This window comes from Nonomuraea sp. NPDC049378, assembly GCF_055586745.1.
The window spans coordinates 1-44,905 of the sequence record NZ_JBVJHP010000043.1 but is presented as its reverse complement, the minus strand read 5'-3'; the positions used below and the strand labels follow the sequence as shown (position 1 = coordinate 44,905).

Annotated in this window: 42 protein-coding genes and 6 pseudogenes; 23 read left to right on the top strand and 25 right to left on the bottom strand. The window is 68.5% G+C overall.

Annotated elements, in window-relative coordinates; genetic code table 11:
- A partial coding sequence (locus ACZ6SA_RS48260; protein ID WP_465836136.1) for a hypothetical protein occupies nt 1-517 on the bottom strand: 517 nt, incomplete at its 3' end.
- A 723-nt stretch (nt 518-1,240) separates the two neighbouring features.
- Between ACZ6SA_RS48260 and ACZ6SA_RS48255 the strand changes: the two are divergent.
- Nucleotides 1,241-1,351: pseudogene (locus ACZ6SA_RS48255) on the top strand (zinc-binding dehydrogenase); the annotation flags it as partial.
- Between the two features lie 10 nt (nt 1,352-1,361).
- Here the strand turns inward: ACZ6SA_RS48255 and ACZ6SA_RS48250 are convergent.
- Together ACZ6SA_RS48250 and ACZ6SA_RS48245 are read right to left on the bottom strand one after the other, a co-directional pair.
- Nucleotides 1,362-1,805 carry a nitroreductase family deazaflavin-dependent oxidoreductase gene (locus tag ACZ6SA_RS48250; protein ID WP_347648539.1) on the bottom strand — a complete coding sequence of 148 codons (444 nt, stop codon included), beginning with the start codon at nt 1,803-1,805 and terminating at the stop codon, nt 1,362-1,364.
- Nucleotides 1,806-1,977: 172 nt separating this feature from the next.
- Nucleotides 1,978-2,739 carry an SDR family oxidoreductase gene (locus ACZ6SA_RS48245; RefSeq protein WP_347648538.1) on the bottom strand — a complete coding sequence of 254 codons (762 nt, stop codon included), beginning with the start codon at nt 2,737-2,739 and terminating at the stop codon, nt 1,978-1,980.
- A gap of 142 nt (nt 2,740-2,881) precedes the next feature.
- Between ACZ6SA_RS48245 and ACZ6SA_RS48240 the strand changes: the two genes are divergently transcribed.
- On the top strand, nt 2,882-6,145 hold the full coding sequence (locus tag ACZ6SA_RS48240; RefSeq protein WP_465836133.1) for an AfsR/SARP family transcriptional regulator: 3,264 nt from the start codon (nt 2,882-2,884) through the stop codon (nt 6,143-6,145).
- 233 nt (nt 6,146-6,378) lie between these two features.
- Here ACZ6SA_RS48240 and ACZ6SA_RS48235 read toward each other — a convergent pair.
- The 5 genes and pseudogenes from ACZ6SA_RS48235 to ACZ6SA_RS48215 all read right to left on the bottom strand — a co-directional run.
- Nucleotides 6,379-6,483, bottom strand: a pseudogene (locus ACZ6SA_RS48235) (substrate-binding domain-containing protein); the annotation flags it as partial.
- A gap of 75 nt (nt 6,484-6,558) precedes the next feature.
- The gene (locus ACZ6SA_RS48230) at nt 6,559-6,864 is read right to left on the bottom strand and encodes a hypothetical protein (protein WP_465836140.1); all 306 of its coding nucleotides are present in this window, start codon (nt 6,862-6,864) and stop codon (nt 6,559-6,561) included.
- A 16-nt stretch (nt 6,865-6,880) separates the two neighbouring features.
- Nucleotides 6,881-7,639: a response regulator transcription factor gene (locus tag ACZ6SA_RS48225; protein ID WP_347648536.1), complete on the bottom strand. Its 759-nt coding sequence runs from the start codon at nt 7,637-7,639 to the stop codon at nt 6,881-6,883.
- Entirely contained in the window at nt 7,632-8,156 is a 525-nt protein-coding gene (locus tag ACZ6SA_RS48220; protein WP_347648535.1) for an RNA polymerase sigma factor, read from the bottom strand. The genes ACZ6SA_RS48225 and ACZ6SA_RS48220 overlap by 8 nt, the downstream gene beginning before the upstream one ends.
- A gap of 36 nt (nt 8,157-8,192) precedes the next feature.
- Nucleotides 8,193-8,408 (bottom strand): hypothetical protein, encoded by a 216-nt coding sequence (locus tag ACZ6SA_RS48215; protein ID WP_347648534.1) that lies wholly within the window; start codon nt 8,406-8,408, stop codon nt 8,193-8,195.
- A gap of 204 nt (nt 8,409-8,612) precedes the next feature.
- On the opposite strand from ACZ6SA_RS48215, the gene ACZ6SA_RS48210 reads away from it, so the two are divergent.
- Nucleotides 8,613-8,765, top strand: coding sequence for a hypothetical protein (locus ACZ6SA_RS48210; protein ID WP_465836130.1), 153 nt, complete (start codon nt 8,613-8,615; stop codon nt 8,763-8,765).
- Between the two features lie 548 nt (nt 8,766-9,313).
- Here the strand turns inward: ACZ6SA_RS48210 and ACZ6SA_RS48205 are convergent.
- Both ACZ6SA_RS48205 and ACZ6SA_RS48200 read right to left on the bottom strand, forming a co-directional pair.
- Nucleotides 9,314-9,655, bottom strand: a complete 342-nt coding sequence (locus tag ACZ6SA_RS48205; protein ID WP_465836128.1) for an HIT family protein — start codon at nt 9,653-9,655, stop codon at nt 9,314-9,316.
- A complete protein-coding gene (locus tag ACZ6SA_RS48200; protein WP_465836126.1) occupies nt 9,655-9,795 on the bottom strand; it encodes a hypothetical protein in 141 nt (46 codons plus the stop codon). Before ACZ6SA_RS48200 ends, ACZ6SA_RS48205 begins: the two co-directional genes overlap by 1 nt.
- A 109-nt stretch (nt 9,796-9,904) precedes the next feature.
- Here ACZ6SA_RS48200 and ACZ6SA_RS48195 point away from each other — a divergent pair, with 109 nt between their 5' ends.
- Both ACZ6SA_RS48195 and ACZ6SA_RS48190 read left to right on the top strand, forming a co-directional pair.
- Nucleotides 9,905-10,465 (top strand): PadR family transcriptional regulator, encoded by a 561-nt coding sequence (locus ACZ6SA_RS48195; RefSeq protein ID WP_465836124.1) that lies wholly within the window; start codon nt 9,905-9,907, stop codon nt 10,463-10,465.
- 11 nt (nt 10,466-10,476) lie between these two features.
- Nucleotides 10,477-11,196, top strand: a complete 720-nt coding sequence (locus ACZ6SA_RS48190; RefSeq protein WP_347648531.1) for a VOC family protein — start codon at nt 10,477-10,479, stop codon at nt 11,194-11,196.
- Nucleotides 11,197-11,504: 308 nt separating this feature from the next.
- Here ACZ6SA_RS48190 and ACZ6SA_RS48185 read toward each other — a convergent pair whose 3' ends face one another.
- Nucleotides 11,505-12,023: a helix-turn-helix domain-containing protein gene (locus tag ACZ6SA_RS48185; RefSeq protein ID WP_465836122.1), complete on the bottom strand. Its 519-nt coding sequence runs from the start codon at nt 12,021-12,023 to the stop codon at nt 11,505-11,507.
- Nucleotides 12,024-12,224: 201 nt separating this feature from the next.
- Here ACZ6SA_RS48185 and ACZ6SA_RS48180 point away from each other — a divergent pair, with 201 nt between their 5' ends.
- Nucleotides 12,225-12,749, top strand: a complete 525-nt coding sequence (locus ACZ6SA_RS48180) for a pyridoxamine 5'-phosphate oxidase family protein (RefSeq protein WP_465836120.1) — start codon at nt 12,225-12,227, stop codon at nt 12,747-12,749.
- A 170-nt stretch (nt 12,750-12,919) separates the two neighbouring features.
- Nucleotides 12,920-15,361: an excinuclease ABC subunit UvrA gene (locus tag ACZ6SA_RS48175; protein ID WP_465836117.1), complete on the top strand. Its 2,442-nt coding sequence runs from the start codon at nt 12,920-12,922 to the stop codon at nt 15,359-15,361.
- A gap of 132 nt (nt 15,362-15,493) precedes the next feature.
- On the opposite strand, the gene ACZ6SA_RS48170 is transcribed toward ACZ6SA_RS48175, so the two are convergent.
- Nucleotides 15,494-16,285 carry a tyrosine-type recombinase/integrase gene (locus tag ACZ6SA_RS48170; RefSeq protein ID WP_465836115.1) on the bottom strand — a complete coding sequence of 264 codons (792 nt, stop codon included), beginning with the start codon at nt 16,283-16,285 and terminating at the stop codon, nt 15,494-15,496.
- Between the two features lie 295 nt (nt 16,286-16,580).
- Here ACZ6SA_RS48170 and ACZ6SA_RS48165 point away from each other — a divergent pair, with 295 nt between their 5' ends.
- The 7 genes and pseudogenes from ACZ6SA_RS48165 to ACZ6SA_RS48135 form a co-directional block, all read left to right on the top strand.
- Nucleotides 16,581-17,750: an NAD(P)/FAD-dependent oxidoreductase gene (locus tag ACZ6SA_RS48165; protein WP_465836113.1), complete on the top strand. Its 1,170-nt coding sequence runs from the start codon at nt 16,581-16,583 to the stop codon at nt 17,748-17,750.
- Nucleotides 17,702-18,640, top strand: a complete 939-nt coding sequence (gene sigJ / locus ACZ6SA_RS48160; RefSeq protein WP_347648526.1) for an RNA polymerase sigma factor SigJ — start codon at nt 17,702-17,704, stop codon at nt 18,638-18,640. The genes ACZ6SA_RS48165 and sigJ overlap by 49 nt, the downstream gene beginning before the upstream one ends.
- A 157-nt stretch (nt 18,641-18,797) precedes the next feature.
- On the top strand, nt 18,798-20,273 hold the full coding sequence (locus ACZ6SA_RS48155) for an FAD-dependent monooxygenase (protein WP_465836110.1): 1,476 nt from the start codon (nt 18,798-18,800) through the stop codon (nt 20,271-20,273).
- A 72-nt stretch (nt 20,274-20,345) separates the two neighbouring features.
- Nucleotides 20,346-20,807 (top strand): multicopper oxidase domain-containing protein, encoded by a 462-nt coding sequence (locus ACZ6SA_RS48150; RefSeq protein ID WP_465836138.1) that lies wholly within the window; start codon nt 20,346-20,348, stop codon nt 20,805-20,807.
- Nucleotides 20,808-20,836: 29 nt separating this feature from the next.
- Entirely contained in the window at nt 20,837-21,259 is a 423-nt protein-coding gene (locus tag ACZ6SA_RS48145; RefSeq protein ID WP_347648523.1) for a YybH family protein, read from the top strand.
- Between the two features lie 144 nt (nt 21,260-21,403).
- Nucleotides 21,404-21,571 carry a hypothetical protein gene (locus tag ACZ6SA_RS48140; RefSeq protein WP_465836108.1) on the top strand — a complete coding sequence of 56 codons (168 nt, stop codon included), beginning with the start codon at nt 21,404-21,406 and terminating at the stop codon, nt 21,569-21,571.
- 376 nt (nt 21,572-21,947) lie between these two features.
- Nucleotides 21,948-22,343 (top strand): annotated as a pseudogene (locus tag ACZ6SA_RS48135) (DUF4158 domain-containing protein); the annotation flags it as partial.
- 450 nt (nt 22,344-22,793) lie between these two features.
- On the opposite strand, the pseudogene ACZ6SA_RS48130 reads toward ACZ6SA_RS48135, so the two are convergent.
- From ACZ6SA_RS48130 to ACZ6SA_RS48110, 5 genes and pseudogenes are all read right to left on the bottom strand, one after another.
- Nucleotides 22,794-22,979 (bottom strand): annotated as a pseudogene (locus tag ACZ6SA_RS48130) (IS3 family transposase); the annotation flags it as partial.
- 289 nt (nt 22,980-23,268) lie between these two features.
- Nucleotides 23,269-23,625, bottom strand: a complete 357-nt coding sequence (locus tag ACZ6SA_RS48125; protein ID WP_347648520.1) for a 5-carboxymethyl-2-hydroxymuconate Delta-isomerase — start codon at nt 23,623-23,625, stop codon at nt 23,269-23,271.
- 906 nt (nt 23,626-24,531) lie between these two features.
- Complete coding sequence (locus tag ACZ6SA_RS48120; RefSeq protein ID WP_465836105.1) at nt 24,532-24,816, bottom strand: hypothetical protein; 285 nt, start codon at nt 24,814-24,816, stop codon at nt 24,532-24,534.
- Between the two features lie 94 nt (nt 24,817-24,910).
- Nucleotides 24,911-26,089 carry a plasmid pRiA4b ORF-3 family protein gene (locus ACZ6SA_RS48115; protein WP_465836103.1) on the bottom strand — a complete coding sequence of 393 codons (1,179 nt, stop codon included), beginning with the start codon at nt 26,087-26,089 and terminating at the stop codon, nt 24,911-24,913.
- A 132-nt stretch (nt 26,090-26,221) separates the two neighbouring features.
- Nucleotides 26,222-26,803 (bottom strand): recombinase family protein, encoded by a 582-nt coding sequence (locus tag ACZ6SA_RS48110; RefSeq protein ID WP_465836101.1) that lies wholly within the window; start codon nt 26,801-26,803, stop codon nt 26,222-26,224.
- Between the two features lie 208 nt (nt 26,804-27,011).
- Here ACZ6SA_RS48110 and ACZ6SA_RS48105 point away from each other — a divergent pair, with 208 nt between their 5' ends.
- Both ACZ6SA_RS48105 and ACZ6SA_RS48100 read left to right on the top strand, forming a co-directional pair.
- Complete coding sequence (locus tag ACZ6SA_RS48105; protein ID WP_465836099.1) at nt 27,012-27,881, top strand: helix-turn-helix transcriptional regulator; 870 nt, start codon at nt 27,012-27,014, stop codon at nt 27,879-27,881.
- Between the two features lie 26 nt (nt 27,882-27,907).
- Entirely contained in the window at nt 27,908-28,660 is a 753-nt protein-coding gene (locus ACZ6SA_RS48100) for an SDR family NAD(P)-dependent oxidoreductase (protein ID WP_465836097.1), read from the top strand.
- A 31-nt stretch (nt 28,661-28,691) separates the two neighbouring features.
- Here the strand turns inward: ACZ6SA_RS48100 and ACZ6SA_RS48095 are convergent.
- Nucleotides 28,692-29,057 (bottom strand): annotated as a pseudogene (locus ACZ6SA_RS48095) (Tn3 family transposase); the annotation flags it as partial.
- 478 nt (nt 29,058-29,535) lie between these two features.
- On the opposite strand from ACZ6SA_RS48095, the gene ACZ6SA_RS48090 reads away from it, so the two are divergent.
- Together ACZ6SA_RS48090 and mihF are read left to right on the top strand one after the other, a co-directional pair.
- Complete coding sequence (locus tag ACZ6SA_RS48090) at nt 29,536-29,898, top strand: hypothetical protein (RefSeq protein ID WP_465836095.1); 363 nt, start codon at nt 29,536-29,538, stop codon at nt 29,896-29,898.
- Between the two features lie 67 nt (nt 29,899-29,965).
- A complete protein-coding gene (gene mihF, locus ACZ6SA_RS48085; protein WP_465836093.1) occupies nt 29,966-30,280 on the top strand; it encodes an integration host factor, actinobacterial type in 315 nt (104 codons plus the stop codon).
- Here the strand turns inward: mihF and ACZ6SA_RS48080 are convergent.
- Together ACZ6SA_RS48080 and ACZ6SA_RS48075 are read right to left on the bottom strand one after the other, a co-directional pair.
- Nucleotides 30,261-31,409: a recombinase family protein gene (locus ACZ6SA_RS48080; protein ID WP_465836091.1), complete on the bottom strand. Its 1,149-nt coding sequence runs from the start codon at nt 31,407-31,409 to the stop codon at nt 30,261-30,263. The genes mihF and ACZ6SA_RS48080 overlap by 20 nt on opposite strands.
- A gap of 178 nt (nt 31,410-31,587) precedes the next feature.
- On the bottom strand, nt 31,588-32,271 hold the full coding sequence (locus ACZ6SA_RS48075; RefSeq protein WP_465836089.1) for a TetR/AcrR family transcriptional regulator: 684 nt from the start codon (nt 32,269-32,271) through the stop codon (nt 31,588-31,590).
- 85 nt (nt 32,272-32,356) lie between these two features.
- On the opposite strand from ACZ6SA_RS48075, the gene ACZ6SA_RS48070 reads away from it, so the two are divergent.
- The 4 genes from ACZ6SA_RS48070 to ltrA all read left to right on the top strand — a co-directional run bounded on the left by ACZ6SA_RS48070 (nt 32,357) and on the right by ltrA (nt 37,631).
- A complete protein-coding gene (locus tag ACZ6SA_RS48070) occupies nt 32,357-33,340 on the top strand; it encodes a zinc-binding dehydrogenase (protein ID WP_465836087.1) in 984 nt (327 codons plus the stop codon).
- Nucleotides 33,341-33,401: 61 nt separating this feature from the next.
- A complete protein-coding gene (locus ACZ6SA_RS48065) occupies nt 33,402-34,913 on the top strand; it encodes an MFS transporter (protein ID WP_465836085.1) in 1,512 nt (503 codons plus the stop codon).
- A gap of 15 nt (nt 34,914-34,928) precedes the next feature.
- Nucleotides 34,929-35,549, top strand: a complete 621-nt coding sequence (locus ACZ6SA_RS48060; RefSeq protein ID WP_465836082.1) for a DsbA family oxidoreductase — start codon at nt 34,929-34,931, stop codon at nt 35,547-35,549.
- Between the two features lie 603 nt (nt 35,550-36,152).
- Nucleotides 36,153-37,631, top strand: a complete 1,479-nt coding sequence (ltrA, locus tag ACZ6SA_RS48055) for a group II intron reverse transcriptase/maturase (protein WP_465836080.1) — start codon at nt 36,153-36,155, stop codon at nt 37,629-37,631.
- A gap of 231 nt (nt 37,632-37,862) precedes the next feature.
- Here the strand turns inward: ltrA and ACZ6SA_RS48050 are convergent, their stop codons facing one another.
- A complete protein-coding gene (locus tag ACZ6SA_RS48050; RefSeq protein WP_465836078.1) occupies nt 37,863-40,931 on the bottom strand; it encodes a Tn3 family transposase in 3,069 nt (1,022 codons plus the stop codon).
- Between the two features lie 180 nt (nt 40,932-41,111).
- The gene (locus tag ACZ6SA_RS48045) at nt 41,112-41,384 is read right to left on the bottom strand and encodes a hypothetical protein (protein ID WP_465836076.1); all 273 of its coding nucleotides are present in this window, start codon (nt 41,382-41,384) and stop codon (nt 41,112-41,114) included.
- An 87-nt stretch (nt 41,385-41,471) separates the two neighbouring features.
- On the opposite strand from ACZ6SA_RS48045, the pseudogene ACZ6SA_RS48040 reads away from it, so the two are divergent.
- Nucleotides 41,472-42,446 (top strand): annotated as a pseudogene (locus ACZ6SA_RS48040) (Tn3 family transposase); the annotation flags it as partial.
- Between the two features lie 12 nt (nt 42,447-42,458).
- On the opposite strand, the gene ACZ6SA_RS48035 reads toward ACZ6SA_RS48040, so the two are convergent.
- The 3 genes from ACZ6SA_RS48035 to ACZ6SA_RS48025 all read right to left on the bottom strand — a co-directional run.
- Nucleotides 42,459-43,682, bottom strand: coding sequence for a pentapeptide repeat-containing protein (locus ACZ6SA_RS48035; RefSeq protein ID WP_465836074.1), 1,224 nt, complete (start codon nt 43,680-43,682; stop codon nt 42,459-42,461).
- 132 nt (nt 43,683-43,814) lie between these two features.
- On the bottom strand, nt 43,815-44,675 hold the full coding sequence (locus ACZ6SA_RS48030) for a hypothetical protein (RefSeq protein ID WP_465836072.1): 861 nt from the start codon (nt 44,673-44,675) through the stop codon (nt 43,815-43,817).
- A gap of 26 nt (nt 44,676-44,701) precedes the next feature.
- The coding region (locus ACZ6SA_RS48025) for a hypothetical protein (protein ID WP_465836070.1) at nt 44,702-44,905 on the bottom strand (204 nt) is incomplete at its 5' end.

Genomic DNA, 44,905 nt, shown 5'->3' with positions numbered 1-44,905 from the left:
GACACCGAGATCGAAGCGGAGCGGGCCCCCCAACGTGACCGCCTGGTGCCGCCGGGCCGTCGCCGAGTACCTCGCGCCCGCCCCCGACCCGGTCGGATCGGAAGCCAGCGCCCAATGTCGCTGCGGCGGGGTAGATGCGGCCGACGTAGCACCCGCCCTCCTTCACCGCGAGCTGGAGGTGCGTGAAGGTGGACCGAGGCAGGTGCTTCGCGCCCCACTTGCAGATGCTCTGGCCGCTCTGCAGGTCACCGCACGCGGCCTCGATCAACCCTTGCGCGTCACGCCCATAGGACTGCATCAAGCGGTTGAGTGTGCGGGTGACGCTCTTCGGGAAGTAGATCGTGCAGTTTCCGAAGACGGAGCAGCGGACCGGGTAGCGTGCGGTGGTCGCGGTCGCGGTCGCGGCACCGGCCTGCGCGGCCGTGCTGAGCGCGACCGCCGATGTTTCCTGGGCGGCGGCCGGGCCTTGCGCCGTGACCATGAGGCCGCCCGCGAGTGCTGCCCCGGCTCCTGCCATAACGATTTTCCTGGTCCAGGCAGTGGAGTTTGTTGCCATGTTCCAGCGGCGGGCCTGTATTTGACGGCCTCACCCGGCCCGTCCCCCGCTGTGGGTGATTCGCTTGCTGGCTCGACATGCTGTCAGCGCGTCGCTGATTGTTCTGTGCATGAATAAGGATTCGGTGTGTGGAAAAATCCGCAACGGATGTTGATGGATGTGAGCTCCCCGGCGGACGGGGCCGTGCCCGCGGAGCCACCGCGCGATCATTCGGAGTTTGCGAAGACAACAAAAGACCATGCGGTGGCCGCGAGCCACAGCGTAGACCCTGACGGCTGGACGGTCATCTTCAACGAGCTGCCCGGATCGCCGGCCGGTTCGGCCGTGTCGAACCACGTCTGCCCCAGCTCGCACATCAATCCACAGACCCGCTCGACCCCGCCCCAGCCGTGCCCGAGCGGTGGGTTACGGCCGCCGCTGCACCTCCTTCTCCGTTGCCGAGAACACCTACGTCGGGTGGGGACGCGGCTATGTCACTCCTCGCGCGGCCGTCTCAGCGTGGATGGACAGCAAGATCCACCGCGACCACGTCCTCAGCCCCGCCTTCAGGGTGCTGTACACCGGGGCCGCCTGGGGAAGCGCGGATCCGGCCGCTGGATCCGCGCTTCCCCGGCTCTGACGTACGTTCAGATGTTCGGTTCCCGCGCCTGACGCCGTGGCCCGTGCGATCCGGCGGCAGCGACGATCGCCGAGCTGGTGGAGGCGGGAAAGCTGGGCGTCGAGGTCGGCACTGTCCTGCCGTTCGAGCAGGCGGCCCAGGCACATGAGCTCGGCGAGACCAACCGCACCGCCGGAAAGATCGTGCTCACTGCCTCGGTCGGATGTGCTCCAGGACGACCACGGGGATCTGCCTGCGGCTCCTGGCCTCGTAGGTGTGGTAGACCGGCGCGAGCGCGGTCATCATGCGCCAGAGCCGCTCCCGTTCCGGCCCCTCAGCGGTACGCGCGCGGGCGGTGAAACGCTCGCCGAGGATCTGCACGCCGACCTCCGGGTTGGCCATGATGTTGAGATACCACGCGGGATGCGTCTGCGTGACGGCTGAGCCGGACGCGACCAGGATGTAGCGGCCGTCGTCCTCCCCGAAGAACAGCCCCGTGCGCAGCCACCGGCCCGACTTCCTGCCCTTGACGGTGAGGACGAGGTTGGTCATCCCTCCTTCCAGGTAACCGTCACGGCCGTCCGTGGCCAGGTAGCGGCGGACATGTTCGGCGACCGAGCGGTCGGGGCTGTCGGCGGCGTCGTCCCACATCACCGGTCTCCCGCCGTAATACCCTGGGCGAACCCCGTATCGGCCGCGAGCTCACGCCCTGATGCCGTGCTGCCGACGGCACTCCTCGACGTCATGGATCTGACCTTTCGGTACTCGTTCATGGGCCGCTGTCCCGCACATGGGCGGGGCAGCGGTGGAAGCGGGGCCTGCCTCAGTGCGCGCTGCTGAGGCCCTGGGCGAACCCTCCGTCGACGGGGAACTCGGCGTTGGTGGTGAAGGTCGCGTCGGCGGCCAGGAAGAGCGCGGCCGCCGCGACCTCCTCGACGGTGCCGTTGCGCTTGAGCGGAGTGGTCTCGCTGCCCTGCCGCTCGAACTCGCGGCGTTCCTCCTCGGTCAGCCCGGCGACACCCATGGTCGGGGTCGTGATGTAGCCGGGGGCCACGGCGTTGACGCGGATCCTGCGAGGCAGGAACTCGGCCGCGAGGACGTGGGAGATCGCCCGTACCGCCTCTTTGGAGCCGGAGTAGGCGCTCAGGCCGGGGAAGATCAGATCGTTGGCGACGGTGGTGAAGACGATCGCCCCGCCCTCGTTGATCAGCGGCGACAGGCTCTGCACCGTGAAGAAGGCGCCCTTGGCGTTCACGGCGAAGTGCCGGTCCCAGGAGCCCTCGGTGACCTCCTCGAGCGTCTGGACCTCGGCGATGCCGTGGTTGACGAACAGGTAGTCGATCCGGCCGAGCCTGTCCCGCACGGTGCCGGTGAGGGCTCGGATGTCGGCCATGCTCGCCGCGTCGGAGCGTACGACGTGCGCGGGGTGCGGCTTCAGCCCGGTACGTGCCTCCTCGATCTTCGTCTCATTGCGGCCCGTGAGGACGACCTCGGCCCCGCCGTCCAGAAGCGCTTCGACGATGGCCAGGCCCATTCCGTGGGTACCGCCCGTGACGACAGCCTTCTTACCTGCGAACTTGCTCATCGTTGACTCCTACAAGATGTGGTGCGCCGGCTCCCGGCCGGTGCACCACAGACAGTGCGGGCCTGGGCTCGCGGTTTTCTGTCGGTCTGCTTGCGGTGCGCTGACACGCCGGCGGACGACCGCGTGGCCGTACGGTGAATGCATGCGTTTCGGGGTGTTGGGTCCGCTGGCCGTCTGGTCGGCGGACGGTGATGCCGTGGTGGTGCCGGAGACGAAGGTGCGCTCACTGCTCGCTGCTCTGCTGACGGCCCCGGGGCAGGTGGTCTCCGCCGATCGGCTCGTGGACGAACTGTGGGGCGAGGCGCCGCCGGCGAACCCAACGGGTGCTCTGCAGACCCTGGTGTCGCGGTTGCGGCGGGTGCTCGGCCGTGCCGGGGGTCAGGGCCTGCTGGTGCACCGGGCCCTCGGCTACGTCCTCGACGTGGCGGACGACGCCGTGGACGCGGGCCGGTTCACCGCACTCACCACACGGGCCCGTACCGCCACGGACCCCCGCGAACGCGCCGAACTGCTCACCGCGGCTCTGGCGTTGTGGCGCGGCCCCGCCTTCGCCGACTTCGCCGACGAGGAGTTCGCGCGCCCGGCCGTCACGCGCTTGGAGGAGCAGCGCCTGCTGGCCCTGGAGGAACAGGCCGAGGCCCGCCTCGAACTGGGCGAGCACGGTCTTCTCGCCGGGGAGCTCGGCGACCTGACCCGCCGCCACCCGCTCCGGGAGCGGCTGCGCGCGGCCCATATGCGAGCCCTGTACGGCGCGGGCCGGGCGAGCGAGGCCCTTGACAGCTACCAGGACCTACGCCGCCGCCTGAAGGACGAACTGGGCCTCGATCCGGGTACCGAACTGGCCGCCCTGCACCAGGAGATCCTGCGGCAGGACCCGACCCTGCGGGCCGTCCCGGCACCCATGTCCGGGCCGCGCCGCCACACCAACCTGCCTGTCCCGGCCACCGCCCTGGTCGGGCGGGAGGACTGTGTGCCAGAGATTCGCGCCCTGGTCGCGGCGGGCCGCCTGGTGACGTTGACCGGGCCCGGCGGAGTCGGCAAGACGCGGCTGGCGGTAGAGGTGGCGTCCGCCCTGACCGGTTCGCACCCGGACGGTGTCTGGCTGGTGGAGTTGGCCGCCCCTACCTTCTCCACCGAGTCCGGCGCCACCACGGGTGACGAACTGGCCGAGGTCGTGGCCGCGACGCTGGGGGTCCGGGACGACGCCGGCCGCTCCGGCCCGGTGCCGCGCACGCTGCTCGACCGATTGTCCGACGCGCTCCGCACCCAGCGCCTGCTGCTGGTCCTCGACAACTGCGAGCACGTCATCGAGGCCGCCGCCGGCCTGGCCCAGGCGCTGCTGCGGGACGCCCCGGACGTACGAATCCTCGCCACGAGCCAGGAACCGCTGAGCATCTCGGGCGAGCAGGTCTGGCCGGTGCCCCCGCTCGATCCGCCCCCGGACTCGGGTGATCAGGCGGTACTGCGCGCGTCGAGCGCGGTGCGGTTGTTCGTCGACCGCGCCGCGGCGGCCTCGCCCGGTTTCGCCCTCACCGACGGCAACGCCCGCGCGATCGCCTCCATCTGCCGCCGGCTCGACGGCATTCCGCTGGCCCTGGAGCTGGCGTCGACCCGGGTCCGCGTCCTCGGGGTGCGTGAGCTGGCCAAGCGTCTGGACGACCGGTTCCGCCTGCTCACCGGCGGCCGTCGGGGCGCCCCCGCACGGCAGCGGACCTTGCGCGCGATGATCGATTGGAGCTGGGAACTGCTCACCGCGGCCGAGCAGGCGGTGCTGCGCCGGCTCGCCGTCCACTCCGACGGCTGCACGCTGGAGGCCGCCGAGGCCGTCTGCGCCGGTGCCGGTGTGAAGCCCGCCGAGGTCCTGGACCTGCTGACCCGTCTGGTCGACCGTTCTCTTGTGCTGGTCTCCCACGATGCGGACGGCACCCGGTACCGGCTGCTCGAGTCGGTGTCGGCGTACCTCCTGGAGCGGCTGCGGGAATCCGAGCATGAGCGGGTACGGCGCGCTCACGCGTCCTACTACGTGGCGTTCGCCGAACGGACGGATCCCTTCCTGCGCGGCGCCGAGCAGCAGCGCCGGCTGCGGCTTCTGGACGCCGAGACCGCCAACATCCGCAGCGCGCTCGACAGCGCCGCCGCGGACGGCGACGGCCACCTGATGCGCCGGCTCGTCCACGCGATGGCCTGGTACTGGTTCCTGCGCGGCCGTCTCAGCGAGGCCAGGCGCTACCTCGCCATGGCCCTCGCCCTGCCCGGCGATGCCTCCGGCGGCGGTGGGGGAGAGGCGGACCCTGCGGCCGGCCGGGTACCGGACCGGTCGGGCACCGTGGCCTGGCACACCGGGATGAGCCTGCTGTCCGGCGCCCCGGACGGACCGGCACGCCGCAGTCAGGCCGTCCTCGACGTGTACGACGGCATCCGCGACCCCCATGAACGGGTCAGGGCGGGCTGGCTGCTCGCTTACGCGGTCACCAGGTTCGGCGACTCCGCGGTGGGCACGGAACTGCTGAACCGGATGCTCACCGAGTCCCGTGCGCTCGACGATCGCTGGGCCCTCGCCGCGGGGCTCAGCACCCGAGGCATGCAGACGTACGTCTGCGGCGATCTGCGTGCTTCCCGGCGCGACGGCGAGGAGAGTCTCGAGCTCTTCCACGAGGCCGGTGACCGATGGGGGCAACTGCAGGCCACGGCCGTGCTGGGACGGCTGGCGGAGATCGAGGGCGACTACCCGCGGGCCGCCCGGCTACACCGGGAGGGGGCGCGGATGGCGGAGGAGCTCGGGCTGTGGACCGACGCCTCGATGCGCTGGTCCGAGCTCGGCAGGATCACCCTGCTGACCGGCGACCACGCCGGGGCCGAGGAATTCCACGAGCGGGCCAGGCTCCTCGCCATTGAGCAGGCAGACCAACCGGCCGAGGAGTACGCCGAGCTCGGGCTCGCCCTGGGGGCGCGCCGGCAGGGCAGGCTCGACCGCGCGGAGTCGTATCTGCGCCGGTGGCTGGAGTGGAACCGGCAGTTCGACGCGGAGTACGGGGCGGCGCTGATCCTGGCCGAGCTCGGCTTCGTCGCGGAGCTGCGCGGGGAGGCGAAGACGGCACTGGAGCTGCATCGGGAAGGGCTGGCCGCGGCCCGGAACACCGGCGATCCGAGGGCGATCGCCCTGGCCTTTGAGGGGCTCGCCGGGGCGTGGGCACTCGCCGGTCACCCCCTGCGGGCCACCCGCCTGCTCGGTGTGGCCTCCGCGGCCCGAGCCTCGGTGGACGCGCCGCTGCCCGCTGCCGAACGCGGTGACGTGGACCGGATCGCCGCCGCGCTACGCGCGGCACTCGGAGAAGCGGGCTTCGAAGCCGAGTTCGAGCTGGGCGCCGCCCTGCACCCGGACGACGCGGAACTGCTCGACACGTGACGGGATACGCCGGGACGCGCGCCCGGTCGGCACATGGACGGCTGGACGTGAGCACGCAGCGCTCCGGGCTGACCCGTGGTGATCAGACACGTCGGGCTCTCTTCGAGGTCCAGCCTCACTGACTCGGCTCGCGCACGTTCAGCTCGAAATCCACCGTGATGCGCGGCCCGCGTCCACCGGGCTTGCCAGCGATCTGCTCGTGGAGCCGTCGCGACGGCATCGGAAGCCGGCGCCTACCCGTCAGCGGAGACCGAGGTCAGCGGGGGCGTCGCGAAGCGTGCCCTCGCGACATCGTCGAAGCCCGCCACCGCGACCTCCTCCGGCGCCCGCATCCCGCGGGAGCGCGTCCAGCCGGCGCGGCGAAGGAGCCATCGGCCGGGTCAGGACCGCGGTGATCTGCTCACCAGCCGTGATCAGGCGGTCGAGGCGGGGCGCGCGGCCTGGTAGATGGTGGTGAGCCAGATGTAAAGCAGTGTCTCCACGACGTCGGATGCCGGCACCGCGGGCTCGTCGCCGGTCAAGGTCGCATAGAACACCGAGTCGTTCATGGCGTTCAGCGCGATGGCGAGATCGCGGGCGCGCGGTCCGGGCGGCGCGGTGCCGCGGGCACGCTCGGCCTCAATGGCCAACGTGGTCCTGGTGATCCATATCTCCTTCATGTCGGACCGCCAGCGACGGACCTCCGCGCTGGTGCGCCCGGCCTCGACGGCGGCGGCCAGGGCCCGGCCGCGTCTGTCAGGAGCCGAGCCGGTGTCTCCTGTCCTGCAGGGCGGTGCGCAGCTTGATCTTCTCCGCGATGAGCGCCTGGAGCTCAGTGACCTCCTGGACGGTGAAGCCGGTGGCCGCCGCGATCTGCGGGGTGGACAAGTTGTCGGCCAGGTGCCGGAGCACTGTGGCCTCCAGTTCGGTGAACAGGCTGATCGCGGGAACCGGCGCGGTCCGCGCCGTGCCCGGCGGCGGCAGCGACGCCATGATCGCCGCGGCGATGGGATAGCCGCCGCGCAGCACCTCGCGCAGCGTCGCCACCAGCTCGTCCACGCTGAACGGCTTGGTCAGGAACCCCACCGCGCCGGCGGCCAGCCCGCGCAGCAGGTCCGCCCGCTCGTCCTTCGCGGTGACGCAAACCACTCGCGTCGAGGGGTGCTCCCTGGCGATGATCTCGGTAGCGACCCATCCGTCCATCCCGGGCAACATGAGATCCATCGTCACCAGGTCAGGACGCGTCCGCCGCACCGCGGCCACCGCCTCCCCGCCCTCGATCGCGACGCCCACGACCTCGAACCCGGACCTGGCCAGGATGAGGGCGAGGGCCTCCGACATGGAGGGGTCGTCCTCGACCACGAGCACGGTCGGCCGCGGCCTGGCGATCTCCTGTAGGCCCGCCTCGGTGTCCACCGCCTGCTCGACCGCCGACCTGGCCCGCCGCTGCGACTCGGCGAGCAGCCGGTCAAGTCGGCGCCCGTCGAGTGAGCGCCGGGGGTTCACCTCAGCCATCCTCGCCTCCCATGCCAGCCAGTGCGATCCGGAGCGTCGCGCGGGCCTTGAAGAGATTGACGCGTACGGCCGGCGGACTCTTGTCGAGCAGCTCGGCGATCTCGGCCGGAGTGTACCCGTCGATCGTCCACGCCATGATCTCCCGCTGGACGGGCGGAAGGTGCCGGATCGCCGCGAAGATCGCGCGCTCCTGATCCTGGAACTCGACCCGCAGCAACTCCTGGTCCCCGGGCGAGACGGTGTCCGTCCCCGCCTCGCCGAGCTCGCTTTCCCTGACACCCTGTCCCTTCTTGAAGTAGGCATTCCTGATCGCGACCCGCACGTAGGCCCGGGGCTTGCCGATCTCCGGCCAGCGCGGAAAGGCCTTGGCGCACGCCTCCTGCGCCAAGTCGAACGCCTCGTGCCAGCGCGCGCCCAGCCGGTGCGCGAACAGCAGCAGGTCGGGGAACTCCCGGCGGTACCACTGCGCGAACTCGGTGCCGTCGTCTTCGGCTGGAGGCCGGGGAGGCGGCGTCACGGTGGTCTGCTCCTGCCTTGCGAGGTGTCGTCCACATCATCCATCACCGGCCTCCGCCAGGGCCGCCGATTCGGCGGAACCAACGTGGACGCGTACGCCGTCCGCCCGGTCGACGTACACGCTGCCCCTCGGCAGGCGCGCGATGACCTCAGCTAGCCTTCGCTGCCTGTACCGTTCGCGTACCCAGGTCGTGACCAGCGCCAGCAGGCTGCCCGCCACGCTCGCCAACATCCCGGCGACCATCAGGCTCATGGCTGTCCCCTTTCTCGACAGTCCCGAATTCCTCGGCTGTGAAGAAGGAGCCGATGGACGCCCGAGCGTTAACCCGTCCCGCCGGTCGACGGAAGTTGTTCGCCGACGTGCGCGACGGGCAGCCTGCTGGCGCTGGACACCACCACCAGCGGCCAACCCGTCTTCCACGTCTTCGCCGCGCTCGCCGAGTTCATCCGCGAGCTTGTGGAAGGCACCCACGAAAGCCTGGCCGCCGCCCGGTCCCGCAATCAGCACCTGGGCCACCAGGTGCTGATGGTCGGCGATTCCAAGCTGATCTCCTACGACTCCCACGAGCGCCTCTGGAATCCACCCATGCCCCTGCTGGGCCGTTCATGAGACGGCTGGACCGTCTGATCATCGAGATCAGGCGGGATCTTGTCGTTTCAGGGGTTTCCGAATGAGGTTCGTCTCGGTTTGGGAGCCGCGGAGCAAATGCCCGTCTGGCACATCGTCGATCCGCCGCCACGCGACACTGAATGTCTCACTCGCCGCCTCCTCCGCTAATTTGCCGACCTGCGCGGCTGACCGCGTACGCGTACACGCTCGAATAGCAAGAGCTGTATAGGGCGGTGAACCGGTCCCTAGGATCAGGTTCGGTCATGCGTCCCTCCTTCCTCTAGATGCGCCATCACCAGGGAAGTGAGCGAACCGCGCCCGTTCTTACAGCCCGAGGGGAATGGGTGTTTCCTGCCCCGTGTCTCCCGCATCTTGTACTCACTCCCACCCCGGAGGAGCGAGGGTGATCGTTCGCTTCTCCGGGGTGGGGCAGCGCCGCAGTTCTCCTCGACGCCGGGTACGGGTTGTCGGGGTCGAGGTGGCGGTAGATGGTGGCGCGGCTGACGCCGAGCCGGTCGGCGAAGATGCGAATGGGGATCGAGCACTACCTAGCCGGGATGGCTCTGCCGTACATCGGATAGCGCCTGACTGAGCTTCGTGGAGATCACGTCCATCTCATCGGGAGTCAAGACGTTGGGATGGTCGCCGCCCATGAGCCCGAACACCCGAGGGCCGCGAAGGTCGGCGCCCAGATCCGAGGCCCGCGGGACGATGTGGAAGTGGACGTGGCTGAAGCCCTCCATCTCGGCGAACTGCATCACGTAGGTCTTCTCGCACCTGGTGACGTCCCGCAGCGCGCGCGAGAGCAGTACCTGCCACGAGCCAAGGTCACGCATCTCAGCATCTGTTAGATCAGCGATGGAACCGACATGACGGCGCGGGATCAGCACTAACCACCCAGGTAGGGCGGATCGAGCGCCTGATGGCCGGCCGGACGGTGGTGATGGTGGCCCACCGGATGCGGACGGTCCAGCGCGCCGATCGCATCGCCTTTTGGGACGGTGGCCGGGTCGTCGAGGAGGGTGATCACGAGGAGCTGGTACGCCGCGGCGGCCGCTATGCCGAATTCCTCCGCGTGGGTGCGGTAAGCTCCCGGTAGCAGCTAGCCAAATTTGGCTAGCGAAGCTCGGGAGGGTTCGATGAAGCCGGTACGGCTGCTGGTCCTGGGCGCGCTGCGCAGGCGCGGGCGCGCCCACGGCTACCAGATCCGCGCGGATCTCGAGTCGTGGGGCGCGCACGAGTGGTCGACCGCCACCTCGGGCTCGGTCTATCACGCGCTCAAGAGCATGGCCCGTCAGGGCCTGCTGGTGACGCACGAGACGGTCACCTCTGAGGCCGGGGGGCCGCCGCGGATCGAGTACGAGCTGACCCAGGAGGGCGAACGGGAATACCTCGACCTGCTGGGTCAGGCGCTGGCCGACCGCGAGCCGAGCCTGGACGTGCTGGGCGCCGCTGTCGGCCTCATCGAGGACCTTCCCCGGGAGCGGGCCCTGGAGTTGCTGCGCGAGCGGGCCCGCGCTATGCGCGAGTGGCGCGCGAGCATCACCGCGTACCTGCCCGAGGGCACGGATCTGGCGACCTGGGGCCCGGTGGGCGAGGTGCTGTCCCTGTGGCTGGGCACCGCCGACGCCGGCGCCCAGTGGACCGACCGACTGATCCGCCGCCTGGAAGAGGGCGCGTTCACCATGGCCGGCGAATAGGAGTTTTCCCGATGGCCGACGAGATCGCCATACCGCTGCTTCCCTGCCGCTCCATCGACGAGATGGTCGACTTCTACACGATGCTCGGTTTCCGCCGGATCTACTACCAGGCCCGGCCGAACCCGTACGTGTTGCTCAAGCGCGAGGATCTCCAGCTGGGCTTCTTCGGCATGCCGGAGGCGTTCAAACCCGAAGACTCCTACGGGACCTGCGTGATCGTCGTGCCGGACACCGGAGAGCTGTTCGAGGCGTTCGCCGCAGGCATGCGCGCGGCGCACGGGAAGCTCCTGATCTCCGGCATCCCCCGGATGACCCGGCCGCGCAGGCGGAAGAACGACGGCAACCACTCCGGCTTCGCTGTCATCGACCCCGGCGGCAACTGGATCCGCTTCATGGCCGCCCGCCCCCTGCCGGAGAAGGAGGAGACCACGAGCAGGCTCACCGCCTCGCTGAACCGGGCGGTCGTGATGGGCGACTCCCACGGCAAGCACGAGCGGGCGGCCGAGATCCTGGACGGCGCCCTGGAGCGGGACAAGGACACCGCGTCGGCGGCCGAGCTGCTGGAGGCGCTGGCCTACCGGGCCGAGCTCGCCGTCCGCGCCAAGGACCACGCCGCCGCCGGGCACGCCCTGGCCCGGGCGCGCGCCCTCACCCTGACCGAGGCAGAACGCGAGCAGCTCGCCCAGCCCTTGGCGGCCATCGACGACCTCGAGGCCGTGCTAGGCCTCTGACCGGGTACGGCGCTTGCGCGGGGCCGCCGAGCGGGGCGGCTGCGCGCGCATGTGGTCGCGCACGCGGGTCATGATGTCGCCGAGGCAGCGCACGTCCTCCTTAAGGACTGCTCCGTAGGCCGGGGTCTGTGCTCAGCTCGGCTGGCCCGTGTTCGGGCAGGCCGTGTTTCACAGGGTGAGGCAGTGGAGGCTACGGCGACGTTGGCGTTGTCATAGCCCGTACAACTCGCAGTTGCGCGGGCCATGGTGTCCCGCCCTGGTCACATTCATGCGAGCGCGCGTCATCACCGGCGCGGAAGGCGGGTTGGTTAGCTGGTACTGGCTCGCCTGAGCAGGGCCTTGATTGTCCGGTTGTCGTCACTGGACAGGCTCTCGCGATGGGTCTTGCGCAGTGTGTGCAGGTGCCGTGCGCACCGCTTCCAGGTCTTCATGGCTTGAAAGGAGACATTTTTCGCACGTAGAAGCTCGCGCAGGCCCTCATGGCTGATGTCCTCGACCACCCCCTCGGCGACCAGGAAATCGGCCAGCTTGGCCCGGCTCCACCGGGAGAACGGCAACCCGCGCTCGGCAGGACGAGACTTGGCGATCTTCTTGATATCCACACGCTCCCGGGAGCGTGAACACCGGCTTCCGGCCGCCCTTGTACTTGGGGAGAGCGAGTCGAATCCATCGGCGTTGAAGTTGTAAATCACATCACGGACCCGGTCTTCGCTGGTGAAGGCCACTTTGGTGATCTGCCTGATGGTCATGCCCTGAGCCGACAGCAGCACCATCTGCGCTCGCCGCCAGGTCACCTCCGAGCCAGTGCCGCGCCGTACGATGCGCACCAGGCCGGTTTCCCTCATTGTCATCGATCTCGCGTGCACGAACAAGCCCAGGCGAAGGACGCTGGCCCGGCGGCTCGGCGGCGTCCTCAGGACGGATGAAAAAACATGACACAAGACGTCGGGTTTTAGATCGAGCATGGGTTCACCGGTCGGCACCGACGTGGGTGTGGACCGACGCATCACGGATAGACAAGGATCTCCATGCGCGAAACGCCCGAGGAGCTCGAGGAGCTCCAGGCCCTCCTCGAAGCCTCCCTTTCCCGCTCCACCTCGCACCTCCGCTCGATCGTCACCGAGAACACGCTGACCGCGGAGCAGGTCACCCGGATCTTGACCGGCATGTGCACCCTCGCCCTGTCCACCGTGACGGCGAAGGGAGAGCCGCGGATCAGCGGTGTGGACGGGCACTTCCTGCACGGGAAGTGGTGCTTCGGCACGGCGCGCGGCGCCGCCAAGGCACGCCACCTCGCCGCCCGCCCCGCCGTCAGCGCCGCGCACATGCGCGGCGAGGACCTGGGCGTCTTCACGCACGGCACGGTGGAGATCCTCAACCCGCGGCACGGCGAGCCGGCCGCAGACTGGCCGGACGTCCTCGCCCACCTCAAGGACTTCTACGGTGACGACTCCTTCGACTGGGACAACGACGTGGTCTACTACCGGCTGCATCCGCACTGGATGACCGTCTACGCCCCCGACATCGACAAGCTCACCACGCCCACCGCGTAGTGGCGTGATCGATTCATTCGGCATGGGCGGGCCGTCCGCCCGCCCATGTTCTGCTGTGTCGCGAGAGGGGTGGAGGAAGGTTGACCGCGTTTGTACGGGATGTCGTGAGCATGGGCTGTGAGGCCATCGAGGTGGTGGGGGCAGGTACCAACAATCTACGAAACGTGTCGGTGAGCATCCCCAAGGGGCGGCTCACCGCCTTCACCGGGGTGAGCGGCAGCGGCAAGACCTCGCTGGCCATCGACACCCTGCACAACGAGGCCCAGCTGCGCTACTTGGAGGGGCTTTCGCCGTTCGTGCGGCAGTACATCACCCAGCGCAATCGGCCGAAGGTCGACCGCATCCTGGGACTCGGCGCGACGCTCGCGGTCGATCAGCGCCGCCTGAACCGCAATCCTCGGTCCACGGTCGCGACGATCACCGGCATCGACGGGCATCTGGGGCTGCTGTACTCGCGCCTGCCGGGGATCGGCGCGGACCCGGCGGCGGAAAGCGGGGACGGGCATCTGACGACCGCTCATTTCGACCGCAACACGCCGGAAGGGAGCTGTGCGGACTGCCACGGGGTGGGAGGGCACTGGCAGGCGCAGGAGGACCTGGTCATCACCCATCCGGAGCTTCCGCTCTTCGAGGGGGCCTCGCCCTGGTACGCCAAGTGGCGGTCGGGGGAGCACGCGTTCGTACCGGCGCTCGCCGAGAAGCGCGGCGTGGACCTCGGCCGGCCGTGGCGGTCGCTGCCGGAGGAGTTCCGCCACTGCGTGCTGTACGGCACGGGTGAGGAGAAGGTCGAGGCGACCGTCGACATGTCGAACAAGAACGAGACGGTCTCGGTGACCTACACCTCGAGCCAGCCGCTTCGGGGCGCGCTCGCCGAGGTGGAGCGGGTGTTCGTGAACGCCCAGACCTCCAGCGCCAAGCAGCGCTACCTGCCGTACATGCGTAAGCTGCCGTGCGGCACCTGCGGCGGCAGCGGGTACGACCAGGTGGCCCGGTCCGTGCGGCTCGGCGGGCTGACCTATCCCGACCTGCTCGAGGTGGACGTACGGGATGTGCGCAGCTGGGCGGAACGTGTGGCCGGCGGCCTGGACGCCCGGCAGCGCGAGGTGGGTGAGCCGCTGCTCCAGGACCTGGGCCGCCGGCTCGGGATCATCAACCGGCTCGGCCTGGCCCATCTCCAGTTGTCCCGGAGGGCGGCGACGTTGTCCGGGGGCGAGTTGCAGCGGACCCGGCTCGCCGCGCAGCTCAGCACCGAGCTGAGCGGCATAGTCTTCGTCCTGGACGAGCCCGGGACGGGGCTGCATCCGGCGGACAAGGCGCACCTGCTCGACATCGCCCTGGAGCTACGTGGGGCCGGCAACACGGTGCTCCTGGTCGAGCACGACCCCGAACTGATCGCCCGGGCCGACTGGGTGATCGACATGGGCCCCGGCGCGGGCCGCCTCGGCGGTGAGATCCTGGTGTCGGGCCCTCCCTCCGACGCGGCCGCCCACCCGATGTCGCTGACCGGACGCTATCTGGCCGGTGAGGGGCCGCGGCTGCGCCGGACCCGCCGTCCGATCGGGGGTGACACCGGATGGGTGGAGCTGCACGGCCTGCGCGCGCACAACGTGACCGCGGATCTGGTACGTTTCCCCGCCGGTCGGCTCACCTGCCTGACCGGGGTAAGCGGCAGCGGCAAGAGCAGCCTGCTCGGCGCGCTCGCGGCGAGCGTGGCGGCCGCCCTGAACGGGACGACGACAGACACGGTGCGACAGGTCACCGGTCCGGAGGGGTTCGACTGGGTCGCCGTCGTCGACCAGGAACCACTCGGGCGCACGCCACGGTCCAATCCGGCCACCTACAGCAAGGCCTTCGACATCGTCCGCAAGCTGTTCGCCGAGACCGGCCTGGCGCGCGGACGCGGGGTCAACGCCTCCTGGTTCAGCTTCAACACCGCGGGCGGCGGCCGCTGCGAAACCTGCACCGGTTATGGCCGCAAGCTGGTCGACATGCACTTCCTGCCCGATGTGTGGGTGGTCTGCGACGCGTGCGAGGGCCGGCGCTACAAGCCGGAGGCCTTGGAGATCAGATATCAGGGGCTGGCCATCGATCAGGTGCTGGACCTGACCGTCGCCGAGGCGGTGGAGCGGTTCTCCGAACCCCGGCAGCTCGCGGAAACCCTGGCAGCCCTGAACCAGGTCGGGCTTGGTTATCTCCAGCTCGGCCAGAGCGCCACGGAGTTGTCCGGCGGCGAGGCGCAGCGGTTGAAGCTGGCGTCCGCGATCCAGCGCGGCGCCGCGTCCCGCAAGGCCGGCCTCGTCGTTCTCGACGAACCCGTCTCGGGCCTGCACCCGTCCGACGTCCAGCAGGTGGTGGACGCGCTCGACGTGTTGCTCGACTCGGGCAACACGGTCGTCGTGGCCGAACATGACATCCCCGTCGCCGCGTCCGCGGACTGGGTGATCGACCTGGGGCCGGGATCCGGACCGGACGGGGGCGCGGTGGTCGCGGCGGGTACCCCGGACGCCGTCGCGACGGCGGACACCCCGACCGCCGGCTTCTTCCGGCGGTACGCGGCGGGCCTGCCGCTCCTGGAAGTCGGTGACGACCAGCCGAGGGTGACCAGGTGCTGAAGGTCGTGGTGGATGGTCCGGCCCTCCCGCTGGGCCTGCACGATCAGCGCCGTCATAGGCCCACCGCTCGGGTTGATGCCACCAGAGGAAAAGCAACTCTCCGTAATCAATTCATGGGGCGTTTGACGCAGTTCAGCGGCTTTTGCGGCGGGCGGCCGGGTCGGCTTCGGCGGTGAGGCGGGCGGAGGTCTCCTCGCCGAGGCGGACGTAGCGGCCGAGGCTGGCCAGGTGCTGGTGGCGCGACTTGGCCTGGAGTTCGGGCGCGCTGCGGCCGGCCTCGGCCAGGTGCTGCAGGGCGCTGTGGCGCAGTTGGAGGAGCGTCCAGCCTTTCTGGTGCGGGCCGAGCTTGGCGCTGGCCTGCTTGAACAGGTATTCGGCGCGCGGGTAGGACAGTCGGCCGCGTCCGGTGGCCGGGCAGATGTCGGCGGCCGCGGGCGCCCGGGAGCCGGAGGCGGGGGCGCGTCGGTCGGCCAGGAAGAGCGGGCCGGCGGTGCGGCCTTTGAGCAGGCGGGGCAGGAGCCGGGCGGTGCCGGTGCCCCAGTGCACGTACTCGATCGCGCCGCCCACGGAGACCACGCGGGCGCGGCGGAACTCCAGGTCCAGATCCTCGATGTTCAAGGTGAGGATCTCCTCGGCGCGGGCGGCCGTCTCATACAGCATCCGCCACAGCAGGCGCTCGCGCAGGGCGCTCTTGGGGTCGGTGAACAGGGCCTCCAGTCGCGTGCGCGGGATGGCGCGGTCGCCGCGGCGGGCGCTCTTGCGGCGCTGCAGGCGGCGGGCAGGGTTGGCGGCCAGCAGTTCCTGGCGCTGGGCCCAGGCGGTGAAGGAGACCAGCGCGGACAGGTGCCGGTTCCAGGTAGCGGCCGGCGCGGGTAGTGGCGGCCTGCACCTGGTCGAGGAAGCGGCCGACCGCGGCCGCGACACTCTGCCCGCCTGCCGGAGCATCGGCGCTCGGCGCGAGGAAGGAGACGACCGTCACTGCAGCTCCTGCACGTCGATGTGACACGTCATGTGGCCGAGTCGCGTCCCGGCCGGCTCGCCGCGAGCTGGGCGTGGTCCCGGCCGCGAGGGTCAGTGTGACAGATAATAGATAGTCTGTGTCACAGTCTGGGATGGGCCGAAGGCTCTGCCGCGAGCACGTGTTCCGCGCCTATGCGTGGAGTGACGCACGTCACGTCGCCTCCGGTCACGTCGCTGCGGTCCCCGGTGTCTTGAGGGCGTGACTGTACACAACACTTCACACAAGATCGTGGTCATCGGCGGCGGATACGCGGGAACAGTCGCGGCCAACCACCTCCAGTTGCGCGACGACGTCGACATCACCCTGGTCAACTCCCGCCCGACGTTCGTCGAACGGATCCGGCTGCACCAGTTCGTCGCCGGCGATTACGACCCCTCGGTCGACTACGGCACCCTGCTTGGCGACGGCATCAAGCTGGTGGTCGACAACGCCACCCGTATCGACACCGCCTCCCGCACGGTGGGGCTGGCGTCGGGCGCTGCGCTGGACTACGACTACGTCATCTACGCGGTCGGCAGCACCGGCGCAGTCCCCTCCTCCGTGCCGGGCGCGGCCGAATTCGCCTACTCCATCGCCGAGCTCGAATTTGCCCAGCGGCTGCGCGCCAGGCTGGCGGAGCTGCCGGCCGAGGCCGCGATCACCGTGGTCGGCGGCGGGCTGACCGGCATCGAGACCGCCGCGGAGCTCGCCGAACAAGGGCGCAAGGTCACTCTGGTCGAAGGGAGAACCCTGGCCCCCACCCTCAGCGCTCCTGGCCGCCGATCCGTCGCGACGTGGCTGTCCGAGAACGGTGTCACGGTGCTGGAGGGCAGCGCGGTGGCTGAGGTCCGGCGGGACGCGGTCGTCCTCACCGATGGAGCGGTACGGCAGAGCGCCCTCACCATCTGGACGGCGGGCTTCGGCGTGCCGGGCTTGGCGGCGGCCAGCGGGTTGCGCGTGGACGAGCTGGGTCGGCTGCTCACGGACGAAACGCTGGTCAGCGTCGATGACGACCGTATTGTCGCGGCGGGTGACGCCGGTTCACCGTCGGGGCAGCCGCTGCGGATGAGCTGCCAGGCCGCGATACCGCTCGGAGTGCAGGCCGCCGACGCCGTGCTGAGCCGCATCGCGGGAACCGCGCCGGCGGTGATCGATCAGGGTTTCAAGGGGGTGTGCATCAGCCTGGGCAGGCATGCCGGTATAAAGCAGCTCGTCCGCGCGGACGACACTCCCTTGGACACCTACTTCGACGGGCAGGAGGGCGCGCAGATGAAGGAGGAGCAGTGCCGCCAGACGATGATGGGCATCGGCATGGAAGGCCGCAACCCGGGCACCATCGTGTGGTCCAAGCCGGGACCGCGGCTCGCGCAGGTGGCGGCCGCCCGCTGACCACCGACGAGCATGCCGAGCGGTTCACCGTACTGCGGCCACTGCTGTTCACGATCGTCTACGAGATCCTCGGTTCGGCGACAGAATCCGACGACGTGCTGCAGGACAGCTATCTGCGGTGGGCCAAGGTGGATCTCGCGGCGGTGCGCGACACCAAGTCGTATCTGGCGCGGCTGGTGACCCGTCAGGCGCTCAACGCCCTGCGGGCGAGTAAGCGCCGCCGCGAGGAGTACGTCGGCTCCTGGCTGCCCGAGCCGCTGCTGCTCAGCGAGGACGACGCGTCGGCCGATGTGGTGCTCGCCGAGTCGGTGTCGATGGCGATGCTGGTGCTGCTCGAAACGCTCACCCCCGACGAGCGCGCGGTGTTCGTGCTGCGCGAGGTGTTCGAGTTCGACTACGACGCTATCGCCGCAGTGGTGGACAGATCCGTGGTGACGGTGCGCCAGATGGCGCACCGCGCCCGCGGGCACGTACAGGCGCGGCGCAGGCGTTTCGACCCCGTCGACGCCGGGACGTGCACGCGGATCACCGAGCAGTTCATGTCCGCGGCGGCGACCGGTGACATGGGAGAGCTACTCTCGCTGCTCGCGCCGGACGCCACGTATACCGCCGACAGCGGCGGCAAGGTCACCGCGACGCGCCAGCCGGTGGTGGGCGCGGAGAAAGTGGCCGCGCTCGTCATGGAACTGGTCCGCCCGGGGCGGTTGCCTGAATTGCGTATCGAGATCGTCAACTGCAACAACGCGCCCGCGATGGCCGCCTACAGCGGCGACCACCTGGAGGGTGTCGTCCTGGCCGATGTCGTCGACGGGAAGATCACCCACCTCTACTCCATCCGCAACCCGGACAAACTCCTCGCACTGACGGTTCCGCGTCAGATCAGCCGGTAGGAGTCGGCAGCCGCAGCGCAGTAAGTCGCGATCGCGCATGTCTGGCGCGAGCGAAGGTGCCGCCGCAGAAGCGGGGCGGCAGGCGATCGACGAACGCCTCTCCGTCTCCTCTGCGCGTGTTGACCCATTCGACTGAAAGATGACCAAGGAGTTGACCATGACCGATACCCAGGTAGTGATCGCCGGAGCAGGGCCGACCGGGCTGATGCTCGCGTGCGAGCTGGGGCTCGCAGGGATCGATGTGCTCGTCCTCGAGCGGGCCGCGGAGCCTCGAACGGTGGAATCGCGGGCCGGAGCCCTGCACATCCGCACGATGGAGGTGCTCGACCAGCGGGGTCTGCTCGACGGGTTCCTCGAGCGCGGACGGCCGCGACAGGAGGTGCATTTCTCCGGACTCGGTCTCGACCTATCCGATATGGCGACGCGATATCCGTACGCTCTGCTCATCTTGCAGGCCGAGGTGGAACGGCTGCTGGAGGAGCGCGCGGCGCAGTTGGGGGTACGGCTGAGCCGCGACGCCGAGGTGACGGGGTTCAGCCAGGACGAGACGGGCGCCACGGTGGAGCTCGCGGACGGGTCGCGCGTCCGGGCGGACTACCTTGTCGGCTGCGACGGGGGCCGCAGCACGGTGCGCGCGCTCGCCGGCATCGCCTTCCCCGGCACGCCGGCCACGATGACCGCGATGCTCGGCGACGTCGAGCTCGCCGAGCCGCCCGCCGCCGACATCTTCCAGGAGGGACGCGAGCACGGCAGATTCTCGGTGCTGTCCTACGGTCCGGACTGGTACCGGGTGCTGACCAACGAGTTCGATCACGTGGCTGGCCGGGACGAACCGGTGACCCTGGAGACCCTCCGCAAGACCCTGCTCAAGATCGCCGGGACGGATTACGGGATGCACTCGCCGCGCTGGCTCTCCCGGCACGGCGACGCGGCACGCCAGGCCGACCGCTACCGCGAAGGCCGCGTCCTCCTGGCCGGCGACGCCGCGCACATCCACTTCCCGGCAGGCGGGCAGGGCCTGAACACCGGCGTGCAGGACGCGGTCAACCTCGGCTGGAAGCTCGCCGCCGTCGTCCGCGGCCAGGCCCCGGCCCTGTTGCTCGACACCTACCAGGCAGAACGCCACCCGGTCGCCGCCCGCGTCCTGCAGAACACCCGCGCCCAGACCGCCCTCTGGCGGGTGGACGATCACACCTCCGCTCTGCGCGAGGTGCTGGGTGATCTCATCGGCATCGACGAGGTACGGCTGCGCCTGGCCGGGATGATCACGGCGACCGACATCAGGTATCCGATGGCGGGGACGGACGACCTCCTCGGCATGCGGATGCCGGATCTCGACCTCGAACACGGTCGCGTCTACGAACTGCTGCACCGCGCTCGCGCGGTTCTGCTGGATCTCGGCGGTCTCCCGCCGCTCGACGCCGTCGTGATCGGCTGGGCGGACCGAGTCGATCTCGTCCGCGCCCATCCTGCGAAGGGCTCCGACCTCGGCGCGGACGCCGTACTCATCCGTCCCGACGGACACGTCGCCTGGGTCACCCGCGCCGGCGAGCAGCCAGACCTTGACGCTCTCCGGACCGCCCTCACGACGTGGCTCGGCCCAGCTGGTCCTCACGGTGCGCACGATGGGTAGCCGCAGAAGATCCCGGTCGGCGGCCGCGTCCGCATCATCAGCCGGCTGGGCACAAGCCGCACTCGCGACGTGATGGCCTTCCGCGTGGCGCGCAAGGCCACCGACGACAGCCGTACCCCCAGAAAGCTCTCGTCCGATCTGCCGAGCTGGCGCCGCTCGGGCGCCGTCCGGACGCGCGACCTCTCCTTCCGCGCCGGCCAGAACGGACGTCACGGCTGGCTCATCGGCGGGAAGGCGTTCGACCCCGCCGGCACCGACGTCACCACCCGCCTCGGCGACATCGAGGTCTGGCGGCTGATCGCCGACATCCACCACCCCGTCCACCTGCACCTGGTCGGCTTCCGGGTGCTCTCACGCGGCGGCAAGGCCCCGCTGCCCCACGATGCGGGTCTCAAGGACACCATCTCGCTACGGCCAGGCGAAGCAGCCGAGATCATCACTCGCTTCGACGGCTACCGCGGCCGCGACCTCTTTCACTGCCACAACGCCGAACACGAGGACATGGGAATGATGGCCAATCCTGAGGTCATCTGACCCACAACGAATGAAGGGAACCAGGAGAAGTGAGCGAAACCGAACTCAGAAATCACATCGACAAGCTGGCCGAAGGCCTCCGAAACAAAGACATCGCAGGCTTGAAGCAGCTCTACGCCACGGACATCGTCTCCTTCGACGTCGAGCCGCCACTCCAGCATGTAGGGATAGACGCAAAGCTGAAGAACTGGGCGAACGTGTTCGCGGTCTTCGAGGAAGTGACCTTTGAGGTTCGCGACCTGAAGCTCACCGTGGGCGAGGGTGTGGCGTTCGGGCACTGCTTCGCCCGACTCACCGGCACCTTGAAAGACGGGACCTCGACGGACGGGATGTGGGTCCGAGGCACATACTGCTTCCGAGAAATCGCCGGCACCTGGCTGATCACGCACGACCAGGTCTCCGTTCCGTTCGACATCACGAGCGGCCAGGGAGTGACCGACCTCGAACCCTGACAGAGATGATGTCGGTGAGCACCTCCCACCGGGTCTGACTCAGCCCTGACTGACTTCGGGTCTTCAACGGGATCTGTCGGCCCTGGCTGGGAGGTTGCTCGTACGCACTCACCGTGCGTGGCGTTGTGACGTCAGGAGGTTGGGATGCCAAGGAGTAACAAGGCCGGGCACGAGGACGACATCCCAATCCTGCGGGCCGAGCTCCATGACGACGTCACCGCGATGGACGGCAGGTTCATCCGCGACGTCGCGATCGGCGGCCCTGCTCGGCACCATCACCGCGGCGGAGTCCGGCCAGTTCGGCACCACTGACCGGCTGGATGCGGGCCGTCTGGCCGGAGCACAGGTGGAGAAAACCGTGTCGCCGTCCATGACGGCGCTGGTGTGATCGAGGGCTCAGCGGCGGGTTGGAGGCCGCCGGATTGATCAATCGTCGCGAGAGCCGCCGCTGGTCGCCGCGACACTGATCCGGCTCAACGACCCCGGGTCAGAGCCTCGGCCGGGAGGCCTTCTTCGAGCAGAACAGACAGCTAATGGACTCACGTGTCCCCTCGGGGACCTACTCGTCGATGTCGTCGGGCTCGGCTCGGGCTGGATCGCGCAGGGGCCGCAGCCCGTCGGCGGGCTGGGAGGCGGTGAAGCTGTACCGGCGACCGGCGTTGAGATCCTCACCGGGACTGGACAGGCAGTGCCTGGCCGCGGTCCCGATGCCCGGCTGGGGTTGGCCGTTCAGCTGTGCACGTTGCCGTGGCTCGGCTTCGTCCCTGATGAACTGCTGCAGGTTCCGCAGGCGGCGGTGCAGCGGTTGGCGACCCAGATGGCGGTGTTTCCCGGGATGCTCGAGCAGTACGACCGGTCGACGCGGAAGCGGCCGCAGACGCGCAGCGATCATTTGAAGCTGGTTATGAAGTATCTGACGTGGAAGAACGCCACGCCGGGCAGCATCCAGTGGAAGGAGCTGGAGCAGTTCCTCCCGGACCGGGCGATGGAGCACGACACCCCATCGCTGTTGTTCCAGCAGGCGGTGGAGCATCTGCAGGCTGCGCAAGTAGTGCGGCCGGGCGCGGTCACGCTCATGGAACTGGTGACCGCTGCGCGGACTGCGGCGGGGAAGCTGACCAGCCAGAAGGTCGCGCATCTGCTGACGCGGCTGATGCGGGCGGATCTGGATCCGCTGCTGGTGGAGGACGCGGAGATCGGGATGTCCCGGCTTCGGTGGTTGACCACGCCGGCGGTCGAGGCGAGCGTTCCGGCGATCGGAGTGTCGGTCGACAAGCTGCTGTACCTGCGGGCGATGGACGCCCACCAGCTTGATATGTCGATGCTGCCGAGGGAGCGGCGCCGGTTCCTGGCCACGGTGGCACGCCGCTCGACGGTTCAGGGCCTGGAGCGGCGAGGAGAACGCCGCCACCCGATCCTGCTCGCTCTGGTCGCCCCCGAGGAAGTCGCCCTGCTCGGTCGTGGTCGGCGTGAAGGCTCGTGCCTGCACCGGGACCAGGCCGAGCTCACGCATGAGCAGCCGGACCAGCTCGGCCGAGCATTCCTCGCCGCACCGGGCCAGCGCGCGGCGCACCCGCCGGTAACCGTAGGTCTCACGCGAGGCCTCGAAGACGGCAGTGATGAGCTGCTTGAGGTGCTCACGCCGGCGAGCGGTCGCCGAGGCGGGCCGGCCGCGCCATTCGTAGTAGCCCGACCGGGACACCCCCAGCCATGCGCACATCGCCGCGACGGTGTGGTCGGCCTTCTCCGCGTCGATGAGCTCGAAGCGAGCTCTCACCGAGTCTCGCCCGCGAAGAAGGCGGCCGCTTTTTTTCAAGAACTGCACCTTCTCGCGCAGCTCCTTGTTCTCCCGCTCCAGCTCCCGCAGCCGCGCCCGCTCCGGCCCGACAACGAGCGAGCCTCCTCACCCTCATGCTGGTGCTTGTACCCAGCCTGCTCACCCAGATGATCGCCGACCTCGAAGCCCGGCTCACCGAACCAGCCCCAGGCTGACCAGGACCGCCCTCGCGTCAAGGCAGCCATCTTTTGTGGTAACTGGCGATGTCCCGAACCTCTACGGTGACCTGGATGTTCAGCCCCGTTCCCGGCTTTATGTGCTCGCACAGCATCGCCAGGGTCAGATCGCCCAGATGGGTCTTGAGTTCCGCGTCACGGCCAGGCAGGATCGCCAGGTCCACATGGATCATCGCCTCGGTGACCTCGCCGTTGCCGATGACCGCCTCGGTGATCGAATGGAAGCGGGTTTTGAAATCTGGAAGAGCGCTACCGATCAGCTCGGCCGCGGTGGGATGCAACGCCAGTGCGAACCCGTGGCGGTCGAACGCGTCGGTGAGCGCAGCGGAGTACTCGACGGTGATCTGTGGCATGCCGCTCATTATCTGGCTGGCATCGCTGACTCGGTCGGCCGCCCCGCCCCGATCACGTTCCGCTACCTGACGGCCCAGGACACGTTCGGGAGCGGAGGGCCGACCATGCTGGCGAGGAGCTCCGTCTGATCAGCCCCACTTGCCTAACATGCCCGACAAGATTATCTCGCTCTGACCTGCGAGAAAGGGCCAAGAACCAAGATAACCATCGACGCAGCTGGACGATCGTTGCCGAGGTGTGCTCGAAGTCGGCCAGGTGTTGCAGCATGTCGGCGGGGGTGGCGTCGAGGAAGGCGTCCGGCGGCGCGTTCGGGGTGACCGCGGCGGTGACGGCGCGCAGGCACTGCGGCAACGTCAGCTTCAGGCGGAGTTCGGCGAAGCGCACGCGGCCGTCGTCTGCCAGGCCAGGCGGTGTCCATGCGCTCTGGCCTACCGTCCGATCCGCCGGCCCGGCGCGCCTCTTGGGGTGTCGGCAAGCCCGTCGCAGGTCAAGAAGTACACCGGGAGAGCTGGGAGGGGCGGCAGTTGGCCAAGCGGTTCTTGGCGTTCCTGCACGGGCGGGCGTGGACGCATGCGGAGGGGCCGACGGCGTTGTTCGACCAGTCGGTGGCGTGGTTGCGGCGGCATCGGGTGCTGTTGCCGGGGGTGACGGTGAGCAATCCGCCTCGACGGACCGTGCAACGCCCTACGCAAAACAGTTTTGGTTGAGGGGTCCGCCGGTTGCAACGGCGGACCCCTCGGAGTCTTCGATATCTCCTGCCTGCCCAGACAGCTCGACATCAAAGGTGTCCCGCAAGCTTGCAAGGACTGTGTGACAGACCAACGCAGTTCCAACCGGTTGTGTTTCTGTCCTTGATGACTCATTCTGCCCGTGCGATTGCCACAGGAGACAAGGGCCCGAGCACCTTAGAACGCGGCCGAACGCCTCCGAACGTCCCTGAACACGGCCGAACAGGGCGGGTAAGGGCGGAAAGCTCCACGGCGGCCCTCGGACCCGGGCGGCAGCTCGATCGCGCGGACCGCCGCGAGCTTGCGGATCTCGGTCACCATCGACTCCAAACTCACGTTGCCCACCGCGGGCTTAATGAACGCCAGCACGTCGAAGTCGTCGTCCTCGGCAGCCGTCTCGCTCGTGGGCTCCTGGCCATCGTCGGCCGTCTCGGCCGCTCGCTCCCCGTCGTGGATGTACACGGTTTCGCGCGGGCCTGCACGCGTAGGGAAGGGAAGTCGTACACGCGGTGCACGTGCACGAGGGGCAGCGGTCAGGCTTCGCCGGCAAGCGCTGTTACGGGGTCGTCGTGCTTTTGCTGGGCGGCCACCATGTCCACTGCTTGCCGAGCTCGGTGAGTTGGTCGTTGACCTCCTGGCGGTTCCAGGCTGCGCCGTCCCAGTGGCTGGTGCCCAGCACGTCGCGCGCGTGGCGGTACTTCCAGCCCTTCTTGTGCCGCAGCGCGCGCAGCAGGTCGGCGAACCCCTCGGGGCCGCCGCTGTCTTCGGGCGGGCAGGCGCGGCCGCCGGCGCTGCAGCGCGGGTAGAGCGCCTTGGGCGCGGCCCGGTGGATCTTCTCCACCACCAGGTCGTGGTCCCAGCAGTCGCCGAAGTCGTAGCGGTAGGCCAGCCACTCGCCGGGCTCGGGCAGCAGGCCGGCCAGGGTCACGTCGTACTCGCTGTTGTGGTTGTCGCCGTACTCGACCCAGTCCTTGGCGAACGCGTGCAGGTGGAAGTTCTGCCAGCCCATCGCGATCTGGATCACGTTGTGCAGGTCCCACAGGCGGGCGGCCGACGGCACCTGGATGCGCCGCCAGACCGGCGGCTGGACGTCCCGCAAGACCACCTTGAGCTGTTGGACGGTACCGGCCGCGACGGTGGACTCAACTGCCGGCGGGGCAGCGGGCTCGCCCGCGTCCCCGGGTCCGGACCTGTCGCTGACCAGCAGGGTGAGACGGGGCCGATCGGCGTCGTACTCGGTGTCGATGTCTGGCTCGGTTTCCTTGAGGACTGCTGTGATCTCCGTCGCGGACAGGGCCTCGATGCCAGCGGCGTCGACGTCGGGCGCCTCGCCTTCGCCTCGGCCGGCGTGGTGCGACACGGCGTCCGGGTCCTGGTCGCGAGCGGCGTCGACCGGCTCCGACTCGACGTCCGGCTCGGAGTCGTCGGTCAGGTCATGGTCGTAGGGCTCGTCGCGGGCTATCCGCTCGGCGCGCATCTGTTCGCGTTCGGGGTCGGTGATGCCGGTCAGGTACTCCCACCTGCTGACCCGCTGGACCTTGCCCCGGGCCAGATCGTGCTGCAGCACGATCCGCGATGAGCGGCCCATCTCCTCTTCCTTGACCACCCATGGGTCGGTCGCCTCCCACGGAACGTCCTTCCAGGAGGCGTTCTCAGCGATCTCGACGGCCGCGCGATGCGCGGGGGCGCCGTGCTGGCGTGGCCCGTCGGCCAGGGGTTCCCAGCAGGAGGGCAACCCACATAAGCCCAAAACCCACATTGAGATGATCTTGAGTGGATCTCTATTGGTGGACAGCTACCGGCGCTGAGAACGATCTTGCTAGGGACCAACTGGCAGAACGGGATGCAGGGTGGGAGAAACTACTGGTCAGCGTCGCGCGAGTGCTTCGTAGGCGGTGGAGCGGCCGATTTTGAGAGTGCGGGCCGCTTCTGTGACCGAGACGCCGTCGTCGACCAGGCGGCGTAGCGTGGCCAGCTCGGCGGGGCCGATGACCCGCGGCCGACCGGTCTTCTTCGTGCCGGGCAGCATGGCACCGGTGGCCTCGCGGCGCTTGGCGGCGGCGATCCCCTCGGTCTGACGCTCGGCTCGCAGCTCCAGCTCGTACTCGGCGGCTGCGGCCAGGACCGCGAACATGAACCGACCCTCCTTGGTGCCCAGATCGAAGTTCTCCGTCAGCGACACCACCGTGATGCCGCGGTCGCGCAGCTCGTTGACCGTGGTCAGCACGTGCCCCGCCGAACGGCCCCACCGGTCGGACTTCCAGAACTTCAGCGTGTCCCCCGCCTGCGGCAGCGCCAGAAGCGCCTCCCACTCCGGTCGCGCGACACCACGCTTGCCCGACTCCCTTTCCATGACCAGTTCGTCGTAGCCGCTGGCCGCCAGAGCGTCGAGCTGGAGCTGCGGGTTCTGATCACGCGTCGAGACTCGTGCGTACGCCCAGATGGTCATCCGCCATCATCCCGGCGGTGTCCAGAAACGTGTACTTTTCCGGACACCTTAGCGACCAGGCGCGACACCGTCCAGAAACCTCTATCCAGAAAACGCTGCGGCACCGTGTGCTCGCACACGAGGCGGCCCGGTCGGCAGCACCCTTGGACAGCAACACGCATGGGTGCCGTACAGACGAGGTCTGTTGAACACGACATATCATGACCTGATGGGCATTTCCCGGCTCTCCACAGATGCGCGGCAGCGGCGCAGTTCCGAGATGCGCGCGTTCCTCCGGTCGCGGCGGGCCCGGGTGATGCCCGCTGACGTGGGCATGCCGGCAGGCGAGGGCCGCCGTACGCCCGGGCTGCGGCGGGAGGAGGTGGCGGTGCTCGCCGGCGTAGGAGTGTCCTGGTACACCTGGCTCGAGCAGGGACGCGACATCAACGTCTCCGCCGACGTCCTGGACGCCATCGCCAAGGTGCTGCGCCTGGAGCCCGCAGAGCGCGAGCACCTGTACCTCCTCGCCGGCCTCAATCCGCCGCAGGCGGCGCCGTCCGATGGACGGGTCCCCGATGCCGTGCGGCGACTGCTGGAGGGCTGGCTGCCGCGGCCCGCGTACGTCATCGACCGGCACTGGAACGTCCTTGCGGTCAACCGCGCGACGGAGATCGTGTTCCAGTGCAACGAGTACGACCACAACTGCCTGGTCAGCTTTTTCACCAACGCCCGCTACCGTGTGGCAGTCGTGGACTGGCACGACGCGGCGCGAGCGATGATCGGCCTGTTCCGGGCGGACGCCGCCCGCTACCCGGACGATCCCGAATTCGGCCGCCTGGCCGCGGACATGTGCGCCGCTAGCCCCGTCTTCGCCGAGATCTGGGCGGAACTCCCCGTGGGCGGCCCCACTCACGGCACCAAGGCCCTGGAGATTCCCGGCCTGGGGACGCTGACCTTCGAAGCCACCACGCTGCCGCTGCCCGAACTGCCCGGCCACCGCCTGTTGCTGCACACCCCCGCGCCCGGGACGGGAACGGGGGCCCTGCTGGAGCGCTTGGTGGTGGTGTCAGACCCAGGTTCAGCCAACACTGCCGCGTAGGCTCGGGCCGCTCGAGGATTGTCGGCATGAAGCGATTCACGAACAAAACAGTTTTGATCACTGGCGGCACCAGCGGCATCGGCTTCGCGACCGCGCGCAGGCTTCTCGACGAGGGCGCGTACGTCATCATCACCGGCCGCGACCAGACCCGCCTCGACGCCGCAGCAGAACGCCTGGGCCCTGAGCGGGTCCTGCCCGTCCGCGCGGACGTCAGCGTTGACGCCGACCGCGATCTCCTCGTGCGACGCATCGAGACCTGGCGTGGTGCCCTCGATGCGGTCTTCGCCAATGCCGGAATTGCGGACTTCAGGCCAGAGTTCACCCCGAAGGACTTCGACCACACCGTCGGAATCAACTTCAAGGGCGTGTTCTTCACGATCCAGACGGCGCTGCCGCTGATGGGCGACGGAGGCGCTGTCGTCATCAACGCCTCCTGGACCCTGCACCGAGGCCTCCCGGCGGCCTCGATCTACGCCGCCAGCAAGGCTGCCGTGCACAATCTCGCCCGCACGCTCGGCACCGACCTCGCGGCGCGTGGCATCCGCGTCAACTCCATCAGCCCCGGCTACATCGAGACCGAGATGTACCGGTCCGCCATCGACCCCGACGCGGAGACCCGCATCACGGCGGAGGTGCCGCTCGGCTCGCTCGGCCACCCGGACGATGTCGCCGCTGCCGTCGCCTTCCTGGCCTCGGACGACGCGTCGTACATCACTGGTCAGGACCTCGTCATCGACGGTGGCCTCGTGGCAGCGGCGCCCCTCGGGCTGCGCCTTTGACAGCCATACAACAGCCGTAACAGGCCCACCGCTACGCCGCCTCGGACAGGGTGGTGAAGTCGATCTCGGGCAGGTCGGGGTCGAAGTCGTCCGGACGCAGACGTAGCACGTCGGTCGCGTACAGGCCGAACCGGCTGATGTGCGCGGTCAGGTAGGGCGACAGTTGTGCGACGTCCTCGGCGCCGATCTCCCAGCCCTCCGACAGAAGCTGACGCATCACCTCCATCATGTCTAGCGCGGTATGGAAGATCACGCAGTTGGCCAGCAGGGAGTTGAATTTGATCATCTTCTCCTGCTCGGCCGGGTCGTTGTCGGCGATGACGCCGTCGTTGCCGAAGCGCAGCCAGGCGGAGAAGCCGTTGAAGCCTTCGACCTTGTTGGTGACCGCGGTGATGCGGGGCTGGGGATGACCCGGCTGGAGTGGCTGGTCAGCCGGGCCCGGGACGCCTCAGCGACGTCGGTGAAGACGGCGATCGACAAGCTAACCTGGCTGCGCGCGATCGACGCCCACCAGATGGATGTGTCGGTGCTGCCGAACGAGCGGCGCCGGTTTCTGGCGCAGGTGGCGCGCCGCTCGACCAATCAGGGGCTGGAGCGGCGCAAGGAGCGGAAGTTCCCGATTCTGCTGGCGTTCGTCGCCCAGGCCGCGGTCGACCAGCTCGATGAGGTGGTGGCCTTATTCGATCATGCCGTCAGCGCGCGGGAGTCGCGGGCGAAGTCCAAGACGGACGAGGCGCTGGTCGAGCGGGCCAAGAAGGGCGAGGCCCGGCAGCTGGTGATGGACGTGATCCTGCCGGTGCTGGCCGACCCGTCGATCGCCGACGATGAGGTGGGCGGGATGCTGCGCGAGCGGATCGGCATGCGTGATCTTGTGCTTGCGTGACGGTCTGCGCTCGGGGGACGTCTTCGTGCCGGGCTCGCGCCGCTACGCCGACCCGGCCACCTACCTGTACACGCCCGAGCAGTGGGCGCCCCGGCGCGGCGAGTTCTGCCGCCTGGTCGGCAAGCCGCCGAGCGCGGCCGAGGCGCTGGAGCAGGGCAAGGAGGAACTCCACGCTGCGCTGGAGGAGCTGGAGATGACGCTGGCCGGCGCCGCACCGGATGACACCGGCATGGTGCGGCTGGATGAGGACGAGCATCTGGTGGTGCCGCCGCTGTCGGCCGAGGACGTCGGCGTGCGAGTAGGAGCGGTACGGCGAGTCGGGGTTACTGTCACATCCGTTGACAGTGCTCCATGATGGAGGCCGACACCCTCGCTGGCCACGGGGCGTGGCAAGGGATAGCCGATGTGCGAGGAGGCCATCCATGGCGGTACCGACGTTGACTCCTGAGCAGCGGGCCGTGGCCGTGGTCAAGGCCGCCGAGGCGCGCAAGGCCCGCAGTGAGTTGCTGGCCGGGGTCCGAGCCGGGACCGTCACGGTGGCGGAGGTGTTCGCCCGGGCGGAGGAAGAGGCTCTCGTCAAGAAGACGAGGGTCGTTCAGGTGCTGCGAGCGATGCCTGGTTATGGTCCGGCGCAGGTCGCCGCGTTGATGGCGATCTGCGGGGTGGAGGTGCAGCGACGGGTCGGCGGGCTGGGGCAGGCGCAGCGCGAGCGGCTGCTCACCGCGCTTGCGCGGTAGTTGCGGAGCCTGCGCCCGGGTTGTCCTGATGAGCGGGCTGCAGGATCTGGTCCTGCAGACGCTGTCGGAGCTCGGCTTGCTCGGGCGTGGGCGGATCGTCTGGGCGTCGGATGCGGGCTCGGCGGGGGCGGGGGATGTCGGCGGCGTCGTGGAGGTCGGCGAAGTCGGTGTGCGCCTGGGCGACGGCCTCGGGGTAGGTCTCCTGCTTGGCGTGCTCGGCGAGCGCGCGGTAGATGCTCGCGACGCTGGGGGCCTGGCCCTTGCGCTTGCCGGTTGCGATGATCAGATCGGGTTGGATCTGCTCGACCGACTCACCGTTCGCGCGGCGGCGGAGCACGGTGTACAGCATGTCGTCGGTGATGACGGGCGGGCGGCCGCCGTGTTTGCCTTTGCGGGCCGCCGCGTCGAGTCCTTCGAGAGTCGACTCGCGGATGTTCTCCCGCTCGGTCTCGGCCATCGCGGCGAAGAACGCGAACAGCAGACGGCCGGGCCCGCTGGGGTCATACATCCCGGGCAGGGGGCCGGCGAGCATCTCCAGGACCAGGCCGTGGGCGGTGAGGTGGTCGGCCAGGGCGGTGAGTTCGGCGGCGTCGCGGCCCAGGCGCTTCATCTCATACACGGTGAAGATGACCCGGCAGTGCGGGGCGTGGGCCTTGATCTGGCGGGCCAGTGCGAGCGCGGCCTCGAACTGGGGCCGGACGCGCACCCGGGTGCTGATCTTCTCGGAGAAGATCTTCTCGCGGCCGATGCCGTGCGCGGACAGCGCGTCCAGTTGCGATTGCAGCTCCTGAGTGAGCGAGCTGCACCGTGCGTACCCGATGCGGATGTCAGCGGTCGGGGTGTCCGGCGCAAGGGCGAGCGGGACCGGCGTGCCGGGGCGCCATGGCTGGCCGGGCCGGCGGTCGGCGGGGGTCGGCACGCGCAGGAGCTTGGCCAGGCGGGGCACTTGGGTGAAGCGGCCGGTGTGGTAGGTGCCGGCGACCGCGCCGGAGCGTGCGCGGCACGGCGAGCCGGGTTCGGCCGTGCACCGCGGGCATGGATGCCGCTCGACCTCATCGGCGTCGCTGACGGTCGGCGAGCCGGACTCGGCACCGGTGGTGCTGTGCGGGGACGGGCGGGAGTCTGCCATGCCCCGGATGTTCTCACAAACATTTCCCAGAAGCGGCCGATTCAGCGTTTTACGTGAGAACGAGTTGTGAGAGTGGATCGGCGGTTCGGGCGGTCCTCCGCCGGAGGGTTTGATCTTGCTCTGGGAATGGATCGTTTATGAGATTGTGGGCGCCTTTGTGTCGACCGGCCCTCTTGATCTACGACCGTCCTGGCGGCCTCGTCGAGTCTGCGGGGGCGTGCTCCCAACGTTCGGCGAGGAGGGCGGGCGAGGGCGCGGTCCCGGGCAGTCGGGGGTGGCGGGGGCGCAGGCCGTCGAGAGCGATGGCGATCGTACGCTTTCGGGCGTTGTGGGCCGCCTCGATCAGGTCGGCGCGGCCCTGCCGGTCGAGCTGTTCGATCAGGGGGGACTTGCCGAGTTGTTCGATCAGTAGCGAGATGTCCATGGCCGTGGCGTCCGGTCTGAGCACTCCAGCAGTGTGCGCGCGGGCCACCAGGTCTCGCATCAGCTCGTCGGACCTGGTGAACTTGGCGGCCATCTCGTCGGTGACGGCGATCGTGCCAGCCAGCGGCCCGAGGGAGCCGCCGCTGAACTCCACGCAGGCGCCGATGTAGTGAGCGAGCCCCTCCCAGGGGTCGTCATGCTGCAGGCCGCGTTCGGCGGCCGAAATCCACTGGTCGAGGGATAGCGCGCACAGGTGCTGGAAGAGCTCGTCCTTGGAACGGTAGCGGCGATAGAGGCTGGCGATGCCGACTCCGGCGCGTGCGGCGATCGTCGCCACCGACGCATGCGCTCCGTCCACGGCCAGGACCTTCTTGGCGGCCGCGAGAAGGGCGTGGTCGTTGCGTTCTGCTTCTGCGTGCCGGGGAGCTTTGCGGGCCATGCGCTCACTGTAGTCGCCTTGCGAAGCGATTCACTCCGTTATAGCTTTCTCAAACGAAGCGAATTTATCCGTTTGAAGGAGAGTCATGCGAGCTGTGGTGATGGAAGAGTTCGGAGGGCCGCAGGTCTTGCGGATCCGGCAGGTCGAAGATCCCGTGCCAGGGCCAGGGCAGGTGCTCGTCGCGGTGGCGTACACGAGTATCACGTTCGTTGAGACGCAGGTGCGCTCGGGCAACGGGCCGTTCGGCAGGCCCGCGCTACCCCGCATACCCGGCAATGGCGTGGGCGGTCGCATCGTCGCTGCCGGACCGGACGTGGACCCGGCCCTGATGGGGACGGTCGTGGTCACCACCACCGGCGGCGAGGGCGGCTACGCCGAGCTGGCGCTGGCTCGGGCACAGGATGCGGTCCTGGTTCCCGCGGGTCTGGAGCTGAAGGATGCGGTTGCGCTGCTGGCCGATGGGCGTACGGCGCTGCTGCTGTACCGGCAGGCGGAGATCAAGCCATCGGAGCGGGTTCTCGTGGAGGCTGCGGGAGGAGGTGTCGGCAGCCTGCTGGTGCAACTCGCCGCCGGCGCGGATGCCCACGTGATCGGCGCCGCCCGCGGCGCCGGCAAGGCCGAGTTGGTCACCTCGCTGGGCGCGGCCTCCTATGTCGACTACTCCCGGCCTGACTGGCTGGATCGGGTGATGGAGGCGACCGGCGGCGCCGGACTCGATCTCGTCTTTGACGGGGTTGGCGGCCGGATCGGCACCGAGGCGATCGGGGCGCTACGTGAAGGCGGACGCGTGAGCATCTACGGAATGGCCAGCGGCGCCGACGCCGAGCTCGACGAAGACCGGCTCCGGGCACGCTCCATCGGCGTCATCGGCCTCACCGCCGCGCCGAGCCCGGCCCAGACGCGCGCGCTCATCGTCGACGCGCTGCACCTCGCGGCCGCCGGGAAATTGCGGCCGGTCATCGGCCAGACCTTCCCGCTCGAGTCGGCAGCCGCCGCGCATCGAGCGATCGAGACGCGGACCACCACTGGCAAGACCTTGCTCATCCCCGCCGGCGATGCGCGCGGCTGAGATCGGAACCCCCATGTCCCCCCAACCCTCTGCCAGAGCCGGAGCCCGGGAGTGGGTCGCCTTGGCGGTCCTGGGCATTCCCGCCGTGTTGGTCATGATGAACATGTCAGTGCTCTATCTGGCGCTGCCAAGCCTGAGCGCCGATCTGGAACCCGACGGCCCCCAGCTGCTGTGGATCACCGACATCTATGGCTTCATGGTCGCCGGATCGCTGGTCACGATGGGTACGCTCGGCGACCGTCTCGGGCACCGCCGGATCCTGCTGGGCGGCGCCGTCGCCTTCACCTGCGCGTCCGTCATCGCCGCCTACGCCCCCGGCGCCGGCCCGCTCATCGCGGCACGGACCGTCCAGGGAATCGCCGCCGCCGCGCTGGCGCCGACCTCGCTGGCCCTGATCCGCGCCCTGTTCCTCGATGTCCGGCAGCGCACCCTGGCCATCACGATCTGGATGATGGCGTTCATGGGCGGCGGTGCGCTCGGCCCACTGGTCGGCGGTGTGCTGCTGCAGTACTTCTGGTGGGGCGCGGTGTTCCTGCTCGCCCTTCCGGCTATGGCGCTGCTGCTGGTCACCGGCCCTTTCCTGATCCCTGAATCTCGCGCTTCGGCTTCCGGGCGGCTGGACGCGGTCAGTGTGGTCCTGTCGCTACTGACTCCTTTGACGATCGTATTCGGCATCAAGGATCTCGCCGTCCACGGCCTTGCCCTGCCGTCCGTCGGTGTCCTGGTCGCGGGCCTGATGATCGGCGCGGTCTTCGTACGCCGCCAGCGACGGCTGCCCAACCCGCTCTTGGACCTGGGATTGTTCGGTATCCCCGCCTTCGCCGTATCCGTCACGGGCATGGTGCTGGTCGGGATCGTGCTGTTCGGGACCAGCCTGTTGACCTCGCAATACCTGCAGATGGTGCTCGGCTTGTCTCCGTTGGAGGCCGGTCTGTGGCAGCTGCCCACCGCGGTCGCCGGTACCGTCGTGGCCTTGGTGGTCTCCGGTCTCACCGGCCGAATCCGTCCAGCCGTCCTCATGAGTGCCGGCGCCGCGTTCGCCGTCATCGGTCCCATCCTGCTCACCCAGGTGGACACCAACCCCGTCATCCTGGTGTCCGGCTCCGTCCTTCTCTTCGCCGGGCTGACCCCGTTCTTGGCGCTGGGAACCAACCTGGTTGTCGGCGCGGCACCCCCCGAACGCGCGGGGGCCGCCTCAGCGATCTCCGAGACCGGCGCCGAACTCGGCGGCGCGCTCGGCATCGCCGTGCTCGGCAGCATCGCCACCGGCGTCTACGGCAGCTACATGCTCGGCCATGCGCTTCCCGGTGTCCCTTCCCAGGTCGCCGAAGCCGCCCGGGAGACGTTGCCCGCCGCACTCCAGGCAGCCCGGCGACTCCCCGAAAGCCTCGGCGTCCCTTTGGCCCAGACCGCCAGGGACGCGTTCGCCCACAGCCTTCACGTGCACGCGCTCATCACGATTCCCCTGCTCATCGCGCTCGCCCTACTGACCCTGATCCTGTGGCGCACGACCCCGCCACAATCACCGAGCCAGCCCGAACAGGCCACGACGCCCACCCCGGCCTTCGACTGAAAGGACCGAGCGCTCATGCAAGTCGAGGTCTACTTCGACGTTCTGTGTCCCTGGTGCTACATCGGCAAGAGACGACTGGCCGCCGCCCTGAAGGCCCGAAGCGATGCGATCGTTGTCTGGCGCAGTTTCGAACTGGATCCGGACGGAAGCCGGATTCCCGGCCCGACAGCAGCGCAGGTGATCGCCACGTACCAGAACAACCCAGCCCGAGCGAGCGCCCGGGTGGCCCACATCCAAGCGCTTGGGGCAGCCGAGGGACTCGAACTCAACCTGCACCAGGCCCGGCCGGTCAACTCTTTCGACGCACACCGCCTGATCCACCTGGCCGCCACCTGCGGCCCGGCCGACGCCGTCCTGGAACGTCTCCTTCACGGTTACCACACCGAAGGCCGTAACATCGCCGATCCGGACGTTCTCCAAGCGCTCGGCGTCGAGGCCGGACTTGATCTCGCCCACATAGGTGAACTCTTGACCGGCGACGCGTTCACCAGTGAAGTCCGAGCCGATGAACGCCGCGCCGCCCAGAGGGGAATCCGAGGCGTGCCTACGCTCGTCATTGACGGAGCCCCGCCAGTATCAGCCGTTCAGGAACCTGCCGCTCTGGCAAGCCTCCTAGAACGCGCAGCACGCTTCTGAGCTTGGATCCACGTGCGCCGTGAGGCGCTGACGATTCGAGTGGAGGTGAGAGACCTTCGCCGCTGCCCCTGTCGCAGCAGGGCGGTGTAACTGGGGGCAGCCTGATCCGGGAGGTGCCGGGGAGGGCGGGAGCAGCCCCGACAAAGCCGGGACGGGCCGGTACTGCCAGATGGCGTGGGTCCGGCGAGTGCGACGGAAAGGAGTACGCGAGGAACCAGCGTGATTACGTCCCTTAAAGGCTCACCGGCTCGAATCTGGCAGATAGGCGCCGGGTGCGGTGCGTCCATGGCCCGTGCCACCGGGTCAGGAACTTCTCGGCCGCCACGTGGATGTCGGTCGGGGAGGCCATGAGGAAGGTCTGCGGCGTACTCATGGCGATGCCGCAGGGGTAGAGCTGGACTCCTCCTTCGTCGAGCGAATCGCAGTGAACACGGGAACCGTCTCGGTTCTGCCCGTCACGCGTGCATCCGGCGCGCGGGCGGGCTGAGCTCATCGTCGGCCGAACGGGCTGGGACGGGGCGGAGCCGCCGTAGTAGTCCGAGTCCGGGAGAGCCGGACACATGGCCAAGGGCGGCAGCGGTATCGAGAAAGGCGGATGCTGTAATGCCGAAAGATGCGCCGGTGAATATCGGCGCCTGGCCGGAGCAGGTCCCGATGGGGCCGCTGCGGAAGGTATCGGAGATGCAGGCCAAGCTTCACCGTTGGGCGGCGGCCGATCCCGGCCGCAGGTTCGACGACCTGTTCAACCTCGTGCACGACCCGGCGACGCTGATCGTGGCGTTCGACCGGGTCGCGGGCAACACCGGGGCACGCACTGCGGGCGTGGACGGCCTGACGGTCGCCGACGTCGAAGAGCAGATCGGTGTTCCCGGATTCTTGGACGACCTTCGTACCCAGCTCAAGACGGGCACGTTCGGGCCGCTCCCGGTACAGGAACGCAAGATCCCTAAGCCGGGCGGATCGGGAAAGGTCAGAGGCCTCGGCATTCCTGTCGTGGCCGACCGCGTCGTCCAGGCGGCACTCAAGCTGGTGCTGGAACCCATTTTCGAGGCCGACTTTCTGCCGGTCTCCTACGGGTTTCGGCCCAAGCGGCGGGCACACGATGCGATCGCTGAGATCCACCAGTTCGGCACCCACGGCTACCGCTGGGTGCTGGACGCGGACGTCGAAGCGGCCTTCGATTCGGTCTCGCATTCGGCCCTGATGGACCGGATCCGGCGGAGAATCAAGGACAAGCGTGTGCTGGCGCTGGTGAAAGCGTTCCTCAAGGCCGGGATCCTCACGGAACTCGGCGAATACCAGGACACCCACACCGGCACGCCGCAAGGCGGCATCCTCTCACCGTTGATCTTCAACGTGGCGATGACGGCGCTCGATGAGCATCTACATCGGCCATGGCAGACCGGCGGGGCGATGGCGACCAGCTCGCAACGTGCCCGGCGTCGCCACAAGGGCCTGCCGAACTGGCGGATCGTCCGTTACTGCGACGATTTCGTCATCCTCGTGCATGGCACCCGCAACGACGTCGAAGCCCTCCGCGAACAGATCGCTCAAGTGCTTGCACAGCTTGGGTTGAGGCTGTCACCAGCCAAAACCCGGATCGTGCAGATGAGCGACGGATTCGACTTCCTGGGCTTTCACATCCGGTGGAAGCGGAAGATGGGCACGAACAAGTGGTACGTCTACACCTTCATCGCCGACCGGCCTATCCGGTCGTTGAAGGCGAAGATCCGTACCCTGACGCACAGGACGTCACAGCAGGACCGCAGGACCGTGCTGATCAGGCTCAATCAGATCATGCGCGGCTGGGCCAACTACTTCAAGCACGCGGTGTGCAAGCACACCCTGGGCAACTTGGCGAATTTCGTCTGGTGGCGAGTCGTCCGGTGGCTCAGGACCCTACACCGCTGGGGGTGGGAGGACGTCCGCCGACACTTCACCCTGCCAGACGGCAGGTGGAAACCGATCACGGCGGACGGGATCGAGCTGTTCAACCTGGAGACCGTGACGGTGACCCGTTACCGGTATCGAGGCAACACGATTCCCAATCCCTGGACACAGACGCTGCTGAACCACGCCTGATGGCAGACGCCGTGGAGAGCCCGGTGCTCAGAAATGGGCACGCCGGGTTCGGAGAGCGGTCCGAGGAAACGGACCGGGAGCAATCCCGGCACCGCGCCTCGGGCCGACTCTACGGCTCCAGTTCTCGGTGTTCATTTCTGGGTCTGATTCCTTGCCGAGGAGCGCTTCCCCGCGAAACCTCGTGATCGAAATCATGTGACCGCCGCGTCAGCGCCGCTCACCTGAACCGGGTTACTGCTGGCCGGGGGTACGCAGCGGCCGGAAGTTGCCCTCGCGGACCGTCTCGGGCAGGGAGAAGTTGTAGCGGCCCAGGAAGTTGAGCCACTCAAAGCCGAGCGGGGACAAGCGGGCGATGTCGGCGGTGGCGATCTTCTTGCCCTCGGCACGGATCTGCTCCAACGCCCGGGCCGTGTAGACCGTGTTCCACAAAATGCAGACATTGGTCATCAAGCCCAAAGCCCCTAGTTGATCTTCCTGGCCTTCCTTGTACTTCTGCCGCAGCTCGCCCTTCTGCCCGTGAAAGATCTTGCGGGCCAGGGTGTGGCGGGCTTCTTGCCGGTTCAGCTGGGTGTTGACCCGGCGGCGCAGCAGTTCGTCGTTGAAGTAGGAGGCCAGGTAGACCGAGCGATCGAGCTTGCCCAACTCCATCAGGGCGCTGCCGATCGGGGTGGGGGTGCCGCCGCCGGTCAGGTAGCGAAACAGCTCGGCCGGGCGCACCTTGCCGGTGCTCAGGGAGCCGGCCACGCGCAGCAGGTCGTCCCAGTGGTCGTTGATGAGGCCGATGTTCACCCGGGTTTTGATCATGGTGTTGAGACGGCCGTAGAAGGCGGCTGGATCGGCCCGGTACAGGGTGGCGCTGCCGACGTCGGCCAGGCGCGGGGAGAACTGCCAGCCCAGCAGCCGGAAGATGCCGAAGGCCAGCTCGGAGGCGCCGGCGGTGTCGGAGACGATCTCGGTGGGCCGTAGCGAGGTCTCCTGCTCCAGCAGGCCTTCGAGGATGTAGTACCAGTCCTTGGGAGTGCCGGGGATGACGATGCCGTGAAAACCGGTGAACTGATCAGAGGCGAAGTTGTAGAAGGTGACCCCACGCGCGCCCTTGCCCTTGCCGAAGTACTTGGTGTTCGGCCCGGCGTTGATGGTCTTGACCGGGACGACGAACCGCAGCCCGTCGGCCGAGGCCAGCTCGCCGCCGCCCCAGGTCTGCACGATTTCCTGCTGGGCGTGGTAGTCAACCAAGGTGGCGTTGGCGGCCGTCAGCGTGGCGGCATGGATGTAGTTCTGCTCGGCCCAAAACAGCCGGTCCAGAGCGAGCGCGGGCTCGTGCTCGCTGGCCATGGGCCGCATCCCCACGTTCATAGCCTGGGCGACCAAAACGGCGGCGACCGACTTGACCATGTCCTCTCGTCTGGAAGGCACCTCGCCGGACACGTGGGTGAAGGCATCCAGGCAGCCGGTCCACGAATGCACTTCCAGCAGCACCTCGGGCAGGTCGACGATGGGCATGCGGGCCTCGACGTCGGCGCGCAACGTGGTCAGTGTGGCGGGTTCGTCCAGCGCCTCCAGGCCGGTCAGGACCAGGTGGTCCTTGCCCTCGGGGGACTTTTCGATGCGCAGCCACTCGTTGCGGACACCCTCCTCCCCGGATAGGCCCGCGGCCAGCTGCTTGTAGGCGTAGTCCAGGGTGCGCGCCCAGCGCTGCGTGTCGGCGCCCGGCTCGGCCGACAGGCCCAGATCGCGGCACACCTTGGCGCGGGCCTTGTCCCACGCCGGCCCGGCCAGCAACCCGGCGGTGGGGTCGCCCCACTTGGGCAGGCCAGGCACGAACACCTCGTGGCGGCGCAGGCACTCGCGCAGCCGCTCGACGGTGGCCACCGTGTAGGCCAGCGTGTTGACCCCGCCCGCGTTCTCTCCCCGCTTGGGGAAGACCCGCCGGTGCCAGGCGGAGGTCAGGTGCGCCGCCGGCACCTCCTCCGGGCGTACAGGGCTGCGGCGCCGCTCCAGGCTCTTGAGAAAGTCGATCGCCTCCAGCAGCTCAAAGCCACGCCGCGCACCCTGCCCTGCGCCGGAACGCTCGGCCTCAGCCGCGCCGGCGTGGAAGTCGATGACCTTCAGCAGCTTGGACAGAAACCGGCGGATGGTGGCATAGCGCTGCAGCAGCTGGTCCTGGAAATCCTCATCGGGTTCCTGCGCGAGCTCGCCGATCGTGTCGGCCGCGGCGTGGATGGCTGGCAGGTCCATGCCGTCCAGCGCGGCCCGCACGTCGCCGTCGGGGTCGGCGGCCACATCCCGGATCGCCAGCCACACCTCACGCAACACGATCGCGGCGGTGTCCAGGTCCTTGAGCGTACGAAGCCGCTCCTTGCCCGCCTTGAACGCCGAGGTGCGCACCAGATCCCCCATCGCCAGATCGAACACCTCGATGGCCTCATCGGCCGAGACCGGCTCCATCACCGCGGCGAAGGCAACCAACGTGGCCAGCTTGCGATCCCCGGCCAGCTCCGCGACCGCCTTGGCCCGGGCCGCCTTGGCGAAGCGGGCCAGCGCGGCCACCTTCCCAGCCGGGACAGCCGACAGATCCCACGCCGCCGGGCCCAGGCCGCGCAGCTCCACATGCCGCTCCAACGCCTTGACCACTCCCGCGCCGGACACGTCGGTGGGACTCTTACGCAGCCGGTCCAGCCCCGAGATCCGCCGCCCCCCGGTCACCTTGACCAGTTCCTCCAGCGCGCTCTTCTGACCCGGGCTGGGCGCGGCGGCGAGGATCTTGTACTGGCGTAACGCGACCCGCTCACGGATCTCCGAAATCATCCGCTCCATGGTGGTGACGCCGGGCAGCAAGATCTTCGCCTCGACCAAACGGTGAGTGACCAGGTCCAGCAGCACGATCGGCCGTTCGTTGTTCGACCAGGCCCGCCGGTAAATCCAGCACGCCAGCGCGAACGCGTGCTCCTCGAACACCTCAAAGCCGTAGGCCTCACGGATCTGCCTTTGATGATCCCAGCGCGCCTCCTTCGCCCCGTACCCCTTCAGCGAGGAGGAGTCCAGGCCGAGCTGCTCGGCGACGTAGTCGACCACCGCGACCGGCACGTCCTCCGGATCGGGCAGGAAGCAGTTCAAGAACCGGGCCGTCCCGAGCTGGACTGCGTAGCCGAGCTGGTTGCGAGCGCCGTTGGCCGCCATCGCCCGCCGCCGGTCAGCGGCCTCCAGATGGAAGAACCCGCCCAGCTGAGTGAGGTCGGGCACCTCGTTGAACCTGCCCCACCTGCTGCGCTGGTCCTCGGTGAGGCAGTTGACCGGCATCACAGACTCCCGGACGCTCGTGGGCCGGGCGGGTCACCGGCCCGCCATCAGCCGAAAGTGTGGCATCGAGATGATCTTCGAGATGCCCGGTCAGGGGCGAATCCGCGATATTGATCATGAAACAAGATGTTCGCCTCCGGGCCTTGGCAGGGCGAGGCATTCATGCTCGGCCCAGCGAGGTCAGGCGTGCCCCGGAGCGGGCGACGGCTCGGCCAGCGTCCGCCGTACCTGCTCGTGCGACATCCCTATCTGTCGGCCGATCCGACGTAGCCCCCACCCTTCATCCCGTGCATCGGCCATCGCCTGTGCCGAGGCCGTCGCCACCACATCCTCCAGCACCACCCGCAACTCCGCCAGCCTGGCCAACCTGATCGCAGGCGCCACCTCCACCAGTTCCGCGCAGAACCGCTCGACATCCGCCCGGATGAATGCCACGCCCTCAAACTCCGCCATCGGGCAAGACTCGCCTGCTCAGACCCCCACTGTCAACGAATGTGACAGTAACCCCGGCTCGCCGTACCGCTCCTACTCGCGGGCCACGTCGGCGGCGGCACCATGAGCTCCTCCGACGGCCAGCGATTCCCCGTCCGCGGCAAGACCGTGACCGGCCGGAACATGGTCATTCACGGCGGTCAGGTGCTGTCTACCTACACCCACGTCTCCGATCAGTGGTCGACGTACGGCACGAAGATCATCGTGCCGACGGCGCGGGAGGCGCACTACGTCCTGGACGACTTCCTCGGCAATGCCACCGACCTTCCGATCACCGAGCACGCAACGGATACGCACGGTGCCACGCTCATCAATGTTGCCCTGTTCGACCTGGTCGGCAAGGCGCTCACGCCGCGCCTGCGGGACCTGACCCGGGTTACTCTCATGCGTGATGAGACCCCGACCGAGATCGCCAAGCGCTACCCGCACGCCGGGCCGCTGCTGGGCGCGCGCTGGAACGAGGACCTGGTGGCCGCCTGCTGGCCGGATCTGCTGCGGATGGCCGCGTCGCTGAAGTACGGCCAGGCCACCGCCTCGCTGATCGTCGGCAAGTGGTCGGCCGCCTCCCGGCAGAACACCCTGGCCGCCGCACTGAAGGAGTGGGGCATGCTGAGGAGGACCGTCCACCTCGCGAAATACCTGTCGGACCCGGCGTTCAGGCGGAAGAACTCCAGACAACTGAACAAGGGGGAGAGCCTGCACGCGCTGCGCCGCGACCTGCACTACGCCCAGCAAGGCACGATCACCCGCCCGCATCTGGAGCAGTAGACCGAGCAGGCGTGGTGCCTGACCGTGCTGACCAACTCGGTGGTCGCATGGACGACCGAATATTATTCCAGAGCGGTGCTGGAGCTGCGCTCCCAGGGCCGGGAGGTGAGCGACGAGATCCTGTCGCACATCTCGCCCGGCCATAGTGACAACATCAATTTCTTCGGCGTCATCAACGTGGACTTTTCCCAACAACCTTGGTGTCAACATCGTGCCGACCTGGCCATTCACGTCACCCACATGTTCGTGACGTGAGCGCTAGGAACGTTATGCCAGCGGCTCCAGGCCCGGCTCGACCTCGGTCGCGCTGGTGCCCTCCGCGTCGGCAGTCAGGTGAAGCGTCTGCCAGCCGTCCGCGCCCTTTTCTGCCCGCCAGCACGGCGGCCACTCCCGCACCACTTCGTCAGCCACCGGCGTCAGTCGCACACCGGCCAGCGACGCCACCTGCAACCCTTGGGAACCGTTGAAACGAGCGCCACCAGCGAAGGTGGTCTGGTCGAATCTGACCTCGCCGGAGAAGGTCGTTCCGCCGAACTGGGCGCAGTCGGCGAAGGTGACCTGATCAAACCAAGTCGTGCGGCCCATGAAGATCGCCTGGTCGAACTCGACGTCGCTGGAGAAGGTCGCCCCGCCGAACCGGACACTGCCCGTAAAGGTCGTCCCACCGAACCAGGCGGAGCGAACAAAATGCGCATCACCGAACCAGGCGGAGGCAAGACGACAGCCTTGAAGGTCGAAGTCGATGAGGACCGCGCCGGTGAGGTCGAGCCGGATGTCCGGCCAGTGGCGCGGGTTGCTATCGGGCTGGCGGGAGGACCATCGGTGCCGTGGGGCCGAGGAGTTCTGGTAGTGGAGGTGAGCGGTCAGGATGCGCTGCGCCGTCCGGCGGACCTGGCGTTCCTCGTGCGGAGTGCGGCCGCTGCTCGTGCCGGGGCGGGCAAGCCTGCGGGCCCGGGCGGCGCGCTGGGCAGTGCGAACCTTCTCGTGCCGATCTTGCTCGACAGGCGACGTCCAAGGCATGCGGAGATACGAGCAGATCACGTCTACGACGGTCTGCCGCAGCATCGGGGTGTCCTGAGCGAGGCGTTCCAGGGCGTGTAGGCCGCCGAGCCGGACCGGAGCCTGGTCGCTGCCGAGTTGGTCGACTGCCTTCGTGTAGAGCTCTGTCACCCGGCGTTCGGACGCGTCATGCGTAGTGTGCGCGGCAGCAAGTTCCAGATGACGCTGCCGGCGGATGGCCAGTATCAGCGTCACTGCGGCGCCGACGCCGGCGCCGGCGGCTAGCGCGGTTCGGACAGCCTCGATTCGGGCGGAGACCCGCTCAGCTGAGCTCAGTGATGTGCCCACGTCCTGCAGCAGCCAGGCGCTGACGCCCCAGACCGTCGCGCCGACCAGCAGCGCCGCGGGAAGAGCCCACCACCACAGGGATCGCGGCGGCCGCAGTTCGGGCGGACGCACGGACGACTGGGGAGAGCGCCGGAGAAAGCCCATGCACCCATTCCAGCCACCCGGCGCCGTCGCCGAGGTGAATTGCTCGAATTGCTCAACCCGTTCATTGCGGTGGCGTCGCGTAGAGGGTGTGACAAGTCCGGTGGCGAGGCTGGCTTCGTCGAGCGATTCAGGTTAATCGCTTCGCTCGATGGCTCGCTGGATGTAAAGCCTGTTGGCAAGGTCTTCGGCGACTAGGTCCGTGCGTTCGTAACTGCAGACAAAGCAGTGTCCGACGCCGACTTCATCGAGGTAGCCGTCGCGGGAGGGCGCGACGAAGGTCTCGTAACCACATACTGGGCAATCTTCGAGAGTGGTGATGTCGACGTCCCCGGGCGCCGGGGCGAACCGGTCCCGCAGGTCGTCGACGTCAGCGCGCCGCTGGGCCTCGTCTTCTCCTAGGGCTTCGAGATAACGTGCAGCGCGGGCTTGTTCGGCATCGTCGTCCGAGCTGACCTTAGTCTCGTAGGCTGCCAGACCTTCAACGCTGATCGCGTGCGAGATCTCTGGATGATCACCGAGGGCGTCAAGTGCTTCAAGGTGTTCTTCCGCCAAGGCTTCGGTTGGATTGTCTCTGACTTCGCGGGCGTGTCGGATCTCTTGAGTGATATCAAGCGCGCGCTCCAGGACCGATGTCCTCACCTCGGTGAAGTTCGCGACAAGTCGTTCTTCGTCCCTCGGCTCGAACCATGGGGATTTGACGAACTCCGGCTTGGCGGGGTCGTGGAGGACGCGCGTCACTCCAGTTTCGGCGGAGATACCTGCGGCCTTGATGACAGCCAGCAGGTCGCGAGCCGACAGTATGCGTCCTCGGCGATCGAATTCCCTTCCTGGCCACGTGTGCGCAACGATCAGGGCCAGCCCATTGGTCAGTGCCTGGTCGAAGAGCGCCTCCGCTCCCCGGGCTAACGGATCCCGTCCCAGCGCATAGGAGCAGAGCGCAAACTGCTCCGCCCGGCGCTGTTGGGTGGCCTCAAAACGCTCCTTCTGATCCATTTCACGCAGAGTAGTTCCTTCGCCGCCTATGGGCGAAGGAGTTTCGGCACCCAGATGAGACTCATGATCTGCTGCCGGATCGCGGTGATCTGCTCCGGGGTGAGTCCGGTGGTGCGCCCTTCCGGAGAGGCCGGGCCAGTGAGTGTTTTCCAACCTGAAGCCGCAGGTCGCGGGCATGCTGCGCGGAAGAGCTTGATCGACAAGTAGAAGAGCCCCTGGTAGAAGGGTTG

Bases quoted from the DNA above. Each gene is read 5' to 3' on its own strand.
- ACZ6SA_RS48050 (WP_465836078.1), bottom strand. From the start codon at position 40,931: ATGCCGGTCAACTGCCTCACCGAGGACCAGCGCAGCAGGTGGGGCAGG.
- ltrA (WP_465836080.1), top strand. From the start codon at position 36,153: ATGCCGAAAGATGCGCCGGTGAATATCGGCGCCTGGCCGGAGCAGGTC.
- ACZ6SA_RS48195 (WP_465836124.1), top strand. From the start codon at position 9,905: ATGAAGCCGGTACGGCTGCTGGTCCTGGGCGCGCTGCGCAGGCGCGGG.
- ACZ6SA_RS48245 (WP_347648538.1), bottom strand. From the start codon at position 2,739: ATGAGCAAGTTCGCAGGTAAGAAGGCTGTCGTCACGGGCGGTACCCAC.
- ACZ6SA_RS48105 (WP_465836099.1), top strand. From the start codon at position 27,012: ATGGGCATTTCCCGGCTCTCCACAGATGCGCGGCAGCGGCGCAGTTCC.
- ACZ6SA_RS48030 (WP_465836072.1), bottom strand. From the start codon at position 44,675: ATGGATCAGAAGGAGCGTTTTGAGGCCACCCAACAGCGCCGGGCGGAG.
- ACZ6SA_RS48155 (WP_465836110.1), top strand. From the start codon at position 18,798: ATGACCGATACCCAGGTAGTGATCGCCGGAGCAGGGCCGACCGGGCTG.
- ACZ6SA_RS48215 (WP_347648534.1), bottom strand. From the start codon at position 8,408: ATGAGCCTGATGGTCGCCGGGATGTTGGCGAGCGTGGCGGGCAGCCTG.
- ACZ6SA_RS48240 (WP_465836133.1), top strand. From the start codon at position 2,882: ATGCGTTTCGGGGTGTTGGGTCCGCTGGCCGTCTGGTCGGCGGACGGT.
- ACZ6SA_RS48035 (WP_465836074.1), bottom strand. From the start codon at position 43,682: ATGGGCTTTCTCCGGCGCTCTCCCCAGTCGTCCGTGCGTCCGCCCGAA.
- ACZ6SA_RS48180 (WP_465836120.1), top strand. From the start codon at position 12,225: ATGCGCGAAACGCCCGAGGAGCTCGAGGAGCTCCAGGCCCTCCTCGAA.
- ACZ6SA_RS48150 (WP_465836138.1), top strand. From the start codon at position 20,346: ATGGCCTTCCGCGTGGCGCGCAAGGCCACCGACGACAGCCGTACCCCC.
- ACZ6SA_RS48075 (WP_465836089.1), bottom strand. From the start codon at position 32,271: ATGGCCCGCAAAGCTCCCCGGCACGCAGAAGCAGAACGCAACGACCAC.
- ACZ6SA_RS48060 (WP_465836082.1), top strand. From the start codon at position 34,929: ATGCAAGTCGAGGTCTACTTCGACGTTCTGTGTCCCTGGTGCTACATC.
- ACZ6SA_RS48125 (WP_347648520.1), bottom strand. From the start codon at position 23,625: ATGCCACAGATCACCGTCGAGTACTCCGCTGCGCTCACCGACGCGTTC.
- ACZ6SA_RS48045 (WP_465836076.1), bottom strand. From the start codon at position 41,384: ATGGCGGAGTTTGAGGGCGTGGCATTCATCCGGGCGGATGTCGAGCGG.
- ACZ6SA_RS48100 (WP_465836097.1), top strand. From the start codon at position 27,908: ATGAAGCGATTCACGAACAAAACAGTTTTGATCACTGGCGGCACCAGC.
- ACZ6SA_RS48190 (WP_347648531.1), top strand. From the start codon at position 10,477: ATGGCCGACGAGATCGCCATACCGCTGCTTCCCTGCCGCTCCATCGAC.
- ACZ6SA_RS48140 (WP_465836108.1), top strand. From the start codon at position 21,404: ATGCCAAGGAGTAACAAGGCCGGGCACGAGGACGACATCCCAATCCTG.
- ACZ6SA_RS48110 (WP_465836101.1), bottom strand. From the start codon at position 26,803: ATGACCATCTGGGCGTACGCACGAGTCTCGACGCGTGATCAGAACCCG.
- mihF (WP_465836093.1), top strand. From the start codon at position 29,966: ATGGCGGTACCGACGTTGACTCCTGAGCAGCGGGCCGTGGCCGTGGTC.
- ACZ6SA_RS48080 (WP_465836091.1), bottom strand. From the start codon at position 31,409: ATGGCAGACTCCCGCCCGTCCCCGCACAGCACCACCGGTGCCGAGTCC.
- ACZ6SA_RS48250 (WP_347648539.1), bottom strand. From the start codon at position 1,805: ATGTGGGACGACGCCGCCGACAGCCCCGACCGCTCGGTCGCCGAACAT.
- ACZ6SA_RS48070 (WP_465836087.1), top strand. From the start codon at position 32,357: ATGCGAGCTGTGGTGATGGAAGAGTTCGGAGGGCCGCAGGTCTTGCGG.
- ACZ6SA_RS48225 (WP_347648536.1), bottom strand. From the start codon at position 7,639: ATGGCTGAGGTGAACCCCCGGCGCTCACTCGACGGGCGCCGACTTGAC.